The organism is Streptomyces sp. NPDC026417 (genome assembly GCF_055567695.1).
The window spans coordinates 173,832-231,502 of the sequence record NZ_JBVHPY010000015.1 but is presented as its reverse complement, the minus strand read 5'-3'; the positions used below and the strand labels follow the sequence as shown (position 1 = coordinate 231,502).

Below are 57,671 nucleotides of genomic sequence, written 5' to 3'. Positions count from 1 at the left end.
CGCCGACAAGATCACCCCGGCGATGGAGAAGGCCATCGAGGAGACCAACCGCCGCCGGGAGAAGCAGGTCGCGTACAACAAGGAGCGGGGCATCGACCCGCAGCCGCTGCGCAAGAAGATCAACGACATCGTTGCGCAGATCGCCCGCGAGGACGTCGACACGGAACAGCTGCTCGGCTCGGGATACCGCCAGACGAAGGACGGCAAGCCCGCCAAGGCGCCGGTTCCCGCTCTCGGCGGCAAGGCGGCGAAGGGCAAGAAGGCCAAGGAAACGGTGCCGACGGACCGTCCCGCCGCGGAACTCGCCGAGCAGATCGAGGAGATGACGCAGCGGATGCGTGCCGCCGCGGCCGACCTCCAGTTCGAGATCGCGGCCCGCCTGCGGGACGAGGTCTCGGAGATGAAGAAGGAGTTGCGGCAGATGAAGGAGGGGGGCCTGGCCTGACGGCCGGGCGCCCGCCCGGGGACCGGGGGCATCGCCCGTCGAGTCCCCGGGCGCATGTGCTGTGTTGCAAGACCGACACAAAGTCCGCCCCAGGGTTCGGCAGTGTCAGTGCCGCTGCGTAGGGTTCTGGTCATCCGCGGACTCCGCGGCAACAGGGGACGGTTCGAGAGGGGAACAGCGCGTGACGGTCAACATGACCAAGGGTCAGGCCATCAGTCTGCAGAAGAACGACGGGGGGACCCTGACCGCGGTGCGCATGGGGCTCGGCTGGCAGGCGGCCCCCCGGCGCGGCCTGTTCGGCTCGCGCACGCGGGAGATCGACCTCGACGCCTCGGCCGTGCTCTTCGCGGACAAGCAGCCCGTCGACGTCGTCTTCTTCCGCCACCTCGTCAGCGACGACGGCTCCGTGCGGCACACCGGTGACAACCTGGTCGGCGGCGTGGGCCAGGGCGGCGACGACGAGGCCATCCTCGTCGACCTGCAGCGGGTCCCCGTCCACATCGACCAGATCGTCTTCACCGTGAACTCCTTCACGGGCCAGACGTTCCAGGAGGTCCAGGACGCGTTCTGCCGCCTGGTCGACGAGACCAACGGCCAGGAACTCGCCCGCTACACGCTCGCCGGCGGCGGGCAGTACACGGCGCAGGTCATGGCGAAGGTCCACCGGGCGGGCACCGGCTGGCAGATGACGGCCATCGGCACCCCGGCCAACGGCCGGACGTTCCAGGACCTCATGCCCGCGATCCTGCCGCACCTGTAGGCAGCGCGGCGCGCAGCACACGAAGCGAAGTGACATAGGGGGACAAGGCGATGACGGCCGAGCTGGTCCGGGGGCAGAACCATCCGCTCTCCCAGGTCCGTCTGGAGGTCCGCGTTTCGGCCGGCAAGCCGATCGTGGCGGGGGCCACGCTCAGCGACGAGAAGGGCAGAGTTCACGGCGTCGAGTGGGTGGCCCATCCGGGAGCACCCACCCTGCCCGGACTCGAGGTCTCCAAGCAGGCGGCGGCCGACCATCGCCTCGCCTTCGACCTGGACGCCCTGCCGGAGGCCGTGCACCGGGTCAGCGTGCTGCTCGCGCTGCCGTCCGGAGTCGGCGGTCCCGTCCGGTTCGGCGTCGTCGCCGCCCCCTTCGTCGCCGTCACCGGCCTCGACGGCTCCGAGGTCGCCAGCTACACCATCACGGGCCTCGACGCCGAGTCGGCCGTCGTCGCCCTGGAGCTCTACCGCCGCCAGGGTGCCTGGAAGGTGCGGGCGGTCGGTCAGGGATACGCGGGTGGTCTCGCCGAACTGCTCGCCGACCAAGGACTGCCCGAGGCACAGCAACTCGCGGCCCGTATCAACGAGGCGGTGGCCCAAGGCCTCGCCCGCTCGGTGGCGGCACCCCCGCCGCGCACCTCCGACGCGGACCGCTCACGACAGGCGGCCACCTCGGCGACCGCTCCGGACCAGCCCTATCCGGGCACCCAGGGCGGGTCGGGTGACATACCGCCGCCGCCCCAGTCCCCGTACGACACTCCCGGTCTGCCCGGCGCCCCGGCGGGGCAGGGCGGGCACTCCGGAGGACTCGGACAGCCGGACACCTCGGCCACCCAGCCGACGGTCCCGGCGGCCGGCCCGGTCGACTACAGCCATCCGCGCCGGCAGCCGGCCGCGCCGCCTCCGCCCCCGCCGACCGCACCGCCGACCCCGCCGGGGCAGCCCGCGCAGCCCGTGGCGGGTGACGCCACCGGCTGGTCCATGGAGGAGCGGCTCTACAACCAGGTGTGGGGCATGTTCGAGGACCTGGCGCGCACCACGGCCGCGTATCGCAGCGCCGTCGACTTCGCCGACTCGCGCATGGAGCAGGAACTCGACAAGGTCCTGTCCGACCCGCGCAGCCGCATCAGCGGACAGGGCGACGCCGCACGCGAGGCGGCGCAGGCCAAACACGCCCACCTCGTCGACCAGGCCAGGGCCGCCCTCGACCGTGATCTCGCCCAGCTCACCGCCGAGTCCGAGGTCGTCGAACCTGCGCTGCCCCCGGCGTTCGCGCGCTGGGACAACCCGGTCTGGCACGGCTACCGGGTGCCGATGGAGGTCCCGATGGCCCTGCGCCTGGGCGATCTGCATCTACCCGAGAGCGAGGGCCTGAGCATTCCGATGCTGGTCCGGCTGCCGCTGGAGCGCGGGCTGTGGATCGACAGCGGCCGTTCCGGCCTCGACGACTCCTTCGCCGACTCCGGGGATCTGCGCCGGCTGGCGATGGAGTCCGCGGTGGCGCACGCCGCGCGTCTGCTCGCCGTGTATCCCGCGGGGGAGTTCACGGTGCACGTCATCGACCCGGCCGGCTCGGGCGCGGCTGCGCTCGGTCCGCTGGTCCGGTCCGGGGTGCTCGCCGGCGCGCCCGCAGCCGGAGCCGTGGGCGTGGCCGAGGTGCTGGCCCGCCTCACCCAGCGGGTGGACCTGGTGCAGATGGCGATGCGCGGGGGCGCCGCCGACTCGTTGCCCCCGGGCTTCGACACCGCCGAGCAGCTGGTGATCGTCAACGACTTCCCGCACGGTTTCGACGACCGCGCCGTGACCCAGCTGCGGTACATCGCGGACGAGGGTCCGGCCGTCGGCGTCCATCTGATGATGGTCGCCGACCGGGAGGACGCGTCCGCGTACGGGCCGCTGCTCGATCCGCTCTGGCGCTCCCTCATGCGGCTGACGCCGGTGCCCGACGACCACCTCGCCGACCCCTGGGTCGGCCATGCCTGGACATACGAGCCCTCGCTCGTCCCGGCGGGCAGCCGGGTGCTGGAGCGGGTGCTCACGCAGATCGCCGAGGCCCGCCGCTCCTGGAACCGCTGACGCGAGCCGAGGAGCTCGTACCAAGCGTTCGTAAAGCACCCTGACCTGCAGACTTGGATTTTCTTTTACCAAGCCCTTTACCTTTCCTTGGTGATTCGCGTACTCTTTTCCGTACGGAGGGGAGTACTCCCTACGAACTGCGACGTACCCGTCAATACGGATCTGGCCAGATCCCGGGGCGTCGGCCCGCAGGCACCGGTCGCATCAAGCGCCCCGGCCGCCTCGGGTGGAAGAGACCTCCGGTAGCGACGACGCTGGAAATCTGCCGTTACGTACTGCCGGAGGCGCAGTGGATGTTTCCGTGACCCTTTGGGTCCTGACCATCGTGGGTCTAGCCGCCCTGATCGCGGTTGACTTCTTCATCGGGCGAAAGCCCCACGACGTATCGATCAAGGAAGCCGGGATCTGGACGGTCGTCTGGATCGCCCTGGCCGGACTGTTCGGCCTCGGACTGCTCCTCTTCGCCGGCGGTCAGCCCGCCGGAGAGTTCTTCGCGGGCTTCATCACCGAGAAGTCGCTGAGCGTCGACAACCTGTTCGTCTTCGTGCTGATCATGGCGAAGTTCGCGGTGCCGACGCAGTACCAGCAGCGGGTGCTGCTGGTGGGTGTGCTCATAGCGCTCGTCCTGCGCACGATCTTCATCGCCGCGGGTGCCGCGATCATCGCGAACTTCGCCTGGGTCTTCTACATCTTCGGCGCGTTCCTCATCTACACCGCCTGGAAGCTGATCCAGGAGGCCCGAGCCGACGAGGACGACGAGGAGTTCGAGGAGAACCGGCTGCTGAAGGCCGCCGAGCGCCGCTTCGGTGTGGCCGACCGCTACCACGGCACCAAGCTGTGGATCCGGCAGAACGGCAAGCGCGTCATGACGCCGATGCTGGTCGTGATGCTCGCGATCGGCACCACCGACGTGCTCTTCGCGCTCGACTCGATCCCCGCCATCTTCGGCCTGACCCAGGACCCGTACATCGTCTTCACGGCCAACGCGTTCGCGCTGATGGGCCTGCGGCAGCTGTACTTCCTCATCGGCGGCCTGCTGAAGAAGCTGGTCCACCTCAGCTACGGCCTGTCCGTCATCCTCGGCTTCATCGGCGTCAAGCTGGTGCTGCACGCCTTGCACGAGACCGGGGTGCACGTCCCCGAGATCTCCATCCCGGTCTCGCTCGGCGTCATCTGCGCCGTCCTGATCGTCACCACGATCACGAGCCTGATCGCTTCCAGGAAGCAGGCGCGGGAGGAGGCCGGGGCGGTCGAGGACTCGCGCAAGGACAGCATCGACGTCTGACGTGGTCCCGCCCACCGGAACTGCACCCCGTGCCGTTCCGGTGGGCGCCGAGTCACCGGAGTGCAGGGCCCGGGCCGGTCTGCGACGATCGCTGCATGATCGTTCGGCTCCGGTCGCTCGCGACTCGATGGACGGCCGTCGTCCCGGCGGTCGCGGTGGTCCTGCTGGTCCTCACCTGGGGGCGTGAGCTGCCCGGCGCCGTCGTGGTGCTGGTGACCCTCGTCCTCGCGGGATCGGTCCTGGCCGCCGTCCACCACGCGGAGGTGGTCGCGCACCGCGTGGGGGAGCCCTTCGGCTCACTGGTCCTCGCCGTCGCCGTCACCGTCATCGAGGTCGCGCTGATCGTCACCCTGATGGTCGACGGCGGCGACAAGAGCGCCACGCTCGCCAGGGACACGGTGTTCGCGGCCGTGATGATCACGTGCAACGGCATCGTCGGCCTGAGCCTGCTCGTCGCCTCGCTGCGCCACCGGCTCGCGGTCTTCAACGCGGAGGGCACCGGAGCCGCCCTGGCCACAGTCGCGACGCTGGCCACGCTCACGCTGGTGCTGCCGACCTTCACCACGAGCAAGCCGGGGCCGGAGTTCTCCACGGCCCAGTTGACCTTCGCCGCGCTCGCCTCGCTGGTGCTCTACGGCCTCTTCGTCTCGACCCAGACGGTGCGCCACCGCGACTACTTTCTCCCGATCACCCGGCAGGGCGTGGTGATGGAGACGGACGACCACGCCGGCAAGCCGTCCGCCCGCGCGGCCGGCATCAGTCTCGGACTCCTCGGCCTGGCACTGGTCGGCGTGGTCGGCCTCGCCAAAGGCGTCTCGCCCACCATCGAGTCCGGAGTGGACGCGGCCGGCATGCCCCAGTCCGTGGTCGGCGTGATCATCGCTCTGCTCGTGCTGCTCCCCGAGACCATCGCCGCACTGCGGTCGGCCCGCCGCGACCGCGTGCAGACCAGCCTCAACCTGGCTCTCGGGTCGGCGATGGCGAGTATCGGACTGACCATTCCCGCCGTCGCCCTGGCGTCGATCTGGCTGTCGGGACCGCTGGTGCTCGGCCTCGACCCCCTGCTCATGGTGCTGCTCGCCCTGACGGTCGTCGTCAGTTCCCTGACAGTCGTGCCCGGGCGCGCGACTCCCCTCCAGGGCGGCGTCCACCTGGTGCTGTTCGCGGCGTATCTGGAACTGGCTGTCAACCCCTGAGGCGACCGGTCCCCGGCGGCATCAGTCCGTGGCCTCCACGACGCTCAGGCGGACCACCGGGCGGGTCTCGGGGAGCAGGGCGAAGCAGCCCAGGCTGAGCAGTGCGATGGCGGTCAGATAGGCGGCCACGCCCCACGGCACGCCGTCCCCCCGAGCCACGGCGGTCGCCACCAGAGGAGTCAGGGCGCCTCCGAGCACACCACCCAGGTTGTAGCCCACCGCGGCGCCGGTGCAGCGGACCCGCGGCTCGTACAGCTCCGGCAGGTAGGCGGCGATCACCGCGAACATCGTGATGAACGCCAGCAGTGCCACCAGGAACCCGAGGAACATGAGCAGCGGTTCGCCCGTGGACAGCAGCGCGACCATGGGGAACATCCACAGCGCGGCGGCGGCGCTGCCCGTCAGACAGAGCGGCCGCCGCCCGAACCGGTCGCCCAGTATCGCCGCCAGGGGCGTCAGTGAGCCCTTCACCACGACGGCGGCCATGATGCAGGCCAGTATGACGGTACGGCTCACACCGAGCCGCTCCACGCCGTAGGCGAGCGCCCAGGTCGTCACCGCGTAGAACACCGCGTATCCGACGGCGAGCCCGCCGGCCGTCAGCAGCACCAGCCGCCAGTGGCCGCGGACCACTTCGACGAGCGGCATGCGCGCGTGCTCCCCCAGTTCGAGGAACCGCGGGCTCTCCCGCAGCGAACTGCGCAGCCACAGACCGGCCAGTGCGAGCACGCCGGCGGCCCAGAAGGGCACCCGCCAGCCCCAGGCCGCGAACTGCGCGTCGGTCAGCACCGCCGACAGCACCAGCATCACGCCGTTGGCCAGCAGGAATCCCAGTGAGGGGCCGATCTGGGGAAAACTCGACCAGAGTCCGCGCCGCTCGGCGGGCGCGTGCTCCGCGGTCAGCAGCACGGCCCCGCCCCACTCACCCCCGAGCCCGAGTCCCTGCAGGAACCGCAGCACGAGCAGGAGTACGGGGGCGGCGACACCGATCGAGTCGTAGGTCGGGACGCAGCCGACGGCGACGGTCGCCGCGCCGGTCAGCAGCAGCGAGGCGACCAGGACCGGCCGGCGGCCCCGGCGGTCCCCGAGGTGCCCGAAGAGCACGGACCCGAGTGGACGGGCGACGAAACCGACTCCGAACGTCCCGAAGGCCGCCAGCGTCCCCGCCAGGGGCGAGAACGTCGGGAAGAACAGCGGTCCGAGGACCAGGGCGGCGGCGGTGCCGTAGACGAAGAAGTCGTAGAACTCGATGGCCGTCCCGGCGAGAGACGCGGCCGCGAGCCTGAGCATGGAAGGCGCCCTGACGGAGCGTACGTCGTGCATGCCGCGTCAACTACCCAGAGTCACCACCGGTTACGGGGGCGCGTGGAGGTGCGTGACGACTCAGTAGGTGACCGAGATGCGCCGGGCGGGACCGTCGACGCGGATCGTGCCCCCGTAGGGGAGGACGATCTGCGGATCGGTGTGACCGAAGTCCACATCGAAGACGACCATCATGTCCGGGGCATACATGTCGACGGCCTTCAGGACCGCGTCGCGCTGACCCCGTGCGTAACGCGCCTACGCCACCGCGTCGTTGGGCTGCTCGAAGGACCACGTCTTGGGGCGGCCCATCAGCAGGGCGGGAAAGCGCCGGAGCAGACCGCGTTCGCCCATGCTCCGCAGGATCCGGAACACGTCGTCGGGCCGGGGCATCTCCTCCGACGTCTCCAGGAACAGCACGTGGCCGTCGTACGCGGACAGTTCACGGGAGATCTCACGGTCGGCCATCAGCAGCCAGGACAGGATCTCGATGTTGCCGCCCCAGGAACGCGCCTCGACGACGCGGTCCGGCCGGTGCCAGGTCCAGCCCCGGCCGGGTTCCGTCGCCGGCTCGCGGTCGAAGGTGGAGGGGTCCTCCCAGGGGCCGTTGACGTCGGTGAACCGGTCGGCGGGCCGCACCTCGTACGGTCCACGGGTGAACAGGGCCGCCCGCAAGGAATCCGCGGTCGATTCGGCCAGGGCTCCGGGGCGGCCCAGCTCGCACATGACACTCGCGCCGTGGTAGCCGACGATTCCCGTGTTCCACAGGTACGCGAGCAGGTTGGTGTTGTCGCTGGACCCGAAGAAGGGCTTCGGATGGGCCCGGATCAACTCCCGGTCCAGGAAGGGATGGACCGTGATCTGGTCGTCGCCGCCGATGGTGGCCATCACGGCCTTGACCGTCGGGTCGGCGAACGCCGCGTGGATGTCGGCGGCGCGATCCGCGGGCGCCGCGCCCATCCTCCGGGTCGTCGGATACTCGACCGGCTCCAGGTCGAACTCCTCGCGCAGGCGCTCCAACCCCAGTTCGTAAGGCGCCGGGAAGAGCCCGGGCAGCCCGGCGGACGGAGAGAGTACGGCCACCCGGTCCCCGGGCACCGGTTTGGGAGCGTACGCAGGCGGCTTCATGGCGAGAGGGTACGGCCGGCCGAGCTCGCGGCGCATCGTGATAAACCGGGTCCGAGCAGCGGTCCTGAAACGGGCCGTCAGACCATGGACGTACCGGAGGAACCGTGCCCCGCACCCTCGCCCACGCGCCGATCATGATCCTCAACGGGCCCAACCTGAACCTCCTCGGGCAGCGTCAGCCGGAGATCTACGGCAGCGACACCCTCGCCGACGTCGAGGAGTTGTGCGCCAAGGCGGCGGCCGCGCACGGCGGCACCGTGGACTTCCGCCAGTCCAATCACGAGGGCGAGTTGGTCGACTGGATCCACGAGGCCCGGCAGCGTCATTCCGGCATCGTGATCAACCCGGCCGCCTACTCGCACACGTCCGTCGCGATCCTGGATGCGCTCAACACCTGCGACGGGCTGCCGGTGGTGGAGGTCCACATCTCCAACATCCACCAGCGTGAGGAGTTCCGGCACCACTCCTACGTCTCGCTGCGCGCCGACGGTGTGATCGCGGGGTGCGGGGTGCAGGGTTACGCATTCGCGGTGGAGCGCATCGCGACGCTGGCGGGAACGGGTCGCGCGGAGGCCTGACCCGGCTTCCCGACCGGGCGCCCGGCAGGTGACCGCCGCGTCGTCGCCCCGGCCCGTCCATACGGGCGGTGCCGGGGCCGCCGGCCGAGGGCGGGGAATCGATAGGCCGGCGGCCCGTCCGCGCAGGAGCCGTCATCCTGTGCGGGGCAGGTTCCAGTGGACTGCACCAGTGCGCGCGCCGGGAGCGCGCGTGTCCCACCGGCGCGTGCATTCGCTTCACACGGGGCGCGCACCGGCGCACGACATCACGGCATGCACCCCGTGCCGACGCGACACCGGCACCCCGCTGTCACCAGCCCCGGGCGCGCCACTCCGGCAGGTGCGGGCGCTCGGCGCCCAGCGTCGTGTCGTTGCCGTGTCCCGGGTAGACCCACGTCTCGTCCGACAGCGGGGCGAAGATCTTCGTCTCCACGTCGCCGATGAGGCTGGCGAAGGCCTCCGGGTCCTTGCGCGTGTTGCCCACCCCGCCGGGGAAGAGGCAGTCACCGGTGAACACGTGCGCGTGTCCGTGCGGATCGTCGTAGACCAGGGCGATCGAACCCGGCGTGTGCCCCACGAGATGGCGTGCGGTGAGCTCCACACGCCCCACCCGGATCGTGTCGCCGTCGTCGACCGGGACGTCCGTGGGCACCGGGATGCCCTCCATGTCGTCCCGCCCCGCGTAGGTACGCGCGCCGGTGGCCGCCACGACCGCTGCGAGCGCCTGCCAGTGGTCACCGTGCTGGTGGGTGGTGACGACGGACGCGATGCCGTCGTCACCGATCAGCGTGAGGAGTGTCGAGGCGTCGTTCGCCGCGTCGATCAGCAGCTGCTCGTCGGTGGCCCGGCAGCGCAGCAGATAGGCGTTGTTGTCCATGGGGCCCACCGCGACCTTGGAGATCATCAGGTCCGGCAGCTCGTGCACATCGGCGGGTCCGCCGACCTTCACCGCTCCGCTGTACGTCATGACGGCAGCCTATAGCGGCGGAAGCGAGGGAAGCGGACCGCCGTCGACGGCCAGGTCCGACCCGTCGCGGCGTCCCGACAGCCAGCCGAGAAGGGCGGGCGCGGGACCGGTCACCGTGACGTCCGGCGCGCCCTGCGGATCGCGTCCGGTGCCCCACGCGCGCCTGGAGTCCGTGACGCGGGTGGACGGCACCTCGGGACGCCCCGCGAAACGGTCGGCGAGGAACGCGATCTCCCGCTCCACGAAGTCCTGGGGAAGATCATCGAGCTCGTATCCGATGCCGAGATCGACGTGGTGCAGCTCCACCTCCACCCAGCGCCGGAACGGAACCCGGGACGCGGAGTCCTTGACGCCGTTGCGCAGCTCCACGGTGCGGGACCAGTCCGCCGGAGCGGCGCCCGCCTCCTGGAACCGGGCCGCGCTCTCGCGCACGTCCGCGAGCTGCTCGGCCAGGGGGCGCGGCGCGTCCCGGTCGATGTCCGCGTCCCGGGTGTCCCCGGACACGTACATGGGCCGCCCGGCGAGGACGTTCACGAGGGCGTCCGCGTTGCGGGCGAGATGGGCGAGGACATGGCCGCGGCTCCAGCCGGGCAGCCGTGACGACTCGGTCACTGCGGCGTTGTCCAGTCGGGCGGCTGCACTGAGCAGCCGTTCGGTCGCGGCACGTACAGACGCCAGGTCGCGCACATGATCGTTCATGGCTCCGACGATAGCTGCGCCACACGTTCGGGTGAAGGTGCTCGACCACCCCCGCAAATCGAATGCACGTGCTATAAGGTCGATCGTGGCGTCGGGCATGCTGGATGGCCCGGGATTGTTACCAACCATGGGAACCGACCCGGCGTTGTCAGTGGCTCCCCCTAGTCTGAAAAAGACGGGGCCTCGCCCCTGTCACTTCTCTCAAGAAAGGTGCGGACCGGCGTGGCCGACCGTCTCATCGTCCGTGGAGCGCGCGAGCACAACCTGAAGAATGTCTCGCTCGACCTCCCGCGCGACTCGCTCATCGTCTTCACGGGCCTGTCGGGGTCGGGCAAGTCCTCCCTCGCCTTCGACACGATCTTCGCCGAGGGCCAGCGGAGGTACGTCGAGTCGCTCTCGTCGTACGCCCGGCAGTTCCTCGGCCAGATGGACAAGCCCGACGTCGACTTCATCGAGGGCCTCTCCCCGGCCGTCTCCATCGACCAGAAGTCGACCTCGCGCAACCCGCGCTCGACGGTCGGCACCATCACCGAGGTCTACGACTACCTGCGTCTGCTCTTCGCGCGCATCGGCAAGCCGCACTGTCCCGAGTGCGGTCGCCCGATCTCGCGGCAGTCGCCGCAGGCCATCGTCGACAAGGTCCTGGAGCTGCCGGAGGGGAGCCGCTTCCAGGTGCTGTCGCCGCTGGTGCGCGAGCGCAAGGGAGAGTTCGTCGACCTCTTCGCCGACCTCCAGACCAAGGGGTACAGCAGGGCCCGGGTCGACGGCGAGACGATCCAGCTCACCGAGCCGCCCACGCTCAAGAAGCAGGAGAAGCACACCATCGAGGTGGTCGTCGACCGCCTCACGGTGAAGGACGGCGCCAAGCGCCGCCTCACGGACTCGGTGGAGACCGCCCTAGGCCTCTCCGGCGGCATGGTCGTCCTGGACTTCGTCGACCTCCCGGCCGACGACCCCGAGCGCGAGCGCATGTACTCGGAGCACCTGTACTGCCCGTACGACGACCTGTCCTTCGAGGAGCTGGAGCCCCGCTCCTTCTCCTTCAACTCGCCCTTCGGCGCCTGCCCCGAGTGCACCGGTATCGGTACGCGCATGGAGGTCGACCCCGAGCTGATCGTCCCGGACGAGGACAAGTCGCTCGACGAGGGCGCCATCCACCCCTGGTCGCACGGGCACACCAAGGAGTACTTCGGGCGGCTGGTCGGAGCCCTCGCGGACGCGCTGGGCTTCCGCACGGACATTCCCTTCGCCGGCCTGCCCCAGCGCGCCCGGAAGGCCCTGCTGTACGGGCACAAGACCCAGATCGAGGTCCGCTACCGCAACCGGTACGGACGCGAGCGGGTCTACACCACGCCCTTCGAGGGCGCCGTCCCGTTCGTCAAGCGGCGGCACAGCGAGGCCGAGAGCGACGCGAGCCGCGAGCGCTTCGAGGGCTACATGCGCGAGGTGCCCTGCCCCACCTGTGAGGGCACGCGCCTCAAGCCGATCGTCCTCGCGGTCACGGTGATGGAGAAGTCGATCGCGGAGGTCTCCGCGATGTCCATCAGCGACTGCGCCGACTTCCTGGGCAAGCTGAAGCTCAACGCCCGCGACAAGAAGATCGCCGAGCGCGTCCTCAAGGAGGTCAACGAACGACTGCGCTTCCTGGTCGACGTCGGCCTCGACTACCTCTCGCTGAACCGCGCGGCCGGCACCCTGTCGGGCGGCGAGGCCCAGCGGATCCGCCTGGCGACGCAGATCGGCTCGGGACTCGTCGGCGTCCTGTACGTCCTGGACGAGCCGTCCATCGGCCTGCACCAGCGCGACAACCACCGGCTCATCGAGACCCTGGTCCGCCTCCGCGACATGGGCAACACGCTCATCGTCGTCGAGCACGACGAGGACACCATCAAGGTTGCGGACTGGGTCGTCGACATCGGCCCCGGTGCGGGCGAGCACGGCGGCAAGGTCGTGCACAGCGGCTCCCTCAAGGAGCTCCTCGCCAACGCCGACTCGGTGACCGGGCAGTACCTGTCGGGCAAGAAGGAGATCGCGCTCCCGGACATCCGCCGCCCCGCCGACCCGAGCCGATCGCTCACGGTGCACGGCGCCCGCGAGAACAACCTCCAGGACATCGACGTGTCCTTCCCGCTCGGCGTGCTCACGGCCGTCACGGGCGTCTCGGGCTCCGGAAAGTCGACGCTCGTCAACGACATCCTGTACACGCACCTGGCCCGCGAGCTGAACGGCGCACGCAACGTGCCCGGCAGGCACACACGCGTGGAAGGCGACGACCTCGTCGACAAGGTCGTGCACGTCGACCAGTCGCCCATCGGCCGTACGCCCCGGTCGAACCCGGCGACGTACACCGGAGTCTTCGACCACGTCCGCAGGCTCTTCGCCGAGACGACCGAGGCGAAGGTGCGGGGCTACCAGCCCGGCCGCTTCTCCTTCAACGTCAAGGGCGGCCGCTGCGAGAACTGCTCGGGCGACGGCACGATCAAGATCGAGATGAACTTCCTGCCGGACGTGTACGTCCCCTGCGAGGTCTGCCATGGGGCGCGCTACAACCGGGAGACCCTGGACGTCCACTACAAGGGCAAGTCCATCGCCGAGGTCCTCGACATGCCGATCGAGGAGGCCCTGGACTTCTTCGAGGCCGTGCCCGCGATCTCCCGGCACCTGAGGACGCTCAACGACGTCGGCCTCGGCTACGTGCGGCTCGGCCAGTCCGCGCCGACGCTGTCCGGCGGCGAGGCGCAGCGCGTCAAGCTCGCCAGCGAGCTGCAGAAGCGGTCCACGGGACGCACGGTGTACGTGCTCGACGAGCCCACCACCGGTCTGCACTTCGAGGACATCAGCAAGCTGATCAAGGTTCTCTCGGGTCTGGTCGACAAGGGCAACACGGTCATCGTCATCGAGCACAACCTCGACGTCGTCAAGACCGCCGACTGGGTCATCGACATGGGCCCCGAGGGCGGCAGCGGCGGCGGCCTGGTCATCGCGGAGGGCACGCCGGAGCAGGTCGCCGGGGTTCCGGCCAGCCACACCGGCAAGTTCCTGCGCGAGATCCTCAGCGCCGAGCAGATCAGCGACGCCGCCTCGGTGAAGGCGCCCCGCAAGGCCGCGGCCAGGAAGACGGTGGCGGCCGGGGCGGCGGCACGCAAGACGGCCACGAAGACCGTGAGCGACACGGCTGCGAAGAAGACGGCCGCCAAGAAGACCTCCGCCGCCACGAAGAAGACAGCGGCGGCGAAGAAGACGGCCACGAAGGCGGCGCCCGCCAAGAAGACCACACGGGCGCGCAAGGCCTGACGGGAGCCAAGCACCCGCCTGAGCCCCGATCCATCTCCGCAGCGCACGGCGCCCCACGGGAACTCCCCGTGGGGCGCCGCGCGTTGTCCGGTCAGCCGCCCGCGCCATCCCGCCCCGAGCCTCGAAGAGCGCTCACGCGCCGCCCAGTTCCGAGGCGTACGGCGGTTCCGCGCCCGCACGTGAGCAGGTCACCGCCGCGGCGCGGGCCGCGAACGCCAGCAACTCCGTCCAGCCGTCGGAACCCAGATCCGCGAGTGCCGCCGGTGACAGGGCGCCGCGAGCGGCAAGGCCGTGCAGCAGCGCCGCGTTCACCGTGTCGCCGGCGCCGATCGTGTCCACGACGTCGACCGCCTCGCCGGGCACGGAGTGCGCGGAACCGTCGCGGGTGAAGACGGTGAGGCCGTTCCCGCCCCGCGTGACCACGACGGCGGAGGGCCCGGACGCCAGCCACTCGGCCGGCGTGCCACCGAGCCACTCCGCGTCCTCCGCCGACAGCTTGAGCAGCGAGACCGAGGGGAGCCAGCTCTTGAACCGGGCCCGGTAGGCGTCCGCATCGGAGATCAGCCCCGCCCGGATGTTCGGATCGAGCGCGGTGAACACGCCACGTGCGGCGGCGCTCCGCATCAGTTCCTCGTACGCGCTCGCGCCGGGCTCCAGCACCAGCGAACAGGTGCCGAAGGACACCGCTGCCGTGGCATCCGGAAGGCGGTCGGGTGCCACGAACAGGCGATCCGCCGTCCCCTCCACGTAGAAGGAGTACGCGGCCGAGCCGTCCGTACCGATCGAGGCGACAGCCAGGGTTGTCGGCTCCACGCCGCGCTGCACCGACGACACATCGACGCCCGCCTCGCGCAGCCCGTCCAGGAGAGCCTCACCGAAGGCGTCGGACGACACACGTGAGCAGAACGCGGTGGGGGAGCCCAGGCGGCCCAGAGCCACCGCGGTGTTGTAGGGGCCGCCGCCGAGTCGCGGCAGCAGGCCCACGAGCGCACCGGCGCCCTGCGGTACCAGATCGATGAGTGCCTCACCGGCGACGACGATCACGGCAGGATCCTTTCTCGCGGCGGTCGGAGGGGTGGAGCGGTTGGGGGGACTGAGGCTGGTGAAGGGGATCTGGGTCGACGGAGGAAACGGGGTGGACGGGGGGAGTGGGGTGGACGGGGAGGAGCGGGGTGTGGTGCCGGGTTGGAGTGGGGGCCGGTTGGGTGTGGGAGTCGCAGTTCCAGGGCGGCCCTCCTCTCATCGCGGCCCGCGGTCCCTCGGGGATCGCCCGGCTCACCGTCGCGCTTCCCTTGGGGTACCGCCCGCGCCGCCACCGGCGGGAGAGGCGTCGCCGGCGGGGGCGGCGTCGGTGGCCCCTCGGCTGTCCGTGGGCCCCGCATCCTCGGGGCAGCCGCACGAGGTGCGGTGGACGAACGTGCAGGGCAGCCGGAGGGTACGGCCCGGACGGCCCGGCGAGGCCAGCCGTTCCAGGAGCAAGCGGACGGCCTGCGCCCCGATCTCCCTGCTGGGCTGGGAGACAGCGGTCAGTCGGGGGGAGAACAGGTCAGCCCACGCGAAGTCGTCGAAGCAGCACAGCGCCAGGTCGTCCGGCACGGACAGGCCGAACTTCCGCAGGGCGCGCAGCGCGCCGATGGTCATCGCGTTGTTCCCCGTGACCAACGCCGTGGGAGGCGCCCCGAGGGAGAGCAGCGCTCCGGTCGCCTGCTCCGCCGCCTCGGACTGCGAGGCGCCGTGCACCACGAGCCGTTCGTCGTACGGCAGTCCGGCGCCCGCCAGCCCGTGGCGGTAGCCGGAAATCCGCTCGGTCGTGGTGCTGAGTCCGGGCAGCCCTGCCACCAGGCCGATCCGCTTGTGGCCGAGTCCGGCGAGGTGCGCGACCAACTGGGCCGTGGGCTCGGCGTTCTCGGCGCAGATCTGGTCGAAGCGGTACGGGGCTGCCGACGGCTCGTCCTCCCCGGGTCGGGGGAGGCCGGATGCATGGATGCCGGATGCGCCGCCCGCCTCCGCCGCGGTGCGGTCGACGAGTCGGTCCAGGAACACCGTCGGTACGTCGTGCCGGCCCAGATAGCGCAGCAACCCGGCCGGCTCCGCGGAGGGCGCGACGATCAGGCCGTCGACCCGTCGCTCGTGAAGGAGGCGGACGACCTTCCCTTCATGTTCGGGATCGTCATGCGGATCGGCGATGAGCAGGCTGTAACCCTGCTCCAGCGCGCCGGCCTCCACGCCCTGGAGGATCTCGGTGAAGTACGGGTTGCTGATGGCCGACACCGCCAGCCCGATCGACCGGGTCCGCGCCGTGACCAGGGAACGGGCCAGCGTGTTGTGCGTGTACCCGAGCGCTTCGATGGCGTCCAGGACGGCCTGGCGGGTCTGAGGGCGCACCGGTCGCGAGTCGTTCAGGACGTGCGAGACGGTCGCGATCGACACCCCCGCGTGCCGCGCCACGTCCACCATCGTCGCCATGAGCTTCCCTCCTGGGACGGACATCTGCGGCCGTCCTGGCGGGAACCTATCGCATGTCGGGGTGGACGTAAACGCTTGCGTAAGCGTTTACGTACTGCCTTGGCGAGCGACGGAGTGATGGGTGCGGTGGCCCCGGACGCCGGCCTGCGTAAACGTTCGCGCAAGCCTTTACGTGAACGTTTACGTGCCTCGCCGATCGGAGTCGACCAGAGCGGAAAGGACCGGTTCGGGAGCCGCCCGGGAGCCGGCCGGGGCCGGCCGGGGTCGACCAGATGCGGACCGGAAAGGACCGGAGTGACCGGGGTGAACCGGAGCTGACTGCGGCCGGTTGAGGCCGACCGCATCCGACCAGAACGAACCCAGCCGACCGCAGTCCACCTCAGCCGCTCCTCACCCGCACCCCCGCCCGAATCGGAATGATCCGCACCGGTATCGTCGGTCCGCCACACCGTGCATGCCGCCCGGGTGCGGGTACTCCGGACCGCCGTCCCCGGACACCGCCCCCGCATGCCGCCTCAGATGCCGTCCGACCAGGGGAGACCTCATGCCCGGCCGTCCGTCCGTCCGCGAGTCGCCGTACCGTTCTGCGAGGGGCGGCTGCGACGCCGGTTGTCGGCCTCGGTCTCACCGCCTGTTCGTCAGGAGGCGGCGCCGGGGCGGTCCCCCCGACGCCCACCGCGCCCGTCGAGCTCGGCGCCGGGAACGAGATCCCCAAGGGGAGCGCCAAGCTCTACCGGGACCACAATGTGGTGGTCAGCCGCGCCGGGGACGGATCCCTGAAGGCGTACAGCACGATCTGTACGCATGCCGGGTGCCCCATCAACAAGCTGGCGGGCACGACGCTCACCTGTCCCTGTCACGGCAGCGAGTTCGACGCGGCGACGGGCAAGGTGCTGCACGAGCCCGCCACGGAGCCGCTCAACAAGCTGTCCGTGGAGGTCAGGGACGGGAAGATCGTCGCGGGCCCGGCTGCCTGACGGCGTTACTCCCAGTCCCAGGCGATTCCCACGATTCCCGACCGCACCCGCTGTTCGACCAGGTGCACCGAGCGGTGCTGCCCGCTCAGCGTCAGTTCCTGGCGGCCGCTGCGGGGGGGCGGCTGCCGAGTGCTGGGTGAACCGGTGGCAGCGCACCGGCAGCGCCCGTTCGTCGAAGCGCACCTGGAGCGCGTACTGGCCACCCGCGAAGCTGAACCCGCGGATGTACTCGCTGGATGCGCCGGCCGTGCCGTCGTCGAAGCCGTAGCGGAAGAGGAACGTGTCGCCGGTGCGCAGTCGGGTGTCGAAGAGGAACTCGGCCACGAGTACTCCGGTGTCGTGGTGCCAGCGCACGCGGCCGGTCCGGCAGTTCTCCAGCGCGCGCACCGCCATTCGGTTGGGGGTGCAGCCCGGGTCGCCGTGGTGGATGGCCACGTACCGGTCCACGCCGTCCTTGTGGGCGCGCACGATGTGCTGCGATTCGCGGCCGCGCAGTTCGCGGTGTGCGCCGATGTGCACGCGCTCGTGGTGGCCGATGGTGTGCAGCCCGCCGTCGAGTGGGGACTCCAGTTCGTCGAGCAGGCGTTCAAGTACGCCGGAGGCTTCCACCAGGGCGCGGTACGAGCGGCTTGCGGGGCGTTCGACGCCCGGGAGCTCCTCGTTCTGGGCGAGGAGTCTGATCAAGGATTCGTCCGGCAGTTGGAGGATCTCCTCCAGGGCCCGGACGGCGCGCAGCGACTCGGGGCGCTGCGGACGCCGGGCGCCCTGCTGCCAGTAACTCAGGCTCGTCACGCCGACCTTCACCCCGTAGCGTGACAAGTGGTGCTGCACGCGCTGCAGGGGCAGCCCGCGGGCGGCTATCGCGGCGCGCAGCGCGATATGGAAGGGGCCGCCCCGCAGGGCCGTCTCCAGTTCCGCCGGGGCGAGATCCACGTGCTCTGTGCCGTGCCGCATGCGCGGGCCTTTCTGTGAATGTTCACAAACGGCTGGTCAGACCGTTCGCGCGGGTGCCAAGGGCGCCTGGTGGGCGTGCGGGGATTGTTCACATCCGTACGGCCTTGTTCACGGCCCCGAGTTCCACCGCATTGAAGCGTGTTGACCAAGTCCCGACAACACCTGATGCTCAACCGCAGTGTCCCGACGCGTTCCGCTCCGCGCCTCGAACCCCCTCGGGAGGAACGCGATGTGCCTCAGAAGGCTCATCGTCCCCGCCGTCGCCTCCGTGTCCCTCCTGGCGGCCGTCAGCACCGGCCCGGCGGCGTCCGCCGAGGATGGGGCAGCCGTCCCGCCGTCCGCTGCCCCCGCCTCGACAGGGCGTGCTTCCGTTGCCCACGCCTCCGCTTCCCGCGGTGGCGGGCGTCTCGTGCCTGGCGGCGGCGCGCGCGACCTCCAGACCTCAGGCCGTTCCGGCGAGTCCCGTCATGCCGACCGGTCCCGCACCCTTAAGGACTTCGGTGACTCCGACTCCGCCGGCCGCTTGGAGGACTCTCGTCACTCCGACGACTCCCTTCCCCTCAACGCCCCCGACCACTCGGGCCACTTCGGTGACCCCGGCGATGCACGGGAGACCGACGGGAAGAATGCGACCGACGTGACCATCGCGGTCGTCTCGGCCGTGGCAGGGGTGGGCGCCCTGGTGGCCCTCATCCTGAGTGCGGTACGGGCCGTGCGCCGACGACGCCGGTGACCGGGACGACAGGATGGCGCCTCAGGCGCGGTCGTCGCTGACCCGAGGGGCCGCCGTCGACGGCGAGAGGTCGTGGCCGATCCGGAAGGTCCGCCGCGGCCGAAAGGGGATCACAGCAGCTCACGGAGCTCACAGCAGCCGGGCTATCGCGCGGACCGACAACTCCGACTTGTGGAGGAAGCCCCGGGCAGGGGTGGCCGCGACGAGTTCCTGGAAGTCCTCCCGGTCGTGCGTCGAGATCAGGATCACGACGGGCACGGCGTCGGCGATGCGCCGCACCACGTCCAGACCGCTCTCGCCGTGGAGGTCGAGGTCGACCAGCGCGACGTCCGGGGCGAGCTCCCGGGCCCGTACGACGGCTTCCACGCCGGTCGAGGCGACCCCGACGACCTGGGCCCCGCCACATTCCAGCAGGGCGCGTGCCGACTCGACGTAACGGGGGCTGTCGTCGACGAGGAGACAGCGCATGGCCATGCGGACAGCTTCCCAACCGGTGGGCGCGTTCGCCCTCCGGCTAGCCGGTAAGTACTGAAGTCCGGTGCGCTGTATGCGGGTTCGCGCCTACGCAGCGCAATCACGTGTCACGGGCGGTAGCATGGTGTCGCCCTGGGGTGACCGTGTTCCACCGGTCGAGTGGGGGTGCACCGTGGCGTCGTTCCGAAGGAAATCGAGCGCACCGGACAGGACCAGAGGCATCGAGGCCGGCTTCCTCGCCCTCTTGGAGGCAGGGACCTCGCGGACCTCTGCCGTCGGGTGTCGGCCGCGTCATGGGTGACGACAGACGGGCCCGCATGCCGGCCGCTTTGAGGGGTCGAAACCCTCGCCCGCAGGGAGCGAGCCGACCGGGCCGATCCACCAATCCACCGGGTCGTTCGGATCCACCGGACCGTTCGCCGCAGCCGCAGCCGCAGCCGCAGCCGCAGCCGCAGCCGCAGCCACCGGACGTCGGGATCAACCCCGGGCCACTGCCGGGCAAGCCGGCGCCTCGTTCCGTGCTGCCGGTGGCCGCGCTGCTCTGCCTGACCGCCCTCATGGTCTTCCGTCAGGGGGAAGAAGCGTGCGCCGTACGCAGTGTCACGGCGCCCACGGGGGTGGCGAGCACGGCAGCGGGACCGCACGAACCCGCCACCGCGAGGCATCCGGTGGAGGGTCTGCCGGAGGCTGTCCCGGACAGACGGGCGTCGGAGTCCGAACGCGCCGTGAACGCAACGAAGGCGGACCACGCGCCACTGCCGGCCCGGGCCGCGGATCCGCCTGCCTCCGCACTCGACACGCCCGGCGAACCGGCCATGACCCCCGGGCGCGGGGTCGCGTACGCCCAGGCCGTCGGGCAGCGCGAACTCGTACGGATCGGCGCGGGGATGACCTTGGTCGTCGCTCTGGTCCTGGTCCTGGTTCTGCGCCGCTGCCGCACGCGCTCGCCGGCCGAGGTGTCCGGGATGCTCGCGTCCGCGGCCGCGCACCAGGATCGCCGCACCGCCGAAGAGGAGTTGACGGGTGTCTTCGACCTCTCGCTCGACCTCGTCTGCATCTACGGCCCCGACGGCTACTTCAAGCGCGTGAACCCGGCTTTCGGGCGGGCCCTCGGTTACGGGGACGAGGCGCTGCTCTCCAGACCCTGGATCGAGTTCGTCCACCGGGACGACCGGGCACACACGCGTGCCGCCATCGAGGCTCTCGCACACACCGCGCGCGCCACTCACGACGGGGACGCTGCGGACCCCGCCGGACATGCCGAGTTCGAGAACCGGTGCCTGCGTCGGGACGGCACCGAGTGCTGGTTGCAGTGGAGCGCTCGTCCGGTGGCCGGTGACGGGTCGGTCCTCGCGGTCGCACGCGACGTGAGCGGGAGCCGCCGCACCGACCGGGAACAGGCCGCGCTGCGCCGCGTCGCCACGCTGGTGGCCCGCGGCGTCCCTCCCCAGGAGGTCTTCGCCTCCGTCGCGCACGAGGTGGGGCTGGTGCTGAGCACGGGCTCCGCCTCGGTGCTGCGGTACGAGGCCGACGGCGCCGTCACCGTCCTCGGGTCCGCGCCCGTGGTGGCGGAGGGGCAGGCGGCAGCGGCGGCGGTGGCCGGGACCGGAAGCGCGGCCCGCTCCGGGCGTTCGGTCGGCGCGCCGATCGTGGTGGAGGACCGCCTCTGGGGCGTGGTCGTCGCGGCCTCGGTGAGCCGCGATCCGCTTCCGGTGGACGCGGAGTCCCAGCTCGCCGACTTCACCGAGCTGGTCGCCACCGCCATCGCGAACGCCGATGCCCGGGCCCAGCTCAGTGCCTCACGCGCGCGTGTGGTGGCCGCGGCGGACGCGTCGAGGCTGCGTATCGAGCGGGATCTGCACGACGGTGTCCAGCAGCGGTTGGTCTCCCTCCGGCTGGACCTGCGGACGGCCGAGTCGATGACGGGCGACCAGCCGCCCGGGCTCTCCGCGCAGTTGGCGCACATCGGCAAGGGTCTCGACGACGCCTTCGAGGACCTCATGCACATCGCCCGCGGCATCCACCCCGCGATCCTGTCCCGAGGCGGTCTGGGGCCGGCCCTGCGGGCTCTGGCCCGCCGCTGTGCGGTACCCGTGGAGCTCGACCTCCGGCTGCCCGGCGGGCGGTTGCCGGAGCGGACCGAGGTCGCCGTCTACTACGTGACCTCCGAATGCCTCACCAACGCCGTCAAACACGCGCGTGCCACTGTCGTGGAGGTCGGAGCCCGCGTCCACGACCGTGTCCTGGAGGTGTCCATCACGGACGACGGCCGTGGCGGCGCCGAACCGGGCCGCGGTTCCGGTCTCGTCGGACTCGCCGACCGGGTCGAGGCGATCGGAGGCAGGCTGGGCGTCAGCAGTCCGCCGGGCGCCGGCACGCGGGTGACCGTGAGGCTGCCGCTGGAAGAGCCGACGACCACTGCCTGACCGCCCGCCCCATCGGGAAACGGCGTCGGCACGGCGGGCACGGACCGACCGCCGTCGTCCACCGATCCGTGCCCGCCGTGCCTCCCGCGGCCCGTGGGCCGCCCTTCCGCCCTGGCCCAGGTGACCTCTCCGCCTTCGTCCGGGCCGGTCCTGCGCCCCTCGCCGGGAGGGGGGTCTCTCCGCCCTCGCCCGGGCGGGCGAGTTCCCATCCGCGCGGCGTCCGCGCCCGTACGTCCTCCAGCATGGCTCCGTGCCGTCCGCGCGTCGTCACGGCCAGCGTCCAGAAGGGTCTTACCGGCCGCCCCCATCGCGTACCCCTGCTAGCCGTAACTGCCCCGGTCGGGCAGGCTGTTGGGGGCGCATTTCCACCGGGCTGGCACGGCGGACGGGGACCGGGACCATGGACAGGGAGCAGTCGGCGCGGGGACGGGTGGTTCTCGCCGACGACGACGTCCTGCTCAGGGAGGGACTGGCGAGCCTGTGCGAGCGGGTGGGACACCGGGTGGTCGGGCAGGCCGGTGACGCGGCCCGGCTGCTGGAGCTGGTCGCCGAGAGGCGCCCGGACGTGGCGATCGTGGACATCAGGATGCCGCCGACCCACTCGACGGAGGGGCTCAGGGCGGCCCGCACGATCCGCGAGCGGTACCCGGCGCTCGGGATCCTCGTCCTGTCGGCGTACGTCGAGGTCGAGGACGCCTTGGAGCTGCTGGCGGGCGGCCGGGGGATCGGCTATCTCCTCAAGAGCCGGATCACCGTCGTGGACGAGTTCACCGAGACGCTGGACCGGATCCGCAAGGGCGGCTGCGTCGTCGACCCGTCGCTGGTGCGGGAGCTCGTCACCGCCCGCCGCCGCGACGACCCGCTGTCCTTCCTCAGCTCCCGGGAGCGCGAGGTGCTGGCCCTGATGGCCGAGGGCCGCTCCAACGCCGGGATCGGCCGGCGGCTGTGGGTGACCGAGGGCACCGTCGAGAAGCACGTCCGCAGCATCCTGGGCAAGCTGCGCCTCCCCGAGGAGCGGGACGACCACCGCCGCGTCCGGGCCGTACTGACGTTCCTGGAGTCCCGCCAGGCGGGCCCGCGCTAGGGGGCGTGCGGGCCGGTCCCGGCCGGGTCCTCCCAGGCCGGCAGCGGGGGGACGGCGCGCGTGCGGTGCAACGCCGTCGTCCACAGGCGTGCCCGGGACCCCGACACGCTGTCACCCCACGCCAGTAGGGTGTGAGACATGGCCGACCCCTCCAGCTACCGCCCCAAGCCGGGAGAGATCCCGGACACACCCGGGGTCTACAAATTCCGTGACGATCACCGCCGGGTGATCTACGTCGGAAAGGCGAAGAGCCTCCGCCAGCGCCTGGCCAATTACTTCCAGGACCTCTCCGGCCTCCACCCGCGCACCCGCACGATGGTCACCACGGCCGCGTCCGTGGAGTGGACCGTGGTGTCCACGGAGGTCGAGGCCCTGCAGCTGGAGTACTCCTGGATCAAGGAGTTCGACCCCCGGTTCAACGTCAAGTACCGCGACGACAAGAGCTACCCCTACCTCGCGGTGACGATGAACGAGGAGTTCCCCCGCGTCCAGGTGATGCGCGGCCACAAGCGCAAGGGAGTGCGCTACTTCGGGCCGTACGCGCACGCGTGGGCCATCCGCGACACCGTCGACCTGCTGCTCCGCGTCTTCCCGGTGCGCACGTGCTCGGCAGGGGTCTTCAAGAACGCGGCCCGCACCGGCCGCCCCTGCCTCCTCGGCTACATCGGCAAGTGCTCCGCCCCCTGCGTCGGCCGCATCTCCCCGGACGAGCACAGGGAACTGGCCGAGGAGTTCTGCGACTTCATGGCCGGCCGCACGGGGACGTACATCCGCCGCCTGGAGCGGCAGATGGCCGACGCGGCCGAGGAGATGGAGTACGAGCGGGCGGCCCGGCTGCGCGACGACATCGGGGCCCTGAAGAAGGCGATGGAGAAGAACGCCGTCGTGCTCGCCGACGCCACCGACGCGGACCTGATGGCCGTCGCCGAGGACGAGCTGGAAGCCGCCGTGCAGATCTTCCACGTCCGCGGCGGCCGGGTGCGCGGTCAGCGCGGCTGGGTCACCGACAAGGTGGAGGCCGTCACCACCGGTGACCTCGTCGAACACGCGCTGCAGCAGCTGTACGGCGAGGAGAGCGGCGACTCCGTGCCCAAGGAGGTGCTGGTCCCGGCGCTCCCCGACCTCGTGGAGTCGGTCCAGGAGTGGCTCACCGCCCGCCGCGGGTCGAACGTGTCCCTGCGCATCCCGCAGCGCGGGGACAAGAAGGCCCTCATGGAGACCGTGCAGCGCAATGCGCAGCAGGCGCTCGTCCTGCACAAGACGAAGCGGGCCTCCGACCTGACCACCCGCTCGCGCGCCCTGGAGGAGATCGCCGAGGCGCTCGACCTGGCGAGCGCACCCCTGCGGATCGAGTGCTACGACATCTCGCATCTCCAGGGCGACGACGTGGTGGCCTCCATGGTCGTCTTCGAGGACGGACTCGCACGCAAGAGCGAATACCGGCGCTTCCAGATCAAGGGCTTCGAGGGGCAGGACGACGTCCGGTCCATGCACGAGGTGATCAGCCGCCGGTTCAAGCGCTACCTCGCCGAGAAGGAGAAGACGGGGGAGTGGGCCGACGCCGGGAGCGAGCTCACCGAGGAGGACGGCCGTCCCAAGAGGTTCGCCTACCCGCCCCAGCTGATCGTCGTCGACGGCGGCCGGCCGCAGGTCGCCGCGGCCAAGCGGGCACTGGACGAACTCGGCATCGACGACATCGCCGTGTGCGGCCTCGCCAAGCGGCTGGAAGAGGTCTGGGTCCCCGCGGAGGACGACCCGGTGGTGCTGCCGCGCACCAGTGAGGGCCTCTATCTGCTCCAGCGCGTGCGCGACGAGGCCCACCGCTTCGCGATCACGTACCAGCGGGCCAAGCGGGCCAAGCGCTTCCGGGCGAGCCCGCTGGACGACGTGCCGGGCCTGGGCGAGACCCGCAAGCAGGCGTTGATCAAGCACTTCGGTTCGGTGAAAAAGCTGCGATCCGCGACAATCGACCAGATCTGTGAAGTCCCCGGCATAGGCCGCAAGACGGCCGAGGCGGTCGCCGTGGCCTTCGCCCAGGCGGCTCCGGCCGCACCCGCCGTCAACACGGCGACTGGGGAGATCATGGAGGAAGAGGAACCCGAGACGACGGCGGGTCCCTCGGGGGAGCCCGTGGCCGCGGGCGCCTCGGACGAGCGACGGGGGCAGGAGAGATGACCGAACAGCACGCTGAGGAAGAACGCCCAGCACAGGGCCAGGAACCGCACAGGGGTGCGGGCGAGGATCACCCGGGACGCGCGGCTCAGGACGCGGCGGGCCGGGAACAAGAGGCGGGGGGAGACGGAGCGCAGGTGAGTACGGGCATCGAGAAGGCCGGGGCCCCGGAGGCGGTGATCCCCGAGCTGGTGATCATCTCCGGCATGTCCGGCGCGGGCAGGTCGACGGCCGCCAAGTGTCTGGAGGACCTCGGCTGGTTCGTCGTCGACAACCTGCCGCCCGCGCTGATCCCCACCATGGTGGAGCTCGGCGCCCGCTCCCAGGGCAACGTCGCACGCATCGCGGTCGTCGTGGACGTACGCGGCCGTCGCTTCTTCGACAACCTCCGCGAGTCCCTCGCCGACCTGGAGGCCCGGCACGTCACCCGGCGGATCGTCTTCCTGGAGTCCTCGGACGAGGCGCTGGTGCGCCGCTTCGAGTCCGTGCGCCGCCCGCATCCCCTGCAGGGCGACGGACGCATCGTCGACGGCATCGCCGCCGAGCGCGAACTGCTGCGCGAGCTGCGCGGCGACGCCGACCTGGTGATCGACACCTCCAGCCTGAACGTGCACGAGCTGCGCGCCAAGATGGACGCCCAGTTCGCCGGCGAGGAGGAGCCCGAGCTGCGGGCCACCGTCATGTCCTTCGGCTTCAAGTACGGCCTGCCGGTCGACGCCGACCTGGTCGTGGACATGCGCTTCCTGCCCAACCCGCACTGGGTCCCGGAGCTGCGCCCCTTCACCGGCCTCAACGAGGAGGTCGCCGGGTACGTCTTCAACCAGCCCGGCGCCAAGGAGTTCCTCGACCGCTACACCGAGCTGCTCCAGCTCATCGCCGCCGGATACCGGCGCGAGGGCAAGCGCTACGTGACCATCGCGGTCGGCTGCACCGGCGGCAAGCACCGCTCGGTCGCCACGTCCGAGAAGCTCGCCGCCCGACTGGCGTCCGAGGGAGTGGAGACGGTCGTCGTCCACCGGGACATGGGCCGCGAATGACCGGAAGCGCACTGCGGCTGGGCAGGCTGCGCCGGACCGCGCCGGAACGGCGCGGCGGCAAGGCGCGCCGCCGGGGCGCCCAGCCGAAGGTCGTCGCCCTGGGCGGCGGCATGGGGCTGTCCGCGTCGCTGGCCGCCCTGCGCCGGATCACCGGCGACCTCACCGCCGTCGTCACCGTGGCCGACGACGGCGGCTCCAGCGGGCGCCTGCGCGACGAGCTGGGCGTGCTGCCGCCCGGGGACCTGCGCAAGGCGCTGGCCGCGCTGTGCGGCGACGACGACTGGGGCCAGACCTGGGCCCGAGTCATCCAGCACCGTTTCCAGTCCAAGGGCGACCTGCACGAGCACGCGGTCGGCAATCTGCTGATCGTCGCCCTCTGGGAGCAGCTCGGCGACCACGTCCAGGCTCTCGACCTGGTCGGCAGGCTCCTCGGCGCCCAGGGCCGGGTCCTGCCCATGTCCGCGGTGCCGCTGGAGCTCCAGGCGCTGGTCAAGGGCCACGACCCGGCCCGGCCGGAGGATGTCGACACCGTCCGCGGCCAGGCCACCGTCGCCCTGACCCCGGGCGAGGTGCAGTCCGTGCACGTCGTGCCGCACGGCCCGCCCGCCGTTCCCGAGGCCGTGGAAGCGGTCCTCGACGCGGACTGGGTGGTGCTCGGGCCGGGCTCCTGGTTCTCCTCCGTGATCCCGCACCTGCTGGTGCCCGATCTGCTCGACGCCCTGACGCAGACCAAGGCCCGCCGGGTGCTCTCCCTGAACCTCGTCCCGCAGCCCGGGGAAACCGATGGCTTCTCCCCGCAGCGTCATTTGGAGGTTTTGGGACGACACGCCCCTAAACTCGCCCTGGACGTGGTGCTGGCCGACGAGGCCGCCGTGCCCGACCGCGACTCACTGACCGACGCCGCCAAGCGGTTCGGCGCCGCGGTCGAGCTGGCGCCGGTGGCCCGGACCGACGGCACTCCGCGGCACGACCCGGAGCTGTTGGCCGCCGCGTACGACCGTATTTTTCGGATGCATGGAAGGATCGGCCCATGGCGATGACGGCAGCGGTGAAGGACGAGATCTCCCGGCTTCCCGTCACCCGGACCTGCTGCAGAAAGGCGGAGGTCTCCGCCATTCTGCGGTTCGCGGGCGGCCTTCACCTGGTGAGCGGCCGGATCGTGATCGAGGCGGAGCTGGACACCGCGATGGCGGCGCGTCGGCTGAAGCGGGACATTCTGGAGATCTTCGGCCACAGCTCCGAACTGATCGTGATGGCGCCCGGCGGTCTGCGCCGCGGCTCCCGTTACGTCGTACGCGTGGTGGCGGGCGGCGACCAGCTGGCCCGCCAGACGGGGCTGGTCGACGGCCGCGGCCGTCCGATCCGCGGGCTGCCCCCGCAGGTGGTCTCGGGGGCCACCTGCGACGCCGAGGCCGCGTGGCGCGGGGCCTTCCTCGCGCACGGCTCCCTCACCGAGCCGGGGCGCTCCTCCTCCCTGGAGGTGACCTGCCCGGGACCCGAGGCGGCGCTCGCGCTGGTCGGCGCGGCGCGTCGGCTCTCCATCGCGGCGAAGGCCCGCGAGGTCCGCGGGGTCGACCGCGTGGTCGTCCGCGACGGGGACGCCATCGGGGCGCTGCTGACCCGGCTCGGCGCGCACGAGTCGGTGCTGGCCTGGGAGGAGCGGCGGATGCGCCGCGAGGTCCGCGCCACCGCCAACCGGCTCGCCAACTTCGACGACGCCAACCTGCGCCGTTCGGCCCGCGCCGCCGTCGCCGCCGGAGCGCGGGTGCAGCGCGCCCTGGAAATCCTGGGCGAGGAGGTCCCGGAGCACCTCGCCGCCGCCGGCCGGCTGCGCATGGAGCACAAGCAGGCCTCCCTGGAGGAGCTGGGCGCGCTCGCCGACCCGCCGCTGACCAAGGACGCCGTCGCCGGCCGTATCCGCAGGCTGCTCGCCATGGCCGACAAGCGGGCGCAGGACCTCGGCATCCCGAGCACGGAGTCCAACCTCACCGAGGAGATGGCCGACAACCTCGTGGGCTGACCCGCCGGACTCCGGTCCCGCGCCACCCGTAGAGCTCAACACGCCGGTGCCGACGCCCACTTGGGACGTCGGCACCGGCGTTTGTCGGTGCTTGATGCGCCCTTGACTTGATGATGAAGTGTCATGAGCCTGGCTCTGTTCGCCGCCGTGGCGAACCAGTGCAAGGGGGACTCATGAGACGAAGAGCGAGAGCGATCCTCGCTGCGAGCGCGCTCCTGCTGGGCGGTGCGGGCCTGGCCCCGGCCGCCCAGGCACAGGACGGCAGTTCACCCGAGCCGGACGCGAACGCCGTCAAGGTGTTCCGCGCCGAGGTCACGAAGCAGCAGGTACCCCTGCTGCTCGCGGCCGGACAGGATGCCCACGAACTCGGCGAACAGGCGCCGGACAAGGGCACCGCGTCGGTGGAGGTCTACCTCACCGACAAGCAGGCGAAGAAGCTGGAGAAGCAGGGCGTCGAGCTCACCGAGCACACGCTGTCGGCCAGGGCCGAGGCCCGCGTGGAGGCGGCGGGCGACGGCGTGTTCCGCCCGTACAGCGGCAAGGGCAATCTCCGGGAGGAGATCCTCAGGACGGGCCAGGAGCACCCGGGGCTCACCAAAGTCGTGTCCATCGGCAAGACCGTCAAGGGCCAGGACATCCTCGCGCTCAAGCTGACCAAGGGCGCCAAGAAGGCGAAGGACGGCGCGAAGCCGTCCGTGCTCTACATGTCCAACCAGCACGCGCGCGAGTGGATCACGCCGGAGATGACCCGGCGTCTGATGCACTACTACCTCGACAACTACGCGACCGACAAGCGGGTCAAGAAGCTCGTCGACTCCACCGAACTGTGGTTCGTGCTGTCCGCCAACCCCGACGGCTACGACTACACGTTCGCCTCCGACGGCGACCGGCAGTGGCGCAAGAACCTCCGGGACGTCAACGGCGACGGGACCATCACGACCGGCGACGGCGTCGACCTCAACCGGAACTTCGCCTACAAGTGGGGCTACGACGACGAGGGCTCGTCACCGAGCCCCACCAGCCAGACCTACCGCGGCGCGAGCCCCGGCTCGGAGCCCGAGACGAAGGCCCTGGACGCCTTCGAGAAGCGCATCGACTTCACGTACGGCATCAACTACCACTCCGCCGCCGAGCTGCTCCTGTACGGAGTGGGCTGGCAGGTGGCGACGCCCAGCCCGGACGACGTGCTCTACAGGTCACTCGCCGGCACCCCTGAGAACTCGGCGGTCGAGGGCTACCACCCGCAGGTCTCCTCCGAGCTGTACACGACCAACGGCGAGGCCGACGGCCACGCGAGCAACGTCAACGGCACGGCGATGTTCACCCCCGAGATGTCGACCTGCCAGACCGCGTCGAACCTCCACCCGGACGACGCCTGGAACGTGGCCGACTGCGCCTCGGTCTTCACCTTCCCCGACGACGAGAAGCTGATCGAGCAGGAGTTCCGCAAGAACGTCCCGTTCGCGCTCTCCGTCGCCGAGACCGCGGCCCACCCCGACCGGCCGTCCTCGGCGGTGGGCATCGACGCGCCCGACTTCAGCCCGGCCGCCTTCACCACCTCGTACGCGCGCGGCGCCGACCAGGAGGTCTCCGTCGTCGCCCGCAGGTCCGTACGCGACAAGGAGCTCAAGTACCGCGTCAACGGCGGCCGTACGCACGACATGGCGCTCCGACCCTGGAAGGGCGGCGAGACCTACGGCGGCGAGGACAACCTCTATTTCGACGAGTACCGCGCCAAGGTCCGGGACGGCGACACCGGCGACAAGGTCGAGGTCTGGTTCACCGGTGAGACCCGGAGCGGGAAGCCCACCTCCAGCACCCACTTCACCTACACCGTGGCCGAGCGGCCGCGGGCCGACACCCTCGTGGTCGCCGAGGAGGGCACGACCGCGTCCCAGGCGCAGAAGTACGTCGACGCCCTGAAGGCCAACGGCCACCGGTCCGTCGTCTGGGACGTCGCCACCCAGGGCGCCCCCGACGCGCTCGGCGTCCTCGGCCACTTCGACACGGTCGTCCACTACACGGGTGCCGACCGGCCCGGCAACGCCACCCAGCTCCAGCTGCGGGCCTTCCTCAACGAGGGCGGCAAGCTGATCGAGGCGGGCGAGCAGGCCGGCGGCAACGTCGACCTCGGCGGCGGCACTCTCTCGAACGACTTCAGCCAGTACTACCTGGGCGCCTACTCGCGCACGACGACCCCCGGGACCACCGGCTACGAGGGCTCCGGCAAGCTCGCGGGGGTCACGGCACCACTCGGTGACGCGCCCGGCAACCCGCTGAACGCGGCGGGCACCTACGGCGTCACCTCGGACACGCTGCCCGTCGGCCAGTACCCGCAGTTCGCGAGTGCGGGCGCGGGCCGGTTCGCCGGGTCGGTCAACCCCTACGGGCCGTACGCGGGCTCGTACATGGCCGCCGCCGTCCACACCGACGACGCCTACAAGCGCCTCACCCGCACGATCGACCTCACCGGGGTGAGCGCGGCCGACCAGCCGACGCTGCGCACCCAGCTGCTGTGGGACACCGAGCCCGGCTACGACCACGCGGTGCTGGAGATCCACACCACCGGTGCCGACGACTGGACCACGCTCCCCGACAAGGGCGGCGCCACCGGCTCCGCCGTCCCGGCCGAGTGCGAGGCGGGATTCCTGCTCAACGAGCACCCCTTCCTCGAGCACTACCTGACGCAGGGTGCCACGGCGTGCACCGGCACGGGCAGCAGCGGCGCGTGGCACAGCTTCACGGGCGCTTCGGACGGCTGGCAGCGGGCCGACTTCGACCTGAGCGCGTACGCCGGCAAGTCCGTGGAGGTCTCGCTGAGCTACATCACCGACCCGAGCAGCGGCGGCCACGGCGTCCTCGCGGACGACGCCTCGCTCGTCGTCGGCGGCACGGCCACCGGGACCGAGGGCTTCGAGACGTCGCTCGGCGCGTGGAGCGTCCCGGGGCCCCCGGCGGGCAGTCCCGCCGTTCTCAAGGACTGGACGCGCGCCGGAGCGCTGTTCCAGACGTACGCGGGCGTCACCACGGACGACACCGTGCTGCTGGGCTTCGGCCTGGAGCACGTCGCCGCGGCGGCCGACCGGACGGCACTGCTCGGAAAGGCGCTCGCGGCCCTGGACGACTGATGCCACCGGGTCAACAGAGCATGACGACAGGTAGCCGGAACGAGTGATCGGATCTTCGGAGGCGGGCGGTCCGTACCCCTACTGGCGGGTACGGACCGCACTGCCGTGTATGGGCCCTCTCGATGTCACTCCGGGGGCCTCAGGGGGGTAGGGTCGTAGGCGGTCGGGGACATCCCATACAACTCGCCGGCATCTGCAGCCGGCGTACCAACGAGGAGATCGGTTTCGTGACGATCCGCGTAGGCATCAACGGCTTTGGCCGCATCGGTCGTAACTACTTCCGCGCGCTGCTGGAGCAGGGTGCTGACATCGAGATCGTGGCTGTCAACGACCTGGGTGACACCGCGACCACCGCTCACCTGCTCAAGTACGACACCATTCTGGGCCGCCTCAAGGCCGAGGTGTCGCACACCGCCGACACGATCACCGTCGACGGCCACACCATCAAGGTGCTCTCCGAGCGCAACCCCTCCGACATCCCGTGGGGCGACCTCGGCGTCGACATCGTCATCGAGTCGACCGGCATCTTCACCAAGAAGGCCGACGCCGAGAAGCACATCGCGGGCGGCGCCAAGAAGGTCCTCATCTCGGCTCCGGCCAAGGACGAGGACATCACCATCGTGATGGGCGTCAACCAGGACAAGTACGACGCGGCCAACCACCACGTCATCTCCAACGCCTCCTGCACCACCAACTGTGTGGCGCCGATGGCCAAGGTGCTCGACGAGAACTTCGGCATCGTCAAGGGCCTGATGACGACGGTCCACGCGTACACGAACGACCAGCGCATCCTGGACTTCCCGCACTCGGACCTGCGCCGCGCCCGCGCCGCCGCCGAGAACATCATCCCGACCACGACGGGTGCCGCCAAGGCGACCGCCCTGGTCCTCCCGCAGCTCAAGGGCAAGCTCGACGGCATCGCCATGCGCGTCCCGGTCCCGACCGGTTCCGCCACCGACCTCGTCGTGACGCTGCAGCGCGAGGTCACCAAGGACGAGGTCAACGCCGCGTTCAAGAAGGCCTCCGACGACGGCGACCTCAAGGGCTTCCTGACGTACACCGAGGACGCGATCGTCTCCTCGGACATCGTCGGCGACCCGGCCTCCTGCACCTTCGACTCCTCCCTGACCATGGTCCAGGAGGGCAACACGGTGAAGATCCTCGGCTGGTACGACAACGAGTGGGGCTACTCCAACCGCCTCGTCGACCTCACGGTCTTCGTCGGCGGCCAGCTCTAGGTCCCGGAGCAGGCACCTCGATGTGAGCGCAGGGCTCGGGCAGCGCAAGGCCGCGCTGTCCGGGCCCTCTCTCGCGTACCGATCGATCAGCCCTCTCGGATCCCACGAGCCCTCTAGGAGTCCCCTCATGAAGACGATCGACGAACTTCTCGCCGAAGGCGTGGACGGCAAGCGGGTCTTCGTCCGCGCCGACCTGAACGTGCCGCTGGCCGACGGCCGGATCACCGACGACGGCCGGATCCGCGCCGTCCTGCCCACCGTCAAGGCCCTCGCGGACGCGGGCGCCAAGGTGGTCGTCGCCTCGCACCTGGGCCGCCCCAAGGGCGCCCCGGACCCGGCGTTCTCCCTGCTGCAGCCCGCCGAGCGCCTCGGTGAACTCCTCGGCGCGCCCGTCGCGTTCGCCCAGGACACCGTCGGCCCGGCCGCCCACGACGCGGTGAACGGCCTGCAGCCCGGCCAGGTCGCCGTCATCGAGAACCTGCGCTTCAACCCCGGCGAGACGTCCAAGGACGACGCCGAGCGTGCCGCGTTCGCCGACCAGCTGGCCGCCCTGGCCGACGTCTACGTGGGCGACGGCTTCGGTGCCGTGCACCGAAAGCACGCCTCCGTGTACGACCTGCCGGCGTGCCTGCCGCACTACGCGGGCTACCTCATCGCCACCGAGGTCGGCGTCCTGAAGAAGCTCACCGAGGACGTCCGGCGGCCGTACGCCGTCGCCCTCGGCGGCTCCAAGGTCTCCGACAAGCTCGCCGTCATCGACCAGCTGCTCGGCAAGGCCGACAAGCTGCTCATCGGCGGCGGCATGGTGTTCACCTTCCTCAAGGCCAAGGGCTACGAGGTCGGCGCCTCCCTCCTCCAGGAGGACCAGCTCCCGGCGGTCGCGGAGTACATCGAGCGCGCGGAGAAGAACGGCGTCGAGCTGCTCCTCCCCGTCGACGTGGTGGTCGCTCCCGAGTTCCCGGACCTGAAGACCAAGGCCCCGGGGAACCCCACGACCGTCGCCGCGGACGCGATCCCGGCCGACCGGATGGGTCTGGACATCGGTCCCGAGACCCGCAAGCTGTACGCCTCGACGCTCGCCGACGCCGCCACCGTCTTCTGGAACGGCCCGATGGGCGTCTTCGAGCACCCCGACTACGCCGAGGGCACCAAGGCGGTCGCCCAGGCCCTTCTCGACTCGAAGGCCTTCACGGTCGTCGGTGGTGGCGACTCCGCCGCCGCCGTACGCATCCTGGGCTTCGACGAGACGGCATTCGGCCACATCTCGACCGGTGGCGGCGCCTCCCTCGAATACCTCGAGGGCAAGACGCTCCCCGGCCTCGCCGCACTGGAGGACTGACCTTAATGAGCACGCGCACGCCGCTGATGGCGGGCAACTGGAAGATGAACCTCAACCACCTCGAGGCCATCGCGCACGTCCAGAAGCTCGCCTTCGCCCTGGCCGACAAGGACTACGAGGCCGTCGAGGTCGCCGTCCTGCCGCCCTTCACCGACCTGCGCTCCGTGCAGACCCTGGTCGACGGCGACAAGCTCCGGATCAAGTACGGCGCCCAGGACCTCTCGGCGCACGACTCCGGCGCCTACACCGGTGAGATCTCCGGTGCCATGCTGTCCAAGCTCAAGTGCACGTACGTGGCGATCGGCCACTCCGAGCGACGGCAGTACCACAACGAGACCGACGAGCTGTGCAACGCCAAGGTGAAGGCCGCCTACAAGCACGGCCTCACCCCGATCCTGTGCGTCGGCGAGGGGCTGGACGTCCGCAAGGCGGGCAACCAGGTCTCCCACACGCTCGCGCAGGTGGACGGCGCCCTGAAGGACGTCCCGGCCGAGCAGGCCGAGACCATCGTGATCGCGTACGAGCCGGTCTGGGCGATCGGTACCGGCGAGGTCGCCACCCCCGAGGACGCCCAGGAGGTGTGCGGCGCGATCCGCGGCCGGCTCGCCGAGCTGTACTCGCAGGAGCTGGCCGACAAGGTCCGTATCCAGTACGGCGGCTCCGTGAAGTCCGGCAACGTCGCGGCGATCATGGCGCAGCCCGACGTGGACGGCGCACTGATCGGCGGCGCGGCGCTCGACGCCGACGAGTTCGTCAAGATCGTCCGGTTCCGCGACCAGTGAGTATGCGGTAGCGGCGATCCGTCGTACCCTTGCGGGGGCCGTGGGCTCGACAGGTGGACACGAGGTGTTCACAGGAAGAGCTTCGGCCCCCGTCGTCCATCCAGTTCCGAGGAAGTTGGTCCAGCCGTGGTTTTGGGGTTCTCGATCGCCCTGATCGTCTTCAGCCTGCTGCTGATGCTGCTGGTGCTGATGCACAAGGGGAAGGGCGGCGGCCTCTCCGACATGTTCGGTGGCGGTATGCAGTCGTCCGTCGGTGGCTCCTCGGTCGCCGAGCGCAACCTCGACCGGATCACCGTGGTGATCGGTCTGCTCTGGTTCGCGTGCATTGTCGCGCTGGGCATCCTGATGAAGGCCAACAGCTGATCACCGGCTGACATCGGCTCGCCACAGCGCAGCACGCACGCACATTCCGCACGTAAGGCCCCATGTCCGGTACGCGCCTCCCGGCGCCGCCTATCATGGGGCTTGCGTCTAGGGGCGGGGATGTAACTCCAATCACTGGACGCGCGTTGGGCCTTACGTAGACTGAGGCGCTCGCAGCGAAGCGTCACGCCGACTCGCTTCGCGGCACCATTACGCAGGGAGTTACGACCGTGGCAAGTGGCAACGCGATCCGAGGAAGCCGGGTCGGGGCGGGGCCGATGGGCGAGGCCGAGCGTGGCGAGTCCGCGCCGCGGCTGCGCGTCTCCTTCTGGTGCTCCAACGGGCATGAGACGCAGCCGAGCTTCGCCAGCGACGCGCAGGTCCCCGACACCTGGGACTGCCCGCGCTGCGGCTTTCCGGCCGGACAGGACCAGGACAACCCGCCGGACCCGCCGCGCACCGAGCCGTACAAGACGCACCTTGCGTACGTACGGGAGCGGCGCAGCGACGCGGACGGCGAGGCGATTCTCGCCGAGGCGCTCGCCAAACTGCGGGGCGAAATCTAGGAGTTGACAGCCGGCCGGACACCGCGAGGTGCCCGGCCGGACGCGGCTCGCACGGCCGCCTCTCCTCTCGACGGCCGATTGTCAGTGGTGCCCTCTACGGTTCTGCAATCAGTGGAAGCGGGGGGCGGGATGACGACGACCGATGTGGCGGGGGTGTGCGCGCCCGCGTGGCGCGGAGGGTTCGGGCGGCTGTGGAGCGCGGCCGTCCTCTCCAGCTTCGGTGACGCCCTGCGGACGGCCGCGCTGCCCCTGCTGGCCGCGTCGTTGACGCACGAGCCGCTGCTCATCGCGACCGTCACCGCCTGCGGCCAGCTTCCCTGGATCGTCTTCGGGCTGCTGGGCGGAGCCGTCGCGGACCGGGTCGACCAGCGGCGTGCGATGTGGACCGTGGACGCCCTGCGGGACCTGCTGATGGCGGCCTTCGCCGGGGCCGTCGCCCTGGGACACGCCTCGATCGGTCTGCTGATCGCCCTGGCCCTGGCCCTGACCACCCTCCAGACCCTCTTCGACAACGCTTCCACCGCCCTGCTCCCCGGCCTCGTCGGCCGGGAGGCGCTGGGCAGCGCGAACGCCCGGCTGATGACCGGCCAGCGCATCGCGGGCGGCCTGCTCGGCGGCCCCCTCGTCCCCCTGCTGATCGTCGCGGGAGCCGCCGTCCCCTTCCTGGCGGACGCCGTGACCTACCTCGTGGCTGCCGCGCTGGTCGCCTCCCTGCGAAGCGCGCCCGTGGAGCGGGCCCCGAGACCGGCGGGCAGCACCTTGCGGGGCGAGATCGGCGAGGGCCTGCGCGTCCTCGGGCGGGACCGAGCGCTGCGCGGCCTGTGCGCTGCCACGGCCCTCTGCAACGTCGGCATGGGCGCCCTCATCGCCACGATGGTCCTCCTGGTGACGGACCGGCTCGACGCGGGCAACGGCGGATACGCGGCGGTGATGACCGCGTACACGGTCGGCAGCCTGGCCGGGGGAGTGGCGAACCGACGGATCGTGGGCCGGCTCGGCCGGATCCGGGGCGTGCTGCTCGCCGGGGTCGTGCAGATCTGCGCGCTCCTCGCCATGGGCTCGCTGCGCTCCCTGACCACGCTGGTCGTGAGCATGGCCGTCTTCGGCCTCATGGGCATGGTGTGGAACGTCAACACGACGACCCTGATGCAGCAGCGCAGCCCGGCCGGCACGCTCGGCCGCGTCAGCTCGGCCTTCCGGACGCTCTCCGTCGCCGGGGCGCCGCTCGGGGCCCTGCTCGGCGGCGCCGTGGCGACGACGTGGGGACTGCACACGCCGCCGCTGCTCGCCGCCGCGTTCTTCGCTCTCTCCGTCGCCGCGCTGATACCCGCGCGCAAGCCGGACGTATTCGATGTCAACCCGGACGACGGTGCCACGACAGCTCACGTCAACCCCTGATCAATTAGGTTGGGACCGGCAGCGGGGCAAGGTACGCAGCAGCACACGCAGGAAAGAGGCGGAAGTCCGAGATGAACGCAGAAAGCCGTACCAGGCTCAACCAGACACCCGAGTGGGCCGCTCTGGCCAAGCACCGTAAGGAGGTCGGCGAGACCCGTCTGCGGGACCTGTTCGCGGCCGACCCCGAGCGTGGTTCCCGGTACACCCTCCAGGTCGGTGACCTGCACGTCGACTACTCCAAGCAGCGGGTCACCGACGAGACGCTGCGCCTGCTGCGGGACCTGGCCGCGGCAACCGACGTGTTCGGGCTGCGGGACGCCATGTTCCGCGGCGAGAAGATCAACGTCACCGAGGACCGCGCCGTGCTGCACACGGTGCTGCGGGCCCCGCGCGACGCGGTGATCGAGGTCGACGGGGAGAACGTCGTGCCGGCCGTGCACGCCGTGCTCGACAGGATGAGCGCGTTCTCCGACAAGGTTCGCTCCGGCGAGTGGACCGGCCACACCGGCAAGCCCATCAAGAACGTCGTGAACGTCGGCATCGGCGGCTCGGACCTGGGTCCGGCGATGGCGTACGAGGCGCTGCGCTCGTTCACCGACCGCGACCTGACGGTCCGTTTCGTGTCGAACGTGGACGGCGCCGACCTGCACGAGGCCGTCCACGGCCTGGACCCGGCCGAGACGCTGTTCATCATCGCCTCGAAGACCTTCACCACCATCGAGACGATCACCAACGCCACCTCGGCCCGCGACTGGCTGCTCTCCGGACTCGGGGCCGGCCAGGACGCCGTGGCGAAGCACTTCGTGGCGCTCTCGACGAACGCCGGGAAGGTCGCCGACTTCGGCATCGACACGGCGAACATGTTCGAGTTCTGGGACTGGGTCGGCGGGCGCTACTCGTACGACTCCGCGATCGGCCTCTCCCTGATGATCGCGATCGGCCCGGACCGCTTCCGGGAGATGCTCGACGGGTTCCACCTGGTCGACGAGCACTTCCGCACCGCGCCCGCCGAGTCCAACGTGCCCCTGCTGCTCGGCCTGTTGGGCGTCTGGTACGGCAACTTCTTCGACGCCCAGTCGCACGCCGTCCTGCCGTACTCGCACTACCTGTCCAAGTTCACCGCGTACCTGCAGCAGTTGGACATGGAGTCCAACGGCAAATCGGTGGACCGCGACGGACGTCCGGTGGACTGGCAGACCGGGCCCGTCGTCTGGGGCACGCCGGGCACCAACGGCCAGCACGCCTACTACCAGCTCATCCACCAGGGCACGAAGCTGATCCCGGCCGACTTCATCGGCTTCGCCGAGCCGGTCGCGGATCTGCGGCCCGGCCTGGCCGCCCAGCACGACCTGTTGATGGCGAACTTCTTCGCGCAGACGCAGGCGCTGGCCTTCGGCAAGACGCCGGACGAGGTGCGCGGTGAAGGGGTGCCCGAGGACCTGGTGCCGCACAAGACCTTCCAGGGCAACCACCCGACGACGACGATCCTCGCGCGGGAGCTGACCCCGTCCGTGCTCGGCCAGTTGGTGGCGCTCTACGAGCACAAGGTGTTCGTCCAGGGCGCGATCTGGAACATCGACTCCTTCGACCAGTGGGGCGTCGAGCTCGGCAAGGTCCTCGCCAAGCGCGTCGAGCCCGCGCTCACCGAGGGCGCGGACGTGCCCGGCCTCGACGCATCGACGAAGGCCCTGGTCGCCAAGTACCGGGAGCTGCGCGGGCGGTAGGCGCCGCGGCGGACGGGGCGGCGGCCAGCGGGTGCCGGCCTGCCGGCCCGTCCGCCTGCCTGTCTTCCGGGTCCGGTGCCGTCCCGGAGCAGGGCCCGGGCCACCGGACTGGGCGTAACGGACGCGGGCCGCCGGACCGGGGATGCGGGCTCGGGCCGCCGAACGCCGGGCCCTGCTGCCGCGCTCAGGCCGCCGGGCTCAGGCCGCCGCGCTCAGGGTGTCCGCCAGCCGTCGCCGCGCCGAGCGGGCGGCGGGGAGTGCGGCGAGCGCCGCGGCACCCAGCACCGCGGCGGCGCCGAACAGCAGCAGGACGGAGAGGGAGGGTGCCCGGGCGATCCCCGCGCCGATCCCGCTCGACCTGCCCTGGACGTCGATCAGCCACCGGGCGAGGGGTATGCCCAGGACCGTCGCGGCGAGAGCCGCGGCCAGTGCCGTGCAGGCGGTGGCCGTGACGGTGACGGCCGTGATCTGCCGCGGGGACAGCCCGATGGCCTTGAGCGCCAGCAGGTCCCGCTCGCCCTCCCGCACGGTGCCGCCGATCGCGGTCAGCAGTTCGATGAGTCCGATGAGTGCGAGGACGGCGATCAGTCCGACGACCACGCCGCGCAGCGGTGAGAGACCGTCGGCCGGATTCGTCACCGTGTGCACGTCCAGGTGGCCGTGCCCGGCCGCGGTCAGCTCGGCGCCCACCGCGGCCGGGTCGGCACCGGGACGCAGTTCGAGCTGGTAGAGGGTCGGACCGAGGTCCGGATCGTTCTCGCGGAGCGTGTCGAGCGAGGTGGAGATGACCCGGCCGCCGTTCTCCGGTTCGATGCTGCGGCCGACGATGTGCAGGATCTGCGGGCGCGCGCCGACCGTCATCCGTATCCAGTCGCCGACGTGCACGTCCAGCAGGTCGAGCAGCCCCTGTCCGGCCACCGCCTCGTCGGGACCGTGCGCGGGGCGGCCCTCGGCGAGCGTGAACGGGTACGGGGCCGCGCGCGTCCCGAGCCCGCGCAGCGCGATCGTGGCGGTCTGGCCGGGGACCAGCGCGGCCACCTCGGCGCCCGGATGCACGGCGGCGACCTGCGGGTTCCCGGTGAGCAGGGCCTGCGCGCCGGCCGCGTCGAGACTCTCGTCGGCGTGCGCCGTGAGGGCGGCCGCCAGGCCGGTCTGTTCGGGGCTGCTGTGGAAGCGGTCGATGGTGGTCCACGCGCTCAACGCCACCACGATCAGCAGCAGGGGCAGGGCGAGGCGGCCGACCGTGGCGAGCGAACGCGGGCGCCGCGGGAACGCCTTGTGCCATCCGAGGACGAGGGCCGGGGGCAGTCGCAGGCCCAGTGCCCCCCGCGCCACGCCCGACAGCCGGCCGCCCGGCGGGGCCGCCGCCCGCAGCACGGGGACGGGGGGCACCCGGCCGGCCCGCCATGCCGCGATCCCCGTCGTCGTGCCGATGAAGAGCACCGCGCACACCGGCACCGCGAACAGCGCGGCGGTGTGTCCCGGCAGTCCCTGCCACACGCCGACCGCGTCCCCGAGGCGTCCCGGGATGCGGCTGCCCAGTGCCTGGGCGAGGGTGGCGGCGGCCAGGGCGCCCAGCGACGCGAACGCCACGTGCTGGAGCAGGAAGATGCGTACGACCTGGCCGGGCGTGAACCCGATCGCCTTCAGCACGGAGATGTCCCGCAGATGGCCCCGGATGCGGGTGGCGATCGCTCCGTACACGGCGAGCGCGGCGGCGAGCAGGGCGCCCAGGCCGAACAGGCCGAGCACCTGCCCCAGGAGCCGGTTGTCGCCCTGGGCCTCGGCGCGGGCCTGCTGCCAGTTCGCGACCTGGGTGACCGCGCCCGATCCGAGTGCGGTGACGGCGCGCTGGACCGCGTAGTCCGTGTCGCCCGGGTCGGACAGGCGCAGCCCGACGACCTGGCCGCCGCGTCCGCCCGTGTCGCGCACGGCGGACGGCACGGCCCAGACGAGACCGGAGCGTTCGCCGGGGCGGTAGCGGGGCTCGGCGCTGTCGGCGACGCCCAGGACGGTCAGGGTGCGGGTCGTTCCGGGGACCGTGAGGGTGTCTCCGGGTTCGGCCCACAGCGCCCGGGCCAGGCTGTCCTCCAGGACGACGCCGTCCGGCCGCGCCGGGTCGAGCCAGCGTCCGGAGGCGAGCAGCGGGCGGCCGGTCCCGGGGCGTCCGACGGTGCCCCGCAGTTCCACGGAGGCGCGGGTGCCGCGGGACTCCACGGTGGCGGAGGCGGTGCGGTACGGGCCGGCCACGGAGTCCACGCCGTCGAGCGTCGTGAGGCGTCCCGCGTCGGCGGAGGGGCCGGTGTGGATCCACACGTGGGCGCCGTGCGACTGCGTGAAGACGCGTTGCCAGGGGTTGGTGGCGTAACCGAAGAGTGCCGCGGCCAGCAGCAGCGAACCGACGATGCCCGCGGTGGCGAGCACGATGAACAGCGCCTCACCGCGGTGCGTCCGCAGATCGGCGTGCGCCCAGCGCAGGGTGGCCCGCATCCCGCCTCAGCCCTTCCGCCCGCGGACGCCGGAAGCCGGCGCGGCCTGGTCCGACGGACGCATCCGAGCGGGCGCGGCCTGGTCCGAAGGACGCATCCCAGCGGGCGCGGCCTGGTCCGAAGGGCGAAGTCGAGGGGGAGCGGCCTGGTCCGACGGGCGCACTCCCCGGCCCGCGGCCCGGGACGTCCCGCGGGCGGCCGCCCGGGGTATGCCGTCGGCCGACGGCCGGCGCAGGGGAGAGAGGCGTTCGTGCCGCACGGGTCAGTCCTTCAGTTCCAGCACGCCGGATATGCCCGCGCCGCGCGACGGTGTGCCGTCGAGGGTCGCGTCGTCGGCGATACGGCCGTCGAAGAAGCTGATCACGCGGTCCGCGGCGCTCGCGAGCCGTGCGTCATGGGTGACCAGCACGATGGTCTGGCCCCGCGCGTGGAAGCGGGACAGCAGCCGCATCACCTCACGGGTGCCCTTGCTGTCCAGGCTGCCCGCGGGCTCGTCGGCGAGCAGCAGCGGCGGATGGTTGACCAGCGCCCGGGCGAGCGCGACGCGCTGCTGCTCACCACCGGAGAGCTCACCCGGCATGCTGCGCCCCTTGCCCTCCAGGCCCAACTCGGACAGCAGCCGCTCCCGCTCGGCGCGCGCCTGCCGCGGGGAGACGCCGGCGAGCAGGGCGGGCAGCTCGACGTTGTCCGCGACCGACAGGTTCGACACCAGGTTGAAGAACTGGAAGACGATGCCGATCCGGCGCCTGCGCTCCACGGCCCAGCGCGCCTCGCCGTAGGAGTCGGTGCACTCGCCGTCCAGCCAGAGGCTGCCCGCGTCGGGCAGTTGCAGCCCGCCGAGCAGATGCAGCAGCGTGGACTTCCCGGCGCCGGAGGGTCCGGTGACGGCGACGAACTCGCCGCGGCGCACGGAGAGGTCCACCCCGCGGACGGCATGGGCGGGGGCGCCCTCCCCGTGGTGGGTCTTGACCAGGCCCTCGGCGCGCAGCAAAGGAGCGGTGTCGCTCATTCCAGCTCCTCCAGTTCCTCCTGGCAGCGCTCCAGCCAGTCGAGGTCGGCCTGCAGATGCAGCATCGCCCCCTCGATCAGCAGGTGGGAGATGCGGTTGTCCCGGCTCTCGGCCGCGGCGAGCTTCGACAGGGTGCGCATGGTGTTCAGATACTGGCGCCGCTGTTTGTTGATCAGGACGATCTGGTCGGCGAGGCCGGTCGTCGGGGCGAGGGCGAGCTTCATGAAGAACTCGTCCCGGACCCGCGGCTCGTCCGCCGTCTCCTCGTACCAGGCGTGCAGCGCCTCGCGCCCGGCGTCGGTGAGGTGGTAGATCTTCTTGTTGGGCCGGCTCGACTGCTCGACTTCCTCGCCCTCGATCAGTCCGGACTTCTCGAGGCGGCCGAGCGTGACGTAGATCTGGCCGACGTTCGGCTGAGGGTACGCGGAGCCCAGCAGTTGCTCAAGGTCCTGCTTGAGCTCGTAGCCGTGGGCCGGGCCGCGGGCCAGCAGGGCCAGGAGGGGCAGCCGCACCCGTGCTCTCCTCCCCGTATCCTCGTCATCCGCCCGGCCCGATGTCGGGCCGTGGTCGGACCGGCACGGCCGGAGCCGATGTGCCGCAGGCCCTAGTATCGCGCATACCTAACAGGTATACATGGCCACTGACGTCGGGCGAAGGTGCCCGGCGCCGGTGTACAGGGAGGAACCTATGCGGTGGATGCGTGCCGCGGGTAGGGGCCTCCTCGTCGTCATGGTGGTCCTGACCGGTTACGTCGCCGCGGGGGCGCGGACGGACGGGGCCGGCGGCGGCGGTCGCGGCCCGCTCACCCTGGCCACCGCCGGTGACCTCACCGGCTACCTCGGCCCCCTGCTCGAAGGCTGGAACCGCACGCATCCCGGCGAGCGGGTCACCCTCGTCGAGCTCCCGGACTCCGCCGACGAGACGCACGCGCAGATGACCACCGACCTGCGCGACGGCGACCGGGGCCGCTTCGACGTGCTCAACATCGACGTCGCGTGGACCTCGGAGTTCGCGGCGGCGGGCTGGATCGCCCCACTGGATCGCGGCCGTTTCCCGCTGGACAGCTTCCTGCCGCCGGTCGTCGGCACCGCGACGTACGACGGCCGGCTGTACGCGGTTCCCTACGTGACCAACGCCGGCCTGCTGCTGTACCGCAAGGACGTCCTCGCCGCGGAGGGCGTCGCACCGCCGCGGACCTGGGCCGAACTGGAGCGCCAGGCGAAGACCATCGCCCCGGAGCACGGACTCGACGGGTACGCCGGTCAGTTCCTGCCCTACGAGGGGCTCACCGTGAACGCGGCGGAGGCGGTCTACTCGGCGGGCGGCACGATCCTCGGCGACGAGGGCGAGCGGGTCACGGTGAACTCCGAGGCGGCCCGGGAGGGCATCGGCTTCCTCGCCCGCGGCGTCCGCGAGGGCTGGATCCCCGAGGAGGCGCTCACCTACAAGGAGGAGGAGTCCAAGCAGGCCTTCCAGGACGGTCGCCTCCTCTTCCTGCGCAACTGGCCCTACGCCTACGTGGGCGCGGCCGCGCCGGGATCCGCGGTCGCCGGGAAGGTCGGCGCCGTACCGCTGCCGGGGCCCGACGGGCCGGGCACCAGCGTGCTCGGCGGCTCCAACCTCGCCGTCGGTGCCCATGCGCGGCATCCCGACTCGGCGGCCCGCCTCATCGCGTACCTGACGGGCGAGCGGGCCCAGCGCCAGGTCCTCACCCGGGGCGCCCTGCCGCCGGTGCGGGCCGCCCTCTACGAGGACCCGGAGCTGATCCGGGCGTTCCCCTACCTGCCCACGCTGCGCGCGAGTGTCCTCGCGGCCGCCCCGCGCCCCAAGAGCCCGCGCTACGACCAGGTGAGCCTGGTCGTGCAGGCCGTGGTGCACGACGCGATGACCGGGCACGAGACACCCTCGGCGGCGGTGCGGCGGCTCGCCCGCGAGCTCGCCGCCCTTTCCGGCCAGTAGCGCGCGGTCTCGCGACCTCCTAGTTACTTGTTAGGTAACGAGCGCATCCCATCTCGCGCTTTCGTGTCCGGAAAGTCCGCACTTAACTCCCCAACTATGCAGTAGCTTCCGTCTACTCGTTGACACCTGTGCGACACGCCTACCTAACATGCATCCATAACCGTAGGCATCGAGAGACAGGTCAACGGGTGACGCTCAACACGCGCCGCTGGTGGCGCGACGCAGTGATCTACCAGGTGTACGTCCGCAGCTTCCTGGACAGCACCGGGGACGGCATCGGCGACCTCGCCGGAGTCAGGGCCGGGATGCCGTATCTCAAGAAGCTCGGTGTCGACGGCATCTGGCTGAGCCCCTTCTACCCCTCGCCGCAGCACGACCACGGCTACGACGTCGCCGACTACTGCGACGTGGACCCGCTCTTCGGCGACCTGGCCGAGTTCGACCTGCTGATGACGGACGCCCGCCGCCTCGGCATCAGGGTGCTCCTGGACATCGTTCCCAACCACTGCTCCAGCGAGCACCCGTGGTTCCGAGCGGCGCTGGCCGCCGCGCCCGGCAGCGCCGCCCGCGCCCGCTTCCACTTCGCCGACGGGCGCGGCCCGGACGGCGCGGAGCCGCCCAACAACTGGCACGCAATGTTCGGCGGGCCCGCCTGGTCGCGGGTCACCGAGGCGGACGGCAGGCCCGGCCAGTGGTACCTCCACATGTTCACGTCCGAGCAGCCGGACCTGAACTGGCGCAACCCCGAGGTCGGCAGTCACTTCGAGCAGGTCCTGCGCTTCTGGCTGGACCGGGGCGTCGACGGCTTCCGCATCGACGTGGCCGCCGGCCTCTTCAAGCACCCCGACCTGCCCGACTCGCCGGACCCCGAGGCCGACGCCCGCACCCGCGACTCGGTCAACCCGCTCGCCTGGAACCAGCCCGAGGTCCACGACGTGTGGCGCCACTGGCGGAGCGTGTGCGAGGAGTACGCCGCCCGCGACGGCCGCGAACGGCTGCTGGTCGGCGAGGTCTCGGTGCCCACGGCCCGCGAGCACGCCGAGTACGTGCGCCCCGACGAGCTGCACCAGGCCTTCTTCTTCGACCTCCTCGGGGCCCCCTGGGACGCCGACGCCTTCCGCAAGGTCATCTCCGAGGCCATGCAGGACATCGCCGGCACCGGATCCACCGTGACCTGGGTGCTCAACAACCACGACCAGGTCCGCACGGTCACCCGCTACGGCGAGTCCGGCACCGGAGGCAGCGGGCTCGGCGCCGCCCGCGCCCGGGCCGCCGCCCTGCTGATGCTGGCGCTGCCCGGCGCCGCGTACATCTACCAGGGGGAGGAACTCGGGCTGCCCGAGGTCGTCGACCTGCCCGACGACGTGCTGACCGACCCGATCTTCCGGCGCACCGGCAGCCGCGCCCGGATACGTGACGGCTGCCGGGTGCCGCTGCCCTGGTCGGGACACGCCTCGCCCTTCGGCTTCACCCCGGGCGTCGAGAGCGCCAAGCCCTGGCTGCCGCAGCCCGCCTACTTCGCCGAGTACGCCACCGACCGCGCCCTCGCCGACACCCGCTCCTTCTGGCACCTGTACCGCGACGGCCTCCAACTGCGGTCCGGGATGCCCCAGTTGGGCGAAGGAGTGCTGCGCTGGCTGGCGGCCCCACCGGGCGTCCTGGCGTTCGTCCGGGGCGACGGCCTGGTGTGTGCCGTCAACTTCGGAACGGCCCCGACGCCGGCGCCGGTCTCCGGCACCCCGCTGCTGGCCAGCGGCTCCTGCCCGCCCGGGGTGCTCCCGGGCTCGACCGCCGCCTGGTGGATCAGCGACTGCACGAACCCCTGAGCCCACCCGCTCTTCCGGACCCCTGCACGACCCCCGGTCCCACCTCCTGACCTCACGTCAACCACCCACCCCTCGAAGGGACATCAACGATGATGCGACGACGTACGACCCTGCTCGCGAGCTGCACCGCCCTCGCCCTGGCTCTCGGCGCGACCGCCTGCGGTGGAGGCCCGGTCGCCGCCGGCGGCAGTGACAAGTCGCTCAGCGGCCAGACGGTCACCGTGGCCGGTGTCTGGTCGGGCAGCGAGCAGAAGAACTTCCAGAAGGTTTTGGACGCCTTCACCGACAAGACCGGCGCCAAGACCCAGTTCGTCTCCACCGGCGACAACGTCTCCACCGTCGTCGGCAGCAAGATCGAGGGCGGTAACGCCCCCGACGTGGTGATGGTCCCGCAGGTCGGCGTCCTGAAGCAGTTCGCCGAGAAGGGCTGGCTCAAGCCCCTCTCCAAGGCCACCGAGCAGTCCGTCGACACCAACTACGCCGGCGTGTGGAAGAAGTACGGCAGCGTCGACGGCACCTTCTACGGCCTGTACTTCAAGGCCGCCCACAAGTCCACGGTCTGGTACAGCCCCGACGCCCTGCAGCAGGCCGGCGTCAAGCCGCCCACCAGCTACGACGCGATGCTGAAGGCCGGGCACACCGTCTCGGACTCCGGCCTCGCCGCCTTCTCCGTCGCCGGACAGGACGGCTGGACCCTCACCGACTGGTTCGAGAACGTCTACCTCTCCCAGGCGGGACCCGAGAAGTACGACGCCCTGGCCGCTCACAAGATCGAGTGGACCGACCCGACCGTCGTGAAGGCCCTCACCACCCTGGGCGACCTCTTCAAGGACAGGCAACTGCTGGCGGGCGGTCAGAAGGGCGCCCTCAACACCGATTTCCCCGGCTCCGTCGAGAAGGTCTTCGGACCGGAGCCCGAGGCGGGCATGGTCTATGAAGGCGACTTCGTGGCCGGCGTCGCCAAGGACCAGTTCGACCGCAAGATAGGCCAGGACGCGGACTTCTTCCCCTTCCCCGCGGTCGACGGCGGCAAGGCGCCCGTCGTCAGCGGCGGCGACGCGGCCGTCGTCCTCAAGGACGGCAAGAACTCCAAGGCCGCCATGCGGTTCCTGGAGTACCTGGCCACCCCCGAGGCGTCCGCAGTCTGGGCCGGGGCGGGCGGCTTCCTGTCCCCGAACAAGAAGGTCGACCTCGCCTCGTACAGCGACGACATCACCCGGGAGACCGCCAAGTCCCTGGTCGCCGCGGGGGATTCGGTCCGCTTCGACATGTCCGACCAGGCGCCGGCCGCCTTCGGCGGCACCAAGGGGACGGGCGAGTGGAAGCTCCTCCAGGACTTCCTGCGTGACCCGTCGGACCCGAAGGGCACCGCGGCCGAGCTGGAGAAGGCGGCTGCCAAGGCGTACCGGGACTGATCGACGATGACCGCCACCCTCGTGAAGGAGACGAGCCCCCCGGCCGTCCCCCAGCCCGACCGCAGACGGCGCGCCGGACGCCGCGGCCGGCTCGTCGCCCTCGTCTTCGTCCTCCCCGCCCTGCTGCTGCTCGGCGCACTCGTGGTCTACCCCGTGCTGTTCTCCGTGGGCCGCAGCTTCTTCGACGCCTCCGGCACCCGGTTCGTCGGCGGAGACAACTACACCGAGATGTTCCGCGACCCGGCCACCCTCACGGCCATCCGCAACAGCACCATCTGGGTGGTCGTCGCACCCACCCTGCTCACCGGCCTCGGCCTCGTCCTCGCCGTGCTGGTCGAGAAGGTCCGCTGGGCCACCGCGTTCAAGCTGCTCCTGTTCATGCCCATGGCCGTCTCGTTCCTGGCCGCCGGCATCATCTTCCGGCTCGCCTACGACGAGGATCCCGACAAGGGGGTCCTGAACGCCGCCGTGGTCGGCGTCCACGACGCCTTCAAGGGGGCCTCGGCCTACCCGACCGCCCGCGCCCGCGACGGCCAGGGCCTCGTCAAGGGCGCCGACGGCTCGTACCGTACGACCGCGTCCGCGTCCCCCGGCAGCACGGTCGGTCTCGGCCTGGTCGGCGTCCTCCCCAAGGACCTGCCGAAGGACGCGCGGCCCGCGTCCCCGGCCGCGGACCGGCGGGCCGCCGGGGACGAACTGCGCGGTGTCGTCTACCTGGACTTCACGCCCGGTGGCGGAGGGCGGCAGGGCCAGGTCGACCGGCGGGAGAGCGGACTGCCCGAGATGAAGGTGGAGGCGGTGCGCGGCGCGAAAACGGTCGCCGGCACCACCACCGCGTCGGACGGCTCCTTCGCCTTCCACGGCCTCGCACCGGGCTCGTACACCGTGCGGCTGCCCGCGTCGAACTTCGCTCCGCCCTACGAGGGCGTCTCCTGGCTCGGCCCGGCGCTCGTCACGCCCGCGATCATCGGCGCGTACCTGTGGATCTGGACCGGCTTCGCCATGGTCCTCATCGGTGCCGGACTCGCCGCCCTGCCGCGCGACGCCCTGGAGGCGGCCCGGATGGACGGCGCCAACGAGTGGCAGATCTTCCGCCGGATCACCGTGCCGCTGCTGGCACCGGTGCTGACCGTGGTCTTCGTGACCCTGGTGATCAACGTGATGAAGGTCTTCGACCTCGTCTACATCATCGCGCCCGGTCCCGTGCAGGAGGACGCCACCGTGCTGGCCACCCAGATGTGGCTGGTGTCCTTCGGCGGCGGCAACAACCAGGGCCTCGGGAGCGCCCTCGGGGTGCTGCTCCTGCTGCTCGTGATCCCCGCGATGGTCTTCAACGTGCGGCGCTTTCGAAGGAGTTCACGATGAACGGGCTGAGGAAGTGGCTCTCCAACGGCCTGGTGCAGGCGTTCCTCGTGATCGTCGGCCTCGTCTGGGTGACCCCGCTCGCCGGGCTGTTCCTCTCCTCGCTGCGGTCCGCGCAGGACAACGCGAGCAGCGGCTGGTGGACCGGCCTGACCAGTCCCGGGCAGCTGTCCTTCGACAACTACTCGGCCCTGCTGGGCAATGCGGGGATGACGCAGGCGTTCTGGAACACGGTGCTGATCTCGGTGCCGACCACGGTCCTGGTGGTGGTGATCGCCTCACTCGCCGGGTACGCCTTCGCCTGGCTGGAGTTCCCCTTCCGGGACACGATCTTCCTGGTCGTGGTGGCGCTGCTGGTGGTCCCCGTCCAGATCGGGCTGCTGCCGGTCGCCAAACTCTTCGGCGAACTGGGCCTGTTCGGCACGATCCCGGGCGTCGTCCTGTTCCACGTGTCCTACGGACTGCCGTTCGCCATCTTCCTGCTGCGCAACTACTTCGCCGAGATGCCGAAGGAGATGCTGGAGGCGGCCCGGATGGACGGGGGAGGCGAGTGGCGGATCTTCACCCGGCTCGTGCTGCCCGTCGGGCGGCCGGCCATCGCCAGCCTCGCGATCTTCCAGTTCCTCTGGGTGTGGAACGACATGCTCGTGGCGCTGCTCTTCGCCGACAGTTCCGCGCAGCCGCTCACCGTGGAACTCCAGTCCCAGATACGGCAGTTCGGGAGCAACATCGACGTGCTGGCGCCGGGGGCGTTCCTGTCGCTGGTGGTGCCGGTGGCCGTCTTCTTCGCCTTCCAGCGCCACTTCGTCCAGGGAGTGATGGCGGGCTCGGTGAAGTAGGCGGCAGACGTCGGACGCCGGAGAGACTGGCGGGCGGTCTCTCCGGCGTCCGACGTTCGGGGTTCGCGGCAAGGACCCCGGGACCCCTCAGGGTGACGACGGGGGATACAGCGACCGGGGCAGCTGCGAGGCCGCCGCGGCGTCCAGCAGCCACAGGGTGCGTGAACGGCCGTAGGCCCCGGCGGCGGGGGCCTGCACCTCGCCCGCACCCGAGAGCGCGATGGCCGCGGCCTGCGCCTTGTCCTCGCCGGCCGCCAGCAGCCACACCTCACGGGCGGAGCGGATCGCGGGCAGCGTGAGCGAGACACGCGTCGGCGGCGGCTTCGGCGCCCCGTGCACACCGACGACCATGCGTTCCGTCTCGCGCACCGCGGGCAGCTCCGGGAAGAGCGACGCCACGTGGGTGTCCGGCCCGACGCCCAGCATCAGGACGTCGAACGTCGGCACGGAGCCGTGGTTCTCCGGCCCCGCCGCCTTCGCGAGCTCGGCCGCGTACGCCTCGGCCGCGGTGTCCGCGTCGGCACCGTACGGGCCGTCGGACGCCGGCATCGCGTGGACCCGCGCGGGGTCCAGCGGCACCGAGTCCAGCAGCGCCTCGCGTGCCTGGGTGACATTGCGCTCCGGGTCGCCCTCGGGCAGGAAGCGCTCGTCGCCCCACCACAGGTCGAGGCGGGCCCAGTCGACGGCGTCCCGGGCGGGCTCGGCGGCGAGGGCCGCGAGCAGCCCGTTGCCGTTGCGCCCGCCGGTGAGCACCACCGAGGCGTAGCCGCGCGAGGCCTGCGCGTCCACGATCTTCGTGACCAGCCGGGCCGCGGCGGCCCGGGCCATCAGCTCCTTGTCGTGATGGACGACGAGCTGCGGAGTGCTCACTTGGCGGTCGCCTTCCCGGCCGGGGCCTTGGCGGCCTTCTTGGCGGGCGCCTTCGCCGTCCGCTTGGCCGGCGCCCGGGTGTCGGTCCCGGCCGCACCGGAGTCCGCGCTGGGCGCAGAGGCCTCGGCGGCACCGGAGCCGATCCGGTCCACGCCGTAGCGCAGCGCCGAGGCGTAGGTGTCGTCCGGGTCGAGCCGGCGCAGCTCCTCCGCGATCAGCTCGGCGGTCTCGCGGCGCTTGAGCGCCACCGCGCGGGCCGGCTGGCCCTCGATCGACAGGGTCGCCAGCGAGCCGTCGGCGCGGTCCAGGACGATGGGCCCGCAGTCGGTGTCCATCCGTACGGCGGTGAGGCCGGGGCCGGACGAGACCGAGCGCTTGACCGGGACGGCGAGCCGGTCCGCGAGCCACATGGCGAGCAGCTCGCAGCTCGGATTGAACTCCTCGCCCTCCACCTCGACCGCGCTGACCTCGCAGACGACCTGGTCCAGAGCCGCCGCCAGCATCGAACGCCAGGGCGTGATGCGGGTCCACGACAGGTCCGTGTCACCGGGGGCGTACGCCTCGGCGCGGGCGCCGAGCTCCCGGACGGGCTGCTCGGAGGCGTAGGTGTCGGTGACCCGGCGCTGGGCGAGCGCACCCAGCGGATCGTTGGCGGGGTCGCTCGGCGCGTTCACCGGCCACCAGACGACGACGGGTGCGTCCGGCAGCAGCAGCGGCAGGACGACGGACTGCGCGTGGTCGACGACCTCGCCGTACAGGCGCAGGATCACCGTCTCGCCGGTCCCCGCCTCGACGCCCAGGCGCACCTCGGCGTCGAGGCGGGACTTGGTGCGGTCGCGGGGGGAGCGCGAGACCCGTTTGATCACCACGAGCGTGCGCGAGGGGTGTTCCCGCGAGGCGTCGTTCGCGGCCTTGAGGGCGTCGTAGGCGTTCTCCTCGTCGGTGACGATGACGAGGGTGAGCACCATGCCGACGGCGGGCGTGCCGATCGCCCGGCGGCCCTGCACGAGGGCCTTGTTGATCTTGCTGGCCGTGGTGTCCGTGAGATCTGTCTTCATGGCCGCCGCCAGCTCCGTCCGTCTCGTTCCAGCATCTGGTCCGCCTCGACGGGGCCCCAGGTGCCGGCCGGGTACTGCGCGGGCTTGCCGTGCTTGTCCCAGTACTCCTCGATCGGGTCGAGGATCTTCCAGGACAGCTCGACCTCCTCCGTGCGCGGGAAGAGGTTGGAGTCGCCGAGCAGCACGTCGAGGATCAGCCGCTCGTACGCCTCCGGGCTGGACTCGGTGAACGACTCGCCGTAGGCGAAGTCCATCGACACGTCCCGGATCTCCATGGAGGTGCCGGGCACCTTGGAGCCGAAGCGGACCGTGATGCCCTCGTCGGGCTGGACGCGGATGACGATCGCGTTCGAGCCGAGCTCCTCGGTCGCCGTGTGGTCGAAGGGGGAGTGCGGGGCGCGCTGGAAGACCACCGCGATCTCCGTGACCCGGCGGCCCAGCCGCTTGCCCGTCCGCAGGTAGAAGGGGACGCCCGCCCAGCGGCGGTTGTCGATCTCCAGCTTGACGGCCGCGTAGGTGTCGGTCTTCGACTTCGCGTCGATGCCGTCCTCCTGGAGGTAGCCGACGACCTTCTCGCCGCCCTGCCACCCCGCCGCGTACTGCCCGCGGACCGTGTTCCTGCCCAGGTCCTTCGGCAGCCTGGCCGCGCCGAGCACCTTGGTCTTCTCGGCGGCGAGCGCGTCCGCGTCGAAGGAGGCGGGCTCCTCCATGGCGGTCAGCGCCATCAGCTGGAGCAGGTGGTTCTGGATGACGTCACGGGCCGCGCCGATGCCGTCGTAGTACCCCGCGCGTCCACCGATGCCGATGTCCTCGGCCATGGTGATCTGGATGTGGTCGACGTACGACCGGTTCCAGATCGGCTCGAACATCTGGTTGGCGAAGCGCAGCGCCAGGATGTTCTGGACGGTCTCCTTGCCCAGGTAGTGGTCGATCCGGAAGACCTGGTCCGGGGCGAAGACCTCGTGGACGATCGCGTTGAGCTCCTCGGCCGACTTCAGGTCGTGGCCGAAGGGCTTCTCGATGACCGCGCGCCGCCAGGAACCGCCCTGCTGGTCGGCCAGCCCGTGCTTCTTGAGCTGCTGGACGACCTTGGGGAAGAACTTGGGCGGCACGGACAGGTAGAACGCGAAGTTGCCACCGGTCCCCTGCGCCTTGTCGAGGTCCTCGATCGTCGCCTTGAGCTGCTCGAAGGCGTCGTCGTCGTCGAAGGTGCCCTGGACGAAGCGCATCCCCTGGATGAGCTGCTGCCAGACCTCCTCGCGGAACTCGGTGCGCGCGTGCTCCTTGACGGCGTCGTGGACCTCCTGGGCGAAGTCCTCGTCCTGCCACTCGCGCCGGGCGAAGCCGACGAGCGAGAAGCCCGGTGGCAGCAGTCCGCGGTTGGCGAGGTCGTACACGGCGGGCATCAGCTTTTTACGTGACAAATCGCCCGTGACGCCGAAGATGACCAGGCCCGACGGCCCCGCGATACGCGGGAGCCGTCGGTCTGCGGGGTCACGCAGCGGATTGCTGCTCGACAAGATTTCAGCCCTCCGAAGGGGCGAGGCGCCGGAGCTCCGCCTCGGTCGACTTGAGCAGGTCGTTCCAGGACGTCTCGAACTTGTCGACGCCCTCGTCCTCCAGCAGCCGCACCACCTCGTCGTACGAGATGCCCAGCTTCTCGACCGCGTCGAGGTCGGCTCGCGCCTGCTCGTACGTCCCGGTGACGGTGTCGCCGGTGATCTCGCCCTCGCTCTCGGTCGCCTCGAGGGTGGCCTCCGGCATGGTGTTCACCGTGTTCGGAGCGACCAGTTCCTCGACGTACATGGTGCTCTTGTACGCCGGGTCCTTGACGCCGGTCGACGCCCAGAGCGGACGCTGCTTGTTGGCCTGCGCCTTGTCGAGGGCGGCCCAGCGCTCGCCGCTGAACACCTCCTCGTACGCCTGGTAGGCGAGCCGCGCGTTGGCGACGCCGGCCTTGCCGCGGGCGGCCTTGGCCTCGTCGGTGCCCAGCGCGTCGATCCGCTTGTCGATCTCCGTGTCCACCCGGGACACGAAGAAGGACGCCACCGAGTGGATCTTGGAGAGGTCCAGGCCGCGCTCCTTGGCCTTCTCCAGACCGGCCAGGTAGGCGTCCATGACCTTGCGGTAGCGCTCCAGCGAGAAGATCAGCGTCACGTTGACGCTGATGCCGAGGCCGATGACCTCGGTGATCGCCGGCAGGCCCGCCTCGGTGGCGGGGATCTTGATGAGCGTGTTCGGACGGTCGACCAGCCAGGCCAGCTGCTTGGCCTCGGCGACGGTCGCCTTGGTGTTGTGCGCGAGCCGCGGGTCCACCTCGATGGAGACCCGGCCGTCCTGGCCGCCCGTGGAGTCGAACACCGGGCGCAGGATGTCGGCGGCGTCACGGACGTCCGCCGTCGTGATCATGCGGATGGCTTCCTCGACCGTGACCTCACGTGCGGCGAGGTCGGAGAGCTGCTGGTCGTACCCGTCGCCCTGCGAGATGGCCTTCTGGAAGATCGACGGGTTGGTGGTGACGCCCACGACGTGCTGCTGGTCGATCAGTTCGGCGAGGTTGCCGGACGTGATCCGCTTGCGCGACAGGTCGTCCAGCCAGATCGCGACGCCTTGCTCGGAGAGGCGCTTCAGTGCGTCTGTCATGGAAAATGCATCTCCTACGTGTCGTATGTCAGCGTCAGCGCTGGGCTGCGGCGATCGATTCCCGGGCGGCGGAGGCGACGTTCTCGGCGGTGAAGCCGAACTCCTCGAAGAGCACCTTGCCGTCGGCCGAGGCACCGAAGTGCTCGAGCGAGACAATGCGTCCGGCGTCGCCGACGAAGCGGTGCCAGGTCAGGCCGATGCCGGCTTCGACCGCCACCCGCGCCCTGACGGACGGCGGCAGGACGCTGTCCCGGTACCCCTGGTCCTGCTCCTCGAACCACTCCACGCACGGCATCGACACGACCCGTGTCGGGATGCCCGCGGCCTGGAGCTGCTCACGCGCCTCGACCGCCACGTGCACCTCGGAACCGGTGCCGATCAGGACGACCTCGGGCGTGCCGCCGTCGGCCTCGAACAGGACGTAACCGCCCTTGGTCGTGTCCTCGTTCGGCTCGTACACCGGCACGCCCTGACGGGTCAGCGCCAGACCGTGCGGGGCGCCCTTGCCGAACACCTTGGTGTAGCGGCGCAGGATCTCGCGCCAGGCGATCGCGGTCTCGTTGGCGTCCGCGGGGCGGACGACGTTCAGGCCGGGGATGGCGCGCAGCGAGGCCAGGTGCTCGACCGGCTGGTGCGTCGGGCCGTCCTCGCCGAGGCCGATGGAGTCGTGCGTCCACACGTACGTCACCGGCAGGTGCATGAGGGCCGACAGGCGGACGGCGTTGCGCATGTAGTCGGAGAACACCAGGAAGGTGCCGCCGTAGATGCGGGTGTTGCCGTGCAGCGCGATGCCGTTCATCTCCGCGGCCATGGAGTGCTCGCGGATGCCGAAGTGGATCGTGCGGCCGTACCGGTCGGCGCCCGGCAGCGGGTTGCCGTCCGGCAGGAACGAGGACTTCTTGTCGATGGTGGTGTTGTTCGAGCCGGCGAGGTCGGCGGAGCCGCCCCACAGCTCGGGGATCACCGCACCGAGGGCCTGGAGGATCTTGCCGGACGCGGCACGGGTGGCCACGCCCTTGCCCGGCTCGAAGACCGGGAGCTTCTCCTCCCAGCCGGCCGGCAGCTCGGTCGCGGCGATGCGGTCGAACTCGGCGGCGCGCTCCGGGTTGGCGGTGCGCCAGGCGGCGAACGTCTTGTCCCACTCGGCCTTGGCCTCCCGGCCGCGGTCGAGCGCGCCCCGGGTGTGGGCGAGGACCTCGTCGGAGACCTCGAAGGACTTCTCCGGGTCGAAGCCGAGGACGCGCTTGGTGGCCGCGACCTCGTCGTCGCCGAGCGCCGAGCCGTGCGCGGCCTCGGTGTTCTGCGCGTTCGGCGCCGGCCAGGCGATGATCGAGCGCATCGCGATGAACGACGGCTTGTCCGTGACGGCCTTGGCGGCCTGGATCGCGTCGAACAGCGCCTGCGGGTCGAGGTCGCCGTTCTCCTTCGGCTGCACCCGCTGCACGTGCCAGCCGTAGGCCTCGTAGCGCTTGGCGGTGTCCTCGGAGACGGCCGTCTCGGTGTCGCCCTCGATCGAGATGTGGTTGTCGTCCCACAGCAGGACCAGGTTGCCGAGCTTCTGGTGGCCCGCGAGGGAGGACGCCTCGGCGGAGATGCCCTCCTGGAGGCAGCCGTCACCGGCGATCGCGTAGATGTAGTGGTCGAACGGGGAGGTGCCGGGGGCGGCCTCCGGGTCGAACAGGCCGCGCTCGTAGCGGGCGGCCATCGCCATGCCCACCGCGTTCGCGACACCCTGGCCGAGCGGGCCGGTCGTCGTCTCGACACCGGTCGTGTGACCGTACTCGGGGTGGCCGGGCGTCTTGGAGCCCCACGTCCGGAAGGACTGGAGGTCCTCCAGCTCCAGACCGAAGCCGGCCAGGTACAGCTGGATGTAGAGGGTCAGGGACGAGTGCCCCGCGGACAGCACGAAACGGTCGCGCCCGGTCCAGTCGGCGTCCGCCGGGTCGTGCCGCATCACCTTCTGGAAGAGGGTGTACGCGGCGGGCGCCAGGCTCATCGCCGTACCCGGATGGCCGTTACCGACCTTCTGTACGGCATCGGCGGCCAGGACGCGGGCGGTGTCGACGGCCCGCTGGTCCAACTCGGTCCACTCGAGGTCTGTGGTGGTCGGCTTGGTGCTCACCCTGAGTCAGGGCTCCTCTCCACATGGTCCACATGTCGAATGCCGGTGCGCTTGGCGCCCACCGGCCTTTGTCGAGCCTACCCCCGTAAGTACGTGCGTTTTTTCGACTCATTCCAGACTGCCGGGACCGGGCGCGATCCGCCTCCCGACCGGCGTGTTCCCCATTTGGCAAGTGAATACGGAGCCGCTCATCCGACTGCTCAATCGAGAGGCACCCGGCTCTTTGTAGGGAGTGCCCCAACACGACCCCACCCCCGCGAAGAGCGGGGTCTGGGCAACGTCTACAGTGGCGTGGTACGCGCGAGCCTTTACGGGGAGTTCACACCCGGGGGCTTGCTGGGATGTCTCTGTCAGGGGTGTGCGTGACGGCCGTCGAATCCCGTCCAGCGGGTGGGGGCACCGCCCATGCCGTGAAGACCGTGGGGGAGCTCGGGACGAGCCCCGCCCGTGGCCGGCGGCCGTTCGGGGCCCGCCTCAAGGCGTTCGTGGCGCTGACCAAGCCGCGGATCATCGAGCTGTTGCTCATCACCACCGTTCCGGTGATGTTCCTGGCCGAGCAGGGCGTGCCCGACCTGAAGCTGGTGCTCCTCACCTGCCTCGGCGGCTACCTGTCGGCGGGCGGCGCCAACGCGCTCAACATGTACATCGACCGCGACATCGACGCCCTGATGGACCGCACGGCGCAGCGGCCGCTGGTCACCGGCATGGTCAGCCCGCGCGAGTGCCTGGCCTTCGGCCTCTCGCTCGCGGTGGTCTCCACTCTGCTGTTCGGCCTGACGGTCAACTGGCTGTCGGCCTGGCTGTCCCTCGGTGCACTGCTCTTCTACGTGGTCGTCTACACGATGATCCTCAAGCGCCGTACCTCGCAGAACATCGTCTGGGGCGGTATCGCGGGCTGCATGCCCGTCCTCATCGGCTGGTCCTCGGTGACCGACTCGATGTCGTGGGCCCCGGTCGTCCTCTTCCTCGTCATGTTCTTCTGGACGCCGCCGCACTACTGGCCGCTGTCGATGAAGGTGCGTGAGGACTACGCGCGCGTGGGTGTGCCCATGCTCCCGGTCATCGCCTCCAACAAGGTGGTCGCCCGCCAGATCGTCCTCTACAGCTGGGTGATGGTGGCCGTCTCCCTGCTGCTCACACCGCTCGGCTACACCGGGTGGTTCTACACCTCGGTCGCGCTGGTGGCCGGCGGCTGGTGGCTGTGGGAGGCGCACGGGCTGCAGAACCGCGCCAGGTCCGAGGCGACGGGCGGCAAGCTCAAGGAGATGCGGCTGTTCCACTGGTCGATCACCTACGTGTCGCTGCTCTTCGTGGCCGTCGCGGTGGACCCCTTCCTGCGGTAGCCGCCCTGCTGACGCCCGACGGGCGGGGGGGGGGGGGGGGGGCCCCCCCCCCCCCCCCCGCCCTCCCCCTTCCCTCGGGGGGAGAAACGTGGCACAGCGCGCAACGAAGAAGGCGGACAGAGAGACCACACCCCGCGAGAACCAACAAAC

The 57,671-nt window shown here is 71.0% G+C and carries 43 protein-coding genes and 2 pseudogenes (1 of these 45 only partly in view); 29 read left to right on the top strand and 16 right to left on the bottom strand.

Annotated elements, in window-relative coordinates; all coding sequences use genetic code 11:
* The 5 genes from uvrB to ACZ4NT_RS24030 all read left to right on the top strand — a co-directional run.
* A protein-coding gene (uvrB, locus tag ACZ4NT_RS24050; RefSeq protein WP_467727510.1) for an excinuclease ABC subunit UvrB crosses the window boundary here: on the top strand, nucleotides 1-445 show its end. Its footprint begins 1,679 nt before the window's first position; only the last 445 of its 2,124 coding nucleotides appear in the window; the start codon falls outside the window, past its left edge; the stop codon is at nucleotides 443-445.
* Nucleotides 446-626: 181 nt separating this feature from the next.
* Complete coding sequence (locus tag ACZ4NT_RS24045) at nucleotides 627-1,205, top strand: TerD family protein (protein ID WP_121403662.1); 579 nt, start codon at nucleotides 627-629, stop codon at nucleotides 1,203-1,205.
* A 50-nt stretch (nucleotides 1,206-1,255) separates the two neighbouring features.
* Nucleotides 1,256-3,277, top strand: a complete 2,022-nt coding sequence (locus tag ACZ4NT_RS24040) for a TerD family protein (RefSeq protein WP_467727507.1) — start codon at nucleotides 1,256-1,258, stop codon at nucleotides 3,275-3,277.
* Between the two features lie 289 nt (nucleotides 3,278-3,566).
* Entirely contained in the window at nucleotides 3,567-4,562 is a 996-nt protein-coding gene (locus tag ACZ4NT_RS24035; protein ID WP_467727505.1) for a TerC/Alx family metal homeostasis membrane protein, read from the top strand.
* 95 nt (nucleotides 4,563-4,657) lie between these two features.
* Nucleotides 4,658-5,758: a calcium:cation antiporter gene (locus ACZ4NT_RS24030; protein ID WP_467727503.1), complete on the top strand. Its 1,101-nt coding sequence runs from the start codon at nucleotides 4,658-4,660 to the stop codon at nucleotides 5,756-5,758.
* Between the two features lie 21 nt (nucleotides 5,759-5,779).
* Here the strand turns inward: ACZ4NT_RS24030 and ACZ4NT_RS24025 are convergent, their stop codons facing one another.
* Both ACZ4NT_RS24025 and ACZ4NT_RS24020 read right to left on the bottom strand, forming a co-directional pair.
* Complete coding sequence (locus ACZ4NT_RS24025; RefSeq protein WP_121403666.1) at nucleotides 5,780-7,081, bottom strand: MFS transporter; 1,302 nt, start codon at nucleotides 7,079-7,081, stop codon at nucleotides 5,780-5,782.
* 60 nt (nucleotides 7,082-7,141) lie between these two features.
* Nucleotides 7,142-8,188: pseudogene (locus ACZ4NT_RS24020) on the bottom strand (S66 family peptidase).
* 104 nt (nucleotides 8,189-8,292) lie between these two features.
* Here ACZ4NT_RS24020 and aroQ point away from each other — a divergent pair.
* The gene (gene aroQ, locus ACZ4NT_RS24015) at nucleotides 8,293-8,766 is read left to right on the top strand and encodes a type II 3-dehydroquinate dehydratase (protein WP_467727501.1); all 474 of its coding nucleotides are present in this window, start codon (nucleotides 8,293-8,295) and stop codon (nucleotides 8,764-8,766) included.
* 289 nt (nucleotides 8,767-9,055) lie between these two features.
* Here aroQ and ACZ4NT_RS24010 read toward each other — a convergent pair whose 3' ends face one another.
* Both ACZ4NT_RS24010 and ACZ4NT_RS24005 read right to left on the bottom strand, forming a co-directional pair.
* On the bottom strand, nucleotides 9,056-9,712 hold the full coding sequence (locus ACZ4NT_RS24010) for an MBL fold metallo-hydrolase (protein WP_467727499.1): 657 nt from the start codon (nucleotides 9,710-9,712) through the stop codon (nucleotides 9,056-9,058).
* Nucleotides 9,713-9,721: 9 nt separating this feature from the next.
* The gene (locus tag ACZ4NT_RS24005) at nucleotides 9,722-10,411 is read right to left on the bottom strand and encodes a maleylpyruvate isomerase family mycothiol-dependent enzyme (protein WP_467727497.1); all 690 of its coding nucleotides are present in this window, start codon (nucleotides 10,409-10,411) and stop codon (nucleotides 9,722-9,724) included.
* A 222-nt stretch (nucleotides 10,412-10,633) separates the two neighbouring features.
* Between ACZ4NT_RS24005 and uvrA the strand changes: the two genes are divergently transcribed.
* The gene (uvrA, locus tag ACZ4NT_RS24000; RefSeq protein WP_121403670.1) at nucleotides 10,634-13,705 is read left to right on the top strand and encodes an excinuclease ABC subunit UvrA; all 3,072 of its coding nucleotides are present in this window, start codon (nucleotides 10,634-10,636) and stop codon (nucleotides 13,703-13,705) included.
* Nucleotides 13,706-13,837: 132 nt separating this feature from the next.
* Here uvrA and ACZ4NT_RS23995 read toward each other — a convergent pair whose 3' ends face one another.
* The gene (locus ACZ4NT_RS23995; protein ID WP_121403671.1) at nucleotides 13,838-14,749 is read right to left on the bottom strand and encodes a carbohydrate kinase family protein; all 912 of its coding nucleotides are present in this window, start codon (nucleotides 14,747-14,749) and stop codon (nucleotides 13,838-13,840) included.
* A gap of 231 nt (nucleotides 14,750-14,980) precedes the next feature.
* Complete coding sequence (locus tag ACZ4NT_RS23990) at nucleotides 14,981-16,171, bottom strand: LacI family DNA-binding transcriptional regulator (protein WP_467727494.1); 1,191 nt, start codon at nucleotides 16,169-16,171, stop codon at nucleotides 14,981-14,983.
* A gap of 584 nt (nucleotides 16,172-16,755) precedes the next feature.
* Here ACZ4NT_RS23990 and ACZ4NT_RS23985 point away from each other — a divergent pair.
* The gene (locus tag ACZ4NT_RS23985; protein WP_467727521.1) at nucleotides 16,756-17,148 is read left to right on the top strand and encodes a Rieske (2Fe-2S) protein; all 393 of its coding nucleotides are present in this window, start codon (nucleotides 16,756-16,758) and stop codon (nucleotides 17,146-17,148) included.
* A 5-nt stretch (nucleotides 17,149-17,153) separates the two neighbouring features.
* On the opposite strand, the pseudogene ACZ4NT_RS23980 reads toward ACZ4NT_RS23985, so the two are convergent.
* Nucleotides 17,154-18,102, bottom strand: a pseudogene (locus ACZ4NT_RS23980) (hypothetical protein).
* A 523-nt stretch (nucleotides 18,103-18,625) separates the two neighbouring features.
* Here ACZ4NT_RS23980 and ACZ4NT_RS23975 point away from each other — a divergent pair.
* Complete coding sequence (locus ACZ4NT_RS23975; RefSeq protein ID WP_467727492.1) at nucleotides 18,626-18,835, top strand: hypothetical protein; 210 nt, start codon at nucleotides 18,626-18,628, stop codon at nucleotides 18,833-18,835.
* A 129-nt stretch (nucleotides 18,836-18,964) separates the two neighbouring features.
* On the opposite strand, the gene ACZ4NT_RS23970 is transcribed toward ACZ4NT_RS23975, so the two are convergent.
* Nucleotides 18,965-19,309: a response regulator gene (locus ACZ4NT_RS23970; protein ID WP_121403676.1), complete on the bottom strand. Its 345-nt coding sequence runs from the start codon at nucleotides 19,307-19,309 to the stop codon at nucleotides 18,965-18,967.
* A 725-nt stretch (nucleotides 19,310-20,034) separates the two neighbouring features.
* Between ACZ4NT_RS23970 and ACZ4NT_RS23965 the strand changes: the two genes are divergently transcribed.
* From ACZ4NT_RS23965 to pgi, 14 genes are all read left to right on the top strand, one after another.
* On the top strand, nucleotides 20,035-21,735 hold the full coding sequence (locus ACZ4NT_RS23965; protein ID WP_467727490.1) for a GAF domain-containing sensor histidine kinase: 1,701 nt from the start codon (nucleotides 20,035-20,037) through the stop codon (nucleotides 21,733-21,735).
* Between the two features lie 400 nt (nucleotides 21,736-22,135).
* Complete coding sequence (locus ACZ4NT_RS23960) at nucleotides 22,136-22,819, top strand: response regulator transcription factor (RefSeq protein WP_467727488.1); 684 nt, start codon at nucleotides 22,136-22,138, stop codon at nucleotides 22,817-22,819.
* Nucleotides 22,820-22,957: 138 nt separating this feature from the next.
* The gene (gene uvrC, locus ACZ4NT_RS23955) at nucleotides 22,958-24,994 is read left to right on the top strand and encodes an excinuclease ABC subunit UvrC (RefSeq protein ID WP_121403679.1); all 2,037 of its coding nucleotides are present in this window, start codon (nucleotides 22,958-22,960) and stop codon (nucleotides 24,992-24,994) included.
* Nucleotides 24,991-26,028, top strand: coding sequence for an RNase adapter RapZ (gene rapZ, locus ACZ4NT_RS23950; protein WP_121403680.1), 1,038 nt, complete (start codon nucleotides 24,991-24,993; stop codon nucleotides 26,026-26,028). Before uvrC ends, rapZ begins: the two co-directional genes overlap by 4 nt.
* A complete protein-coding gene (locus ACZ4NT_RS23945; RefSeq protein ID WP_121403681.1) occupies nucleotides 26,025-27,068 on the top strand; it encodes a uridine diphosphate-N-acetylglucosamine-binding protein YvcK in 1,044 nt (347 codons plus the stop codon). Before rapZ ends, ACZ4NT_RS23945 begins: the two co-directional genes overlap by 4 nt.
* On the top strand, nucleotides 27,059-28,048 hold the full coding sequence (gene whiA, locus ACZ4NT_RS23940) for a DNA-binding protein WhiA (protein ID WP_121403682.1): 990 nt from the start codon (nucleotides 27,059-27,061) through the stop codon (nucleotides 28,046-28,048). The genes ACZ4NT_RS23945 and whiA overlap by 10 nt, the downstream gene beginning before the upstream one ends.
* Before the next feature lie 173 nt (nucleotides 28,049-28,221).
* Nucleotides 28,222-31,176 (top strand): M14 family metallopeptidase, encoded by a 2,955-nt coding sequence (locus ACZ4NT_RS23935; RefSeq protein ID WP_467727485.1) that lies wholly within the window; start codon nucleotides 28,222-28,224, stop codon nucleotides 31,174-31,176.
* A 227-nt stretch (nucleotides 31,177-31,403) separates the two neighbouring features.
* Nucleotides 31,404-32,414, top strand: a complete 1,011-nt coding sequence (gene gap, locus ACZ4NT_RS23930; RefSeq protein ID WP_121403684.1) for a type I glyceraldehyde-3-phosphate dehydrogenase — start codon at nucleotides 31,404-31,406, stop codon at nucleotides 32,412-32,414.
* Nucleotides 32,415-32,541: 127 nt separating this feature from the next.
* Nucleotides 32,542-33,753: a phosphoglycerate kinase gene (locus ACZ4NT_RS23925; protein ID WP_467727482.1), complete on the top strand. Its 1,212-nt coding sequence runs from the start codon at nucleotides 32,542-32,544 to the stop codon at nucleotides 33,751-33,753.
* A gap of 5 nt (nucleotides 33,754-33,758) precedes the next feature.
* The gene (gene tpiA, locus ACZ4NT_RS23920; RefSeq protein WP_467727480.1) at nucleotides 33,759-34,535 is read left to right on the top strand and encodes a triose-phosphate isomerase; all 777 of its coding nucleotides are present in this window, start codon (nucleotides 33,759-33,761) and stop codon (nucleotides 34,533-34,535) included.
* A 126-nt stretch (nucleotides 34,536-34,661) separates the two neighbouring features.
* Entirely contained in the window at nucleotides 34,662-34,898 is a 237-nt protein-coding gene (secG, locus tag ACZ4NT_RS23915) for a preprotein translocase subunit SecG (RefSeq protein WP_121403687.1), read from the top strand.
* A 230-nt stretch (nucleotides 34,899-35,128) separates the two neighbouring features.
* Nucleotides 35,129-35,464: an RNA polymerase-binding protein RbpA gene (locus ACZ4NT_RS23910; protein ID WP_079083975.1), complete on the top strand. Its 336-nt coding sequence runs from the start codon at nucleotides 35,129-35,131 to the stop codon at nucleotides 35,462-35,464.
* Nucleotides 35,465-35,593: 129 nt separating this feature from the next.
* Nucleotides 35,594-36,862 (top strand): MFS transporter, encoded by a 1,269-nt coding sequence (locus ACZ4NT_RS23905; protein WP_467727477.1) that lies wholly within the window; start codon nucleotides 35,594-35,596, stop codon nucleotides 36,860-36,862.
* 71 nt (nucleotides 36,863-36,933) lie between these two features.
* Complete coding sequence (gene pgi / locus ACZ4NT_RS23900; protein WP_467727475.1) at nucleotides 36,934-38,586, top strand: glucose-6-phosphate isomerase; 1,653 nt, start codon at nucleotides 36,934-36,936, stop codon at nucleotides 38,584-38,586.
* Between the two features lie 198 nt (nucleotides 38,587-38,784).
* Here the strand turns inward: pgi and ACZ4NT_RS23895 are convergent, their stop codons facing one another.
* From ACZ4NT_RS23895 to ACZ4NT_RS23885, 3 genes are all read right to left on the bottom strand, one after another.
* Nucleotides 38,785-41,076 (bottom strand): ABC transporter permease, encoded by a 2,292-nt coding sequence (locus ACZ4NT_RS23895; RefSeq protein ID WP_121403690.1) that lies wholly within the window; start codon nucleotides 41,074-41,076, stop codon nucleotides 38,785-38,787.
* 261 nt (nucleotides 41,077-41,337) lie between these two features.
* Nucleotides 41,338-42,084: an ABC transporter ATP-binding protein gene (locus ACZ4NT_RS23890; protein WP_121403691.1), complete on the bottom strand. Its 747-nt coding sequence runs from the start codon at nucleotides 42,082-42,084 to the stop codon at nucleotides 41,338-41,340.
* Nucleotides 42,081-42,596: a PadR family transcriptional regulator gene (locus tag ACZ4NT_RS23885; protein WP_121403692.1), complete on the bottom strand. Its 516-nt coding sequence runs from the start codon at nucleotides 42,594-42,596 to the stop codon at nucleotides 42,081-42,083. The genes ACZ4NT_RS23890 and ACZ4NT_RS23885 overlap by 4 nt, the downstream gene beginning before the upstream one ends.
* Before the next feature lie 175 nt (nucleotides 42,597-42,771).
* Here ACZ4NT_RS23885 and ACZ4NT_RS23880 point away from each other — a divergent pair, with 175 nt between their 5' ends.
* The 5 genes from ACZ4NT_RS23880 (at nucleotide 42,772) to ACZ4NT_RS23860 (ending at nucleotide 49,485) form a co-directional block, all read left to right on the top strand.
* Nucleotides 42,772-44,043: an ABC transporter substrate-binding protein gene (locus ACZ4NT_RS23880; RefSeq protein WP_467727472.1), complete on the top strand. Its 1,272-nt coding sequence runs from the start codon at nucleotides 42,772-42,774 to the stop codon at nucleotides 44,041-44,043.
* Between the two features lie 188 nt (nucleotides 44,044-44,231).
* Complete coding sequence (locus tag ACZ4NT_RS23875; protein WP_467727470.1) at nucleotides 44,232-45,869, top strand: glycoside hydrolase family 13 protein; 1,638 nt, start codon at nucleotides 44,232-44,234, stop codon at nucleotides 45,867-45,869.
* 89 nt (nucleotides 45,870-45,958) lie between these two features.
* Nucleotides 45,959-47,284 (top strand): ABC transporter substrate-binding protein, encoded by a 1,326-nt coding sequence (locus ACZ4NT_RS23870; protein ID WP_121403694.1) that lies wholly within the window; start codon nucleotides 45,959-45,961, stop codon nucleotides 47,282-47,284.
* Nucleotides 47,285-47,290: 6 nt separating this feature from the next.
* Nucleotides 47,291-48,649, top strand: a complete 1,359-nt coding sequence (locus tag ACZ4NT_RS23865) for an ABC transporter permease subunit (protein WP_121403695.1) — start codon at nucleotides 47,291-47,293, stop codon at nucleotides 48,647-48,649.
* Nucleotides 48,646-49,485, top strand: a complete 840-nt coding sequence (locus tag ACZ4NT_RS23860; protein ID WP_467727467.1) for a carbohydrate ABC transporter permease — start codon at nucleotides 48,646-48,648, stop codon at nucleotides 49,483-49,485. The genes ACZ4NT_RS23865 and ACZ4NT_RS23860 overlap by 4 nt, the downstream gene beginning before the upstream one ends.
* Nucleotides 49,486-49,572: 87 nt before the next feature.
* On the opposite strand, the gene pgl is transcribed toward ACZ4NT_RS23860, so the two are convergent.
* From pgl to tkt, 5 genes are read right to left on the bottom strand one after another with little or no spacing between them, the layout of a single operon-like run.
* The gene (pgl, locus tag ACZ4NT_RS23855) at nucleotides 49,573-50,355 is read right to left on the bottom strand and encodes a 6-phosphogluconolactonase (RefSeq protein ID WP_121403697.1); all 783 of its coding nucleotides are present in this window, start codon (nucleotides 50,353-50,355) and stop codon (nucleotides 49,573-49,575) included.
* A complete protein-coding gene (opcA, locus tag ACZ4NT_RS23850; protein WP_121403698.1) occupies nucleotides 50,352-51,413 on the bottom strand; it encodes a glucose-6-phosphate dehydrogenase assembly protein OpcA in 1,062 nt (353 codons plus the stop codon). The genes pgl and opcA overlap by 4 nt, the downstream gene beginning before the upstream one ends.
* Nucleotides 51,410-52,933: a glucose-6-phosphate dehydrogenase gene (gene zwf / locus ACZ4NT_RS23845; protein WP_121403699.1), complete on the bottom strand. Its 1,524-nt coding sequence runs from the start codon at nucleotides 52,931-52,933 to the stop codon at nucleotides 51,410-51,412. The genes opcA and zwf overlap by 4 nt, the downstream gene beginning before the upstream one ends.
* Nucleotides 52,934-52,937: 4 nt before the next feature.
* Nucleotides 52,938-54,056: a transaldolase gene (gene tal / locus ACZ4NT_RS23840; protein ID WP_121403700.1), complete on the bottom strand. Its 1,119-nt coding sequence runs from the start codon at nucleotides 54,054-54,056 to the stop codon at nucleotides 52,938-52,940.
* 34 nt (nucleotides 54,057-54,090) lie between these two features.
* Nucleotides 54,091-56,178: a transketolase gene (gene tkt / locus ACZ4NT_RS23835; RefSeq protein ID WP_467727464.1), complete on the bottom strand. Its 2,088-nt coding sequence runs from the start codon at nucleotides 56,176-56,178 to the stop codon at nucleotides 54,091-54,093.
* Between the two features lie 356 nt (nucleotides 56,179-56,534).
* Here tkt and ACZ4NT_RS23830 point away from each other — a divergent pair, with 356 nt between their 5' ends.
* On the top strand, nucleotides 56,535-57,521 hold the full coding sequence (locus ACZ4NT_RS23830; RefSeq protein WP_121403702.1) for a heme o synthase: 987 nt from the start codon (nucleotides 56,535-56,537) through the stop codon (nucleotides 57,519-57,521).
* Nucleotides 57,522-57,671: the final 150 nt, after the last annotated feature.

Bases quoted from the DNA above. Each gene is read 5' to 3' on its own strand.
- ACZ4NT_RS23905 (WP_467727477.1), top strand. From the start codon at position 35,594: ATGACGACGACCGATGTGGCGGGGGTGTGCGCGCCCGCGTGGCGCGGA.
- tal (WP_121403700.1), bottom strand. From the start codon at position 54,056: ATGACAGACGCACTGAAGCGCCTCTCCGAGCAAGGCGTCGCGATCTGG.
- opcA (WP_121403698.1), bottom strand. From the start codon at position 51,413: ATGAAGACAGATCTCACGGACACCACGGCCAGCAAGATCAACAAGGCC.
- ACZ4NT_RS24005 (WP_467727497.1), bottom strand. From the start codon at position 10,411: ATGAACGATCATGTGCGCGACCTGGCGTCTGTACGTGCCGCGACCGAA.
- ACZ4NT_RS23925 (WP_467727482.1), top strand. From the start codon at position 32,542: ATGAAGACGATCGACGAACTTCTCGCCGAAGGCGTGGACGGCAAGCGG.
- ACZ4NT_RS23895 (WP_121403690.1), bottom strand. From the start codon at position 41,076: ATGCGGGCCACCCTGCGCTGGGCGCACGCCGATCTGCGGACGCACCGC.
- ACZ4NT_RS24030 (WP_467727503.1), top strand. From the start codon at position 4,658: ATGATCGTTCGGCTCCGGTCGCTCGCGACTCGATGGACGGCCGTCGTC.
- ACZ4NT_RS24040 (WP_467727507.1), top strand. From the start codon at position 1,256: ATGACGGCCGAGCTGGTCCGGGGGCAGAACCATCCGCTCTCCCAGGTC.
- pgi (WP_467727475.1), top strand. From the start codon at position 36,934: ATGAACGCAGAAAGCCGTACCAGGCTCAACCAGACACCCGAGTGGGCC.
- whiA (WP_121403682.1), top strand. From the start codon at position 27,059: ATGGCGATGACGGCAGCGGTGAAGGACGAGATCTCCCGGCTTCCCGTC.
- ACZ4NT_RS23990 (WP_467727494.1), bottom strand. From the start codon at position 16,171: ATGGCGACGATGGTGGACGTGGCGCGGCACGCGGGGGTGTCGATCGCG.
- ACZ4NT_RS23870 (WP_121403694.1), top strand. From the start codon at position 45,959: ATGATGCGACGACGTACGACCCTGCTCGCGAGCTGCACCGCCCTCGCC.
- uvrC (WP_121403679.1), top strand. From the start codon at position 22,958: ATGGCCGACCCCTCCAGCTACCGCCCCAAGCCGGGAGAGATCCCGGAC.
- ACZ4NT_RS23890 (WP_121403691.1), bottom strand. From the start codon at position 42,084: ATGAGCGACACCGCTCCTTTGCTGCGCGCCGAGGGCCTGGTCAAGACC.
- ACZ4NT_RS23865 (WP_121403695.1), top strand. From the start codon at position 47,291: ATGACCGCCACCCTCGTGAAGGAGACGAGCCCCCCGGCCGTCCCCCAG.
- tpiA (WP_467727480.1), top strand. From the start codon at position 33,759: ATGAGCACGCGCACGCCGCTGATGGCGGGCAACTGGAAGATGAACCTC.
- ACZ4NT_RS23945 (WP_121403681.1), top strand. From the start codon at position 26,025: ATGACCGGAAGCGCACTGCGGCTGGGCAGGCTGCGCCGGACCGCGCCG.
- ACZ4NT_RS24010 (WP_467727499.1), bottom strand. From the start codon at position 9,712: ATGACGTACAGCGGAGCGGTGAAGGTCGGCGGACCCGCCGATGTGCAC.
- ACZ4NT_RS23935 (WP_467727485.1), top strand. From the start codon at position 28,222: ATGAGACGAAGAGCGAGAGCGATCCTCGCTGCGAGCGCGCTCCTGCTG.
- ACZ4NT_RS23970 (WP_121403676.1), bottom strand. From the start codon at position 19,309: ATGGCCATGCGCTGTCTCCTCGTCGACGACAGCCCCCGTTACGTCGAG.
- ACZ4NT_RS23880 (WP_467727472.1), top strand. From the start codon at position 42,772: ATGCGGTGGATGCGTGCCGCGGGTAGGGGCCTCCTCGTCGTCATGGTG.
- ACZ4NT_RS23960 (WP_467727488.1), top strand. From the start codon at position 22,136: ATGGACAGGGAGCAGTCGGCGCGGGGACGGGTGGTTCTCGCCGACGAC.
- rapZ (WP_121403680.1), top strand. From the start codon at position 24,991: ATGACCGAACAGCACGCTGAGGAAGAACGCCCAGCACAGGGCCAGGAA.
- ACZ4NT_RS24025 (WP_121403666.1), bottom strand. From the start codon at position 7,081: ATGCACGACGTACGCTCCGTCAGGGCGCCTTCCATGCTCAGGCTCGCG.
- ACZ4NT_RS23860 (WP_467727467.1), top strand. From the start codon at position 48,646: ATGAACGGGCTGAGGAAGTGGCTCTCCAACGGCCTGGTGCAGGCGTTC.